This is a genomic window from Pseudarthrobacter woesei (assembly GCF_055412745.1).
The window spans coordinates 1-57215 of the sequence record NZ_JBVAYU010000014.1 but is presented as its reverse complement, the minus strand read 5'-3'; the positions used below and the strand labels follow the sequence as shown (position 1 = coordinate 57215).

Sequence of the window (57215 nt, the reverse complement as noted above, 5' to 3'; positions counted from 1 at the left end):
ATGGAAGCCGCGTAGGCCATCAGCGGCAGGCCAAAGGACAGCCCGGCAAGGGTTGCGACGAGGATTGAGGCCCAGCCCCAGGCGCTCGGGGACGCCCCGAACAATGCCACGACGGCGAAGTAGATGGCCGACTGCAGAAAGAAACGGATCGTGACGGCGATGATCTGGCCGAGCGCAATCTGTTCCGGCGTCAGCGGCGAGGCATGTGGGCCATAGTAGACCCGGCGCCACTTGAAGCCGTCCATGACCGGGAAGGTGAACTCGTTGGCGGCCGTCATGACCGCGGCGGAGATCAGCAGCGCCGGGGCGATGAAGGTCAGGTAGCTGACGCCGCCGAAGATCGAGGTGCTGTTGGTGTCCACGAGCGTGGCAAGGCCGACGCCCATCGCAAACAGGTAGGCGACCGGCTGCCCAACGCCGTACATGATGATGGTCCAGCTGTAGCCTTTCATCACCCGCAGGACCTGCTCGGCGTAGTAGAAGGCCCCCCATTTCCGCGCCTTCGCCGCGGAAATCTCCGGCGAGTGCGCCCGCAGGGTGGGGGCCGCCGTCGTGGTGTCCGCCGCCCCGATAACCGCGTGCGCCGGTTGCCCTGAAGGCTTAGTCAACGAGGCTCCTGCCGGTCAGGCGCAGGAAGACATCTTCCAGCGAGGAGCGGCGCACCAGCGACGTCACGGGGCGCAGTCCGCGGGCGGAGACCTCTTCGAGGGCGGCCTCGCCGTCGTGCGCGTAAATCAGGACGCGGTCCGGCAGGGTTTCCACCCGTTCGCCGATGCCTTCGAGTTCGGTGCCGACGGTGGCGTTGCGTTCCGAGCCGAAGCGCAGTTCCAGGACCTCGCGGGTGGAGTACTCGCGGATCAGGCTGGCGGGCGAGCCCTCGGCCATGATCCTGCCTTTGTCCACCACGATCAGGCGGTCGCAGAGCTGCTCGGCCTCGTCCATGTAGTGGGTGGTGAGGATCAGGGTGACGCCCTGCTCCTTGAGCCGGAATAACCGGTCCCAGAGGATGTGCCGGGCCTGCGGGTCCAGCCCCGTGGTGGGTTCATCCAGCAGCAGGATCCTGGGCTCGTTGATGAGGGAGCGCGCGATGGTGAGCCGGCGCTTCATGCCGCCGGAGAGCGCGTCAACCTTGGATTTGGCCTTGTCCGTGAGCTGGGCGAACTCGAGCAGTTCGTCGGCTTTGGGCTTGAGGTAGCTCATCGGCAGGCCGAAGTAGCGGCCGTAGACCAGCAGGTTGTCCCGGACCTTGAGTTCCTCGTCCAGGTTGTCCTGCTGCGGGACGACGCCCAGGTGCGCGCGGACTTCCGGACCGTTCTGGTCGGGGTCCAGGCCCATGATGCTGAGGCTTCCGGAGGTCCGCTGGGACACGCCGCCGATCATCTTCATGGTGGTGGATTTGCCTGCGCCGTTGGGGCCGAGCAGGCCGAACGCCTCACCGGCGGGCACGGAGAACGAGATGCCGTCGACGGCGACCACATCGCCGTAGCGTTTGGTCAGGTTCTCGGCGGTGATGACATATTGCGGCGAGCCGGTTGCGGAGGGGCTGCTCAACGGAGCTTCCTTCGGTGACGATTCCTTGACAGAGGATTCTTTCGATACGAGTTCAGGCACCCGAATCACGGTAGTGGATCCCCGCAAACTATGAAAGAGTCTTTTCGGAAAAATCCAGACGTTTGCCATTCCGTTACGTCGGGGGCGTGGCGGGGGGCTTAATTGCGTCAGGGCGCCACTTCCTGAAGTGGCGCCCTTCGGCCGGAGACTCAGGCGTTGGCGGCGGTGCGTCCTTCTGCGAGATGGCGTTCCGCGGTTTCCACAACGTTGGCCAGCAGCATGGCGCGGGTCATGGGGCCCACTCCCCCGGGGTTCGGGGAGAGCCATGCGGCGACGCCGGCCGCGGCGGGGTCCACGTCACCGGTGACCACGGCCTTGCCGGAGCCGTCATCGACGCGGCTGACGCCGACGTCGAGCACGATTGCACCCGGTTTGAGGTCCGCGGCCTTGATCATGTGCGGCTGGCCGGCCGCGGCGATCACGACGTCGGCCTGCCGGAGTTCGGCGGGCAGGTCAACCGTGCCGGTGTGGGCCAGGATGACGGTGGCGTTGACGTCCTTGCGGGTGAGCAGCAGGCCCACCGGCCGGCCGATGGTGACGCCGCGTCCCACCACGAGCACCCGCTTGCCGTTGAGGCTGATGCCGTGCCGGGTGAGCAGTTCCACGCAGCCCTTGGGCGTGCAGGGCAGCGGGGACTTCATGGGGCCGCTGACGTTGGCCACGAGCCGGCCGAGGTTCATCGGGTGCAGGCCGTCGGCGTCCTTGTCGGGGTCCATGGCCTCGAGGATGACGTCCTGGTCGATGTGCGCCGGCAGCGGGAGCTGGATGATGTAGCCGGTGCATTCCGGGTTCCCGTTGAGCTCCCGGACCACGGCCAGAAGCTCCTCCTGGCTGGTGTCCTCCGGCAGGTCGCGCCGGATGGAGGTGATGCCCACCTCGGCGCAGTCCTTGTGCTTGCCGCCCACGTACCAGGTGCTGCCCGGGTCGGAGCCCACCAGGATGGTGCCCAGGCCCGGGACGATGCCCTTGGTCTTGAGAACGGCGACTCGTTCGGTCAGTTCGGCCTTGATCGCGCCGGCGGCGGCCTTGCCGTCGAGGATCCGGGCGGTGTGGTCGCTGTTTGACGTCGCCATGCCGGCGGTTTCCGTCGTCATCCGTTTACCACTGCTCGTGCTGCGGGTACAGCGGGAAGTCTGCGGCGAGTTTGTCCACGCGGGCCTGCAGTGCCTCGACGTTGGTGGCGGAGCCGGCCTTCAGGGCGGCGGCGATGATCTCCGCGACCTCGGTGAACTCCTCGGCGCCGAAGCCCCGCGTGGCCAGGGCCGGGGTGCCGATGCGCAGGCCGGAGGTGACCATCGGCGGGCGCGGGTCGAACGGAACGGCGTTGCGGTTGACCGTGATGCCCACCGAGTGCAGGAGGTCTTCTGCCTGCTGGCCGTCGAGCTGGGAGTTGCGCAGGTCCACCAGGACCAGGTGCACGTCGGTGCCGCCGGTGAGGACGGAGACGCCGGCGTCGGACACATCGGCCTGGTTGAGGCGGTCGGCGATGATCCGGGCGCCTTCCAGGACGCGCTCCTGGCGTTCCTTGAATTCCTCGGTGCCGGCGATCTTGAAGGCCACGGCCTTGGCGGCGATGACGTGCATGAGCGGTCCGCCCTGCTGGCCGGGGAAGACGTTGGAATTGATCTTTTTGGCCCATTCCTTCTTGGCCAGGATCACTCCGGAGCGGGGACCCGCGAGGGTCTTGTGCACGGTGGAGGTGACGACGTCGGAGTGCGGCACCGGGCTGGGGTGCAGGCCGGCGGCCACGAGGCCGGCGAAGTGCGCCATATCGGTCCACAGCAGGGCGCCGACCTCGTCCGCGATCGAGCGGAAGGCGGCGAAGTCGAGGTGGCGCGGGTAGGCGGACCAGCCGGCGATGATGACCTGCGGCTTCTCGGCGATGGCCTGCTCGCGCAGCTTGTCCATGTCGATCCGGAAGTTGTCTGCCTCGACCTGGTAGGCGGCTACCTGGTAGAGCTTGCCGGAGAAGTTCAGCTTCATGCCGTGGGTCAGGTGGCCGCCGTGGGCCAGCGACAGGCCCAGGATCTTATCCCCCGGGGTGATCATGGCGGACAGCGCGGCGGCGTTGGCCTGCGCGCCGGAATGCGGCTGGACGTTGGCGTATTCGGCGCCGAAGAGCTCCTTGACCCGGTCGATCGCGAGCTGCTCGGCGATGTCGACGTATTCGCAGCCGCCGTAGTAGCGGCGGCCGGGATAGCCCTCGGCGTACTTGTTGGTCAGGACCGAGCCCTGGGCTTCCATGACCGCGCGCGGGGCGAAGTTTTCGGAGGCGATCATTTCCAGGGTGCCGCGCTGGCGGCCCAGCTCCTGGGCCAGGACGGCGGCGATTTCGGGATCGAGCTCGGCCAGTGGCTGATTGCTCACGGCGGCTGAGGTAAGGCTAACGGAAGTAGTCACGAAGAACTCCTGGCTTGGCAACGGGCACTGCATTTGAGGTCAGGTTACCGGCTGGCCCGCTGCGGCGCCCCTAGATTACGGCTCCCGAAGACGGGGCACGCACCAAAGGCCGGCACCCTCGTGGGGGTGCCGACGGCGGGCAGGCAGCTAGGCTGCCAACCGGCAAAACATGACCCTCGGCCCAGGCGTACGATCCGTGGTCTTCGTAGGTGCCGCTCCCTGGTGGTTAGCCACCCAACGCCAGTTGCGACCGTTTAAGACTACCCCAGCCGCTGGGTCCCGCACGGGTAGGCTGGTCATCGTGACTGACGACCAGCTGACTGCTTCCTACATCCTGACCCTCTCCTGCCCCGACCGGCCAGGCATCGTGCACGCCGTCGCCGGCGCGCTCCTCGTGGCGGGCGGCAACATTACGGACTCCCAGCAGTACGGCAGCCAAAGTACCGGCACCTTCTTCATGCGCGTCGAGGCCACGACGGCGGCCTCCCTGATTGAACTCCACGCGGCACTGGAGCCCGTGGCGCTGGCGTTCGGCATGCAGTGGAGCCTCAACCCGGCAGGCCGGAAGATCCGCACCCTGTTGATGGCGAGCACCTCGGCGCACTGCCTCAACGACCTGCTCTTCCTGCAGCGTTCCGGTACCTTGCCGATCGAGATCCCGGCCATTGTGTCCAACCACAAGGATCTTGCCGGCCTGGCCGAGTTCTACGGCATCCCCTTCCACCACATCCCGGTCACGCCGGGCACCAAGGTCCAGGCCGAGGACAAACTGCGGGCCCTGATGGCGGAGCACAACATCGAGCTGACGGTGCTGGCCCGGTACATGCAGATCATCTCCAACGAGCTCTGCGACGAGCTGACTGGCAAGGCCATCAACATCCATCACTCCTTCCTGCCGTCTTTCAAGGGCGCCAGGCCGTACCACCAGGCGCACGCCCGCGGCGTCAAGCTGGTCGGCGCCACGGCGCATTACGTCACGGCAGCCCTCGACGAGGGGCCCATCATCGAACAGGAAGTCATCCGGGTGGACCACCGGCGCACCGCCGAACAGTTCGTCCAGATGGGACGCGATGTGGAGGGCCGCACGCTCGCCCAGGCCGTGCAGTGGCATGCCGAGCACCGCGTACTGCTGGACGGCAACCGGACGGTTGTCTTTAACTAGGGCTATGGAACCTCTACAGGACGACCAGCTGGCGGAGTTCGTGGCCCTGCTCAAAGCGGAGGGCCGGCGTTCGGTGCTCGGCCTCGATTGCGGCCCGGGCTCGGACGGGCTGCGCTTCGTCCGGGCCGGCATCCATTTCACCGGCGTGGACCCGTCCGAGGAGAACATCCACTCTGCCCAGGCCCATGGCCTTGAGGCAACGGTGGCGCACGCCGTGTCGCTGCCTTTCGCAGACTCCGCTTTCCCGTCTGTGTGGGCGGTGGACGCCCTGGCGGGGCTGCCGCCGGAGCAGTGGGGCGATGTGGTCCGCGAATTGGGCCGGGTCACGGCGCCCGGCGGCCCAATCGCCGTCGTACTCCCCGAACCTGGCCTTCCCGAAATGGGCGAAGGCTTCACGGTCCTCCGCTCCCCCGCCTGAGCCGCTGCTCAGGGTCGGCGCACGCTGCGCATGTACCCGCCAAGGAAACCTCCGAGGATCAGCACGACGCCGCCCAGCCGGGCCAGGCGCACGCCCAAACGGTGACGGTCCCGGGTCCGCGCGGCCCAGGACGCCAGGAAGATGAGCGTGGCGACGAGGTTGGCTGCGGCGTGGACGACGCCGACGCGTTGGGTTGCGCGGTCGGCCCGGGCCCACTCGGCCCAGCCGCTCAGTCCGGTGGGACCGGCCGCGACGACGCCGAGCGCCACGAGCCGGGCGGCTGCCCGCCGGGAGCCTGCGTCCGGGAAAAGGTCCAGGAAGATCGCCATGAACCAGGCGCCAAAAGGCACGTCGGTGGCGATGACGTGCGGTGGAATGCCGGTGGCGTCGCCATGGAAGAAGCGCCGCAGCCGGGGCTTGGCCACGAGCCGGCCCGCGAGGGGGTCCGCGGCACGGACGGCCGGGTCGAGGCGGTCCGATTCCTCCAGCCGCCGCATCATTCGTCGGAACATCCCGTATTCAGTCACCACGGACCACCTCCCGGACAGCGCGTTTGTTGGCCCGATCCTACTCAGCCCGGGCCCCGTTCAACACCCCACCCAAGTAGCTCGCAGCAGGGGCCGTTCCGCGCGCCCAGAACGGCCCCTGCTGCGAGCTACTTGGGCAGGGATGTGTCCTAGGCTGGAGGCATGGCTCCCATCTATGCTTTCGCCGGCGACACCCCGGCCGTCCACCCCTCCGCCTTCATCGCCCCCACCGCCTCGGTGATCGGCAAGGCCACCCTGGCCGAGGACTCCAGTGCCTTCTACGGTGTCTCGGTCCGGGCGGACACCGCCGCGATCATGGTGGGTGCCGGCACCAACCTGCAGGACAACGTGGTTCTGCACGCGGATCCCGGTTTCCCCTGCACCGTCGGCGCCCGGGTCAGCGTTGGCCACAGCGCGGTGGTGCACGGCTGCACGGTCGAGGACGACTGCCTGATCGGTATGAGCGCCACGATCCTCAACGGCGCGGTGATCGGCGCCGGCTCCCTCATCGCCGCCGGCGCGGTGGTGCTCGAAGGGACCGTCGTGCCGCCCCGTTCGCTGGTGGCCGGCGTCCCCGCCAAGGTCCGGCGTGAACTGAGCGATGAGGAATTCGCCGGTGTGCAGCAGAACGCCGCGCACTACCAGGAGCTCGCGCGCGCCCACCGTGAATTGCACAACTGACCGGTTCCGGCGCCGGAACCTAGTCCAGCGGGATGGGACCCAGCTCGTCCAGTAGTTCCCCCGGACCCGGGTTGCCGGCCGACGACTGCCCGCCAAGATGGTTGACGACGCCCCAGACCGCGTTCAGTCCGGTGGTGACGGCACCTTCAGCCCACCCCGCGGTGAAAGAGACGTCGTCCCCCGCGAGGAAGATCCCGCGCTGATCCTCCGGAAGCTTGTCCTGCTTGAAGTGGCTGAAGAGACGCTGCTGGTAGCGGTAGTGCCCCGGGAGGTTCGCCTTGAAGGCACCCATGAAGTTGGGGTCCGCTTCCCACGAGACGGTGATCGGCTGGCCGATGATGTGGCCGGCAATGTCCACGTCCGGATAGATCTGGGCGAGCGAGTGCAGCATCAGCTCAACCCGCTCGTCCGCGTCCAGGGACAGCCATTTCAGCGCATCGTCATTCCAGGTGTAGGAAAGCAGGATCACTGCCGGCTGGTCCGGTCCGTTGTCCAGCAGATACGTGGCACGGTTCAGCCGGTCCGTCAGCGTCATGGACAGGACCTCGCGGCCCGTCGTGGTATCGATATCCTTCCAGAAGGGCCGGTCCACCATCACGAAGGTTTTGGACGACTGCATGTAGTGGGAGCGCTCGATCGCGGTCCACAGCTCCGCGGGAAACAGCGATTCCTTGGTGTGGATGCGGGTGGACAGGAGCCACGACTGGCACGTGGTGACGACGGCGGGGAACGCGGACTCGCGGCCCCAGCGTTCCCGGATGTGGAAGTCGCCGCTCCCCTCACGCGCGATCCGGTCCACGGCGCCGCGCGGCGCACCGGCGTGCAGCGACGCCAGGGACGTCCCGGCCGGCCAGTGGGCCAGGCCCGACGGCGCGTGCTGCCAGAGCGCCTCGGGGAGCCGTTGCGCCCCGCCGGCAATAAGCCGGTGCGCATCGTCGGCGTCGGTGTACACGACGCGGAGGATTTCAAGGATGGAGTTGGGGAAGTCCGTGTCCCAGCCGCCGGTCCCGAATCCCACCTGGCCGAACGCCTCGCGGTGGGCGAAACCCGCCTCCTTGAAGGAGTCGCTGCCGGCGATGAAACCGTAGAAGGTCTGCTCGTCCAGCAGCGGCAGGAGAGCGTTCCAGAGCTCCTTGATCCGGGCGGTGTCCCGGGCGCGGATGGCGGCCTGCATCTCGGTGAACATGGCGCCGTCGTTGACGGCAGCCTTCCACGCGTCCGCGACTTCACGGAAGAACGGCGGCAGGTCCGCCGGGGTGCGGGCATAGTATTTCTGGCCCGCGAGCTCGATCACCGTGCTGGAGGTTGCCGCCGCCAGCGGGTTGGGGAACTCCTGGGTCTCCAGCCCCAGCAGCTCCACGTAGTGATAGAAAGCCTTGCCGGAGACCGGGAAGCGCATCCCGCCGAGGTCCGCGACCACGCCGGGGGCGGAGGGGAAACCCGCCGTCCGCAGGCGCCCGCCGATCTGGTCCGCCTCATAGATGACCGGGCGGAGGCCCAGCTTCATCAGTTCGTAGGCCGTGACGAGGCCGGAGAGCCCCGCGCCGACGATGGCAACTTCGGTCCCGTACATCGCAGGCGGGACCGAGCCCAGGCCTTCGGGACGGGCGAGGTAGTGGTCGTAGCTGAAGGGGAAGTCCGGATTCAGCATGGTGATGGGCGCTTCGGCGCCGGAGTCCGGCGTAGCCGGACCGGGGGCCGGCAGTTCTGTCGCGGTGGTCATGGGTGGCTTGCTTTCCTCGGTTCAGGGTTTGACGCGTCGGAACTGGACTCGTCGGTGTCGGATGTGGTGGTGCCGGACGGTCCGGCGCCGGATAGTTCACGGTATTCCTCGGAGCTCAGGGCCGCCACCCTCGAGTTACGGCGTCCGTAGCCGAAGTAGGCGGCGGCGCCCACGAGCATCCAGATGCCGAACGTCGCCCACGTGTCCGCCCCGAGGTTGGCCATCAGGTAGGCGCACATGAGGGCTCCCAGGATGGGGGTGAGCGGAAACAGCGGGACGCGGAAGGTTCGCTTGAGTTCCGGCCGCTTGCGGCGCAGATGGATGACGGCGACGTTGACCAGGGCGAAAGCGAAGAGGGTGCCAATGCTGGTGGCGTCCGCCAGCGCGCCGAGCGGAACCAGCCCGGCGGCCAGTGCCACCAGGATACCCACGATCAGGGTGCCGGCGACCGGGGTGCCGGTCCGCGGCGAGACCCGGCCGAAGATTTTGGGCATCATCCCGTCCCGGGCCATGGACAGCAGGATCCGGGTCTGACCGTAGAGGACGGTCAGCACGATGCTGGCGATGGCCAGGACGGCACCGATGGCGAAGACCAGGGCGATCCACGGTTGCCCGGTAGTCTCCTGCAGGATTTTCACGAGGGCGGCTTCGGTGCCGTCGAACCAGCCCCACGGCCGGGCCCCGATCGCCGCAACGGCGACGAGCACGTAGATGGTGGTGACGATCAGCATGGAGAGCATGATGGCCCTCGGCAGGTCCCGCTTGGGGTTGCGGGCTTCCTCCCCGGCCGTGGAGGCCGCGTCGAAGCCGATGTAGGAGAAGAACACGCTGGAAGCGGCGGCGGAAACACCGGCGGCACCCATGGGCAGAAGAGGCTCGAAGTTGCCGGCGTCGAAGGCCGTGAAGGCCACAGCGCAGAAGAAGACCAGAATTCCGACCTTGATCACCACGATGGCGGTGTTTATCCAGGCGCTTTCCTTGGCCCCTCGGACGAGCAGGATCATGGCAAGGAGCACAATGACCATGGCAGGGATGTTCAGAACACCGCCGTCGCCGGGCGGCTGCGAGACGGCGTCCGGGAGCGCGAGGCCGAAGACGCCCAGGGCTTCGTTGACGTATTGTCCTGCCCCGACTGCGACGGCTGCCACGGAGACGGCGTACTCCAGCACCAGGCACCAGCCGCAGATCCAGGCCATCCCTTCACCCATGGTCGCGTACGTGTAGGAGTAGCTGGAACCGGCGGCGGGCACCAGCCCGGCCATCTCCGCATAGGAGACGGCCGAGAGCAGCGCAGCGAGCCCGGCGATCGCGAAGGAAATCCAGATGGCCGGCCCGGCCAGCGGCACCGATTCGCCCAGGATGACCAGGATGCCGGTGCCGAGGGTGGCGCCGACGCTGATCATCGTCAGCTGCAGGACGCCGAAGCTGCGGACCAGCCGTGTCCCGCCGTGGCCCGTTTCGGCCTCGCTGACCAGCTGGCCGATCGGCTTGCGGCGGAGCAGCTGCGCGGTCAGGCCGGGACGGCCCGTGGTGGCCGGCGGCCGTTCTCCAATAAGAGTTGGCACAGTCATCGTTGACGTCCGTTCTTCAGTAGTGGTCGTTTTCCCCGCGTCCAGCCTAGGCGTGTGAGCCACCTCTCACGGTTGTGCAAAATGACCTATAGTCTTCAGTCATGAGACTTTATGCACTCCGGCTCCAGGTCCGGGACGCCTGTGGTGCCCGTGGCTGCTGACGGCTCCGAGCGGCTCGGTTTCGTCTCTCTGGCGCAGTTCCTGCGCCAGCTGCCGCCGGAGCTGACGGTCCTTCACGACGGCGGCAACGGGGCGGAGCGGCTTCGCTGGGTGGAGCCGAGCGAGCTGGAGGACCCCACTCCGTACCTGCTCGACGGCGAGTTCCTGCTCACGGCCGGCCTGCCGTTCCTCGGCGCGGGCGGCCACGAGGATCTGGTGGACGCCTATGTGCAGCGGCTCGTCGGGGCGCGCGTGGGGGCACTCGGCTTCGGCCTGGAGCCATACTTCGGCGCAGTACCGGACGCCGTCGTCCGGGCCTGCAGGCGGCACGGCCTGACCCTCGTGGCGGTCCCGAAGACCGTCCCGTTCGCAGCCGTCGGCCTGGAGTTCTCGCAGCTGCTGGAATCCGAGAACGCCACAACGTTCCGGCGGCTGGCGGACACCAACAGGCAGCTCATGCGCGCAGTGCTGTCGGCGCGGCCGGAACACGAGCTCCTGGCCGCACTCGTGCAGCGGGTCCCGGTCTGGGCGGTGCTCGTCGGTGCCGACGGACGCGTGCGTGCCCGCGGCACCGCCGGCACCCCCGGCACCGGCGGCACGGCCGAAGGAATTGACGCGGCAATGCTGGCGCCTCTCCTGGCGAGGTTGCTGACCGGCAGCGGACCGCGCGTGGAGATGGATTCGTTCGATACGGCCGGCTCGTCGCTGGTCTTCGGGTACCCCCTGCGCAGCACCCGCGACGCCAATCTGGGGGCTCTGGTCCTTGGCACGGATGCGCCGCTGACGCCGGCGCAGAACAGCGTCGTCTCGACCGCCGTCGGACTCCTGGAACTGCTGGTGCGGCAGCGCACCAGCGGGTCGCTGGCCCCCAGCCAGCTCGCCACCGCACTGCTGCTGCATCCGGAAAGCCTGGCATCGGGAGGCACACGCCATATCAACGGGCTCAAGGACCTGCTGGCGCAGAGCGTCTCCTCCACCCGGTCCGGACAATTGCGCGTGGTGCAGGGGATCCGGCCGGTTCCGGCCGGGAACAGGGATCACCCGGCCGGCACCGCCCACTCCGGCAGCACCGGCCGCTCCGGCGACAGCCCCGTCAGGGAGCTGCTGGACTGGCGCAGGATGTTTGACACCAAACTCGTGGAGATCACCGACTACGGCTTCGCCGCTGTCACCAGGCTGAAGGTTGATGATGCCCTGCTGAGCGATGTTGAGCGGCTCGGCTGGCGCCTCGTGATCGGGAGCGCCACCGATTTCGACGGCCTGGCCGGGGCTTACCAGCTGAATTCGTCCCTTCGCGCCCGCGTTCGGGCGGGCGGGCACAGCGTCCGGGTGGACGACGTGCAGTGGTCCGTGACGGGGCTGCTCGGCAAGGAGGCCGGGGCCATGCTGGCCGCGCGGCTGTTGGCACCCGTGCTGTCCCTGGAACCGGAGCGACGGGACACCCTGCTGGGCATTCTCCGTGCCTGGCTCGGCGCGAACGGCAGCTGGGATTCGACGGCGAAAGCCACAGGCCTTCACCGCAACAGCATCCGCCGGCAGATCGGCGTGCTCTCGGAACTGCTGGGGACTGACCTCAACCGGGCGCAGGCCCGTGCGGAGTTCTGGATCGCGTTGCAGTACACGGACGGGTTGTCCGCAGTGCCGTCGGCGGGACCGGACGCGCCGGGCTCCGGCGCCGTTCAGCCGCCCCAGGAGCGGTAGACCTCCGGCCGCACGTCGTCCAGATACGCCACTTCCTGGCCGGGTTTTCCGTCCCCCGGCGCCGGCAGCTCGGCGAACAGCAGCTCGGCCCCGGTTCCGGCCGCCGCCAGCAGCGAGCCATCCGGACCGGCCACGACGCTGCCGCCCAGGAAATCGCAGCCGTCCTCGGTCCCGGCGTGGTTGGCGTACGCCACCGTCAGGTGGTTCTCCAGCGCCCGCGCCCTCACCAGCACCTGCGGTACGGCGTCAAACCCCTCGGCGAGGGCAGTCGGGACGAGCAGCAGTTCGGCACCGCGGACTGCGGCGGCACGAACGATCTCGGGAAACTCAATGTCATAACAAATCACCATTGACGTCCTGACTCCTTTGAAGTCAACGACGGCGGGAGCAGCGGCCGCCGCCGAGAAGGCCTGCCGCTCCTCGGGGCCGAAGAGATGGACTTTGGCGTAGCTGAGCAGTTCAGTGCCGCTCTCTTCGACCAGGGTTGCAGTGATCTGCCACTCGCCCGCGGCCGTGACGGCGGGGAGGCTGTAGACCAGGGCAATGCCGTTCCTGCGGGCGATCTCCGCGAGGGTCTGCCGAATGGAGGACAGCATGCCAGGGTCCAGCTCCGCCCGCAGCCGGAGCGGGGCGTACCCGACGGGGAACAGTTCCGGGGTGAGGAGCAGCTGGGCGCCGGCCGCGGCAGCCTTCTGCGCGGCGCCATCCACCGCCCCACAATTGACGTCCACATCCAGCACGGCGGCGTTCGCCTGCATCAGGGCCAGCAGCACCAGAACCACCTCAGCATCTTGGGGAATCGTCCGTCTTTGGCCGGCGGACTCTCGTTCCTCCAGCGTAGCCACGCTGCGCACTCGCCGTCCTTGTGCAATTCCGCCCGACTGCGGCGCCAACAGGACGGAATGCCCTACCCTCCCCGGCGGACACGACGGCGTGCGTACCGGCGGCCACGACGGCGGCCACGGCGGCGGCCACGGCGGCGTGCCTACCGGCGGACACGCGGGCGTGCCTACTGGCGGACACGCGGGCTGACACGCGGGCGTGCGTACCGGCAACCCTTCCGGCGGACTTCCCGATCCGCCTTGCGTTAACTTCTTGACTACAAGCCCGGAATGCGTCACGCTTCATTTCATGCCCTCACCAACGCGCTCAGCGAGGAGCCGAACCAAAAACCCCGGATCACAATCCGCACTCCGGCATCTGAACCAACAGCGGATCATCGAATGCCTTCTGGCCGGCCCGTCCACACAGGCAGAACTGGCACGTCAGACCGGCCTCTCCACCGCCACGGTCTCCAACATCGTCAAGATCATGCAGGACGCCGGGCTGGCGTCCACCGAGCCGATAACCAGCTCCGGACGGCGCGCCCTGAACGTCCGGCTCAACAGCAACGGGGCCGTCGCCGTCGGAATCGACTTCGGACGCCGGCACCTGCGCGTGGTCCTTGCCTCGCTCAGCTACCACGTGATCGCCGAGGAATCCGTCCTGCTTCCCCTGGGCCACCACGCCGAGGAGGGCATCACCGCCGCCGTCGGAGTGCTGGACCGGCTTCTGGCGGACAGCGGCGTCGAACGCAGCGCCCTGGTGGGCGCCGGCGTCGGCATCCCGGGCCCCATCGACCGCCGCACGGGAACCGTGGCACAGGGCGCCATCCTGCCCGAATGGGTGGGCATCAACATCCTGCATCGCCTGGAAGAAGCCCTGGATCTCCCTGTCTTCGTGGACAACGACGCCAATCTGGGCGCACTGTCCGAGGTTACGTGGGGACCGCACAGCGGCATCAGCAACCTGATGTTCCTCAAGATCGGTTCGGGCATCGGCGCCGGCCTGATTCTCAACGGAATACCGTACTACGGCAACGTCGGAATCACCGGCGAAATCGGCCACGCCACCATCCACGAACACGGACTCATCTGCCGCTGCGGGAATAGAGGCTGCCTGGAAACCATCGCCTCTACCACCACCATGATCGAGCTCCTGAGCCGGGGCGAGGACAAGCCCCTGACGCCGGAGGACATCGTCCGCAAGGCCCTCGCCAAGGACTCCGCAACCCTGCGCGTGGTGGACGATGCCGGCCTCGCCGTCGGCCGCGCACTGGGCAACGTGGCAAACCTGATCAACCCCGAGGTGATTGTGGTGGGTGGCCCGCTTGCCGGACTGGGAGAGCTCCTCCTGGACCCGATCAGGAGAGGGCTGGTCCGTCACGCGGTGCCCGTCATTGGCGAGACCACCACGCTCACGATGTCGTCGCTGGGTGGCCGGGCGGAGGCCCTGGGGGCCACCTCGCTGGTCTTCCAGCACGCCGGAATCCGGCGCGACTAGGATATTCGTTACCGGCCCGTTGCGTTAAAGACTTGACGACAAGCCCTGTGATCCAGTTTACTTTTCCATCAGACGGCCCTGCGGTTTGCAGGGGCCGGACAACGAAGTCATGTATTGGAGGCGTAAGGGCAGATGACGTCCCTCAACACGCACAGCGATCCGATAATTCTCGAGATGCGCTCCATCACCAAAGAGTTCCCCGGCGTTAAAGCCTTGTCCGAAGTGAGCCTGCGGGTGAAGGCCGGTGAGATCCACGCCATCTGCGGGGAAAACGGTGCCGGCAAGTCCACCCTGATGAAGGTGCTCTCGGGCGTTTACCCCTTCGGCAGCTACACCGGGGACATCGTCTACCAGGCGGAAGTCCAGGAGTTCAAGGACATCCGGGCCAGCGAACACGCCGGAATTGTGATCATCCACCAGGAGCTCGCGCTCATCCCGGAACTGTCCATCATGGAGAACATCTTCCTCGGCAACGAGCCCACCAAGCGCGGCGTGATCGACTGGGCCCAGGCCCGGACCCGCTCCACCGAGCTGCTGGCCAGGGTGGGCCTCCGCGAGGATCCCGAAACCCCGGTGAAGGAAATCGGCGTCGGCAAGCAGCAGCTGGTCGAAATCGCCAAAGCGCTCAACAAGTCGGTGAAGCTCCTGATCCTGGACGAGCCCACGGCCGCGCTCAACGAATCCGACTCCCAGCACCTGCTGGACCTGATGCTCGGCCTCAAGGGCCGCGGCATCACCTGCATCATCATTTCCCACAAGCTCAACGAGATCGAGCAGATCGCGGACTCCATCACCATCATCCGCGACGGCAAAGCGATCGAGACGCTCGACGTCAAGGCCGACGGAGTCGACGAAGACCGCATCATCAAGGGCATGGTGGGCCGGACGCTGGAATCCCGGTTCCCGGACCACGAGCCCAAGATCGGCGAGGTCTTCTTCGAGGTGAAGGGCTGGAATGTGGGCCATCCGCAGATCCAGGACCGCCTGGTCTGCAAGAACTCGAACTTCTTCGTCCGCCGCGGCGAAATCGTCGGCTTCGCTGGTCTGATGGGCGCCGGACGCACCGAGCTCGCCCGCTCCGTCTTCGGCCGCTCGTACGGCCGCTTCATCTCCGGGCATGTCTACAAGGACGGCAAGGAGATCCACCTTCGCAACGTCAAGCAGGCGATCGACGCCAAACTGGGCTACGTCACTGAGGACCGCAAGTCCCTGGGACTGAACCTTCTGGACGACATCAAGGCCACCACTGTCTCCGCCGCGCTGAAGAAGATCAGCAAGCACAATGTCGTGGACGCCAACCAGGAATTCACCATCGCGGAGCAGTACCGCAAATCGCTGCGGACCAAGGCTCCGTCCGTGGAGGAGGGGGTCGCCAAGCTCTCCGGCGGGAACCAGCAGAAGGTGGTGCTGGCGAAGTGGATGTTCACCGACCCGGACCTGCTGATCCTGGACGAGCCCACCCGCGGGATCGACGTCGGCGCCAAGTATGAAATCTATGGGATTATCCAGCAGCTGGCCAACCAGGGAAAGGGCGTCATCGTCATCTCCTCGGAACTGCCCGAGCTGCTGGGCCTTTCGGACCGCATCTACACCATCTTCGAGGGCGCCATCACCGGTGTGCTCGACAAGGACGAAGCCAGCCAGGAAAGCCTCATGAAACTGATGACTTCGGCCCGCAAGACCGCCTGACCCTCTGGGATTATCCAGAACACTCCGATCACTGACGGAAACAAGGACTGAAACAATGAACGCGCTCAAGAAGCTCTTTGGCGGAAACACCCGCCAATTCGGCATGATCTTCGCCCTGGTTGCGCTGATCGTCTTCTTCCAGATTTTCACAGAGGGCCGCACGCTCACCCCGGGCAACGTCATCAACCTCTTCAATGGCAACTCTTACATCCTGATCCTTGCGATCGGTATGGTCCTTGTGATCATCGCCGGCCACATCGATCTGTCCGTCGGCTCGGTAGCGGCTTTTGTGGGCGTCAGCGTGGCGCTCATGATCCGTGACTGGGGCATCCCGTGGTATCTCGGCGTCCTGTTCGGGCTGCTCCTGGGCGTCCTGATTGGGGCGTGGCAGGGGTTCTGGACGGCGTATGTCGGCATTCCGGCGTTCATCGTGACGCTGGCTGGCATGCTCCTCTTCCGCGGCTTCAACCAGTTTGTCGGCAAGTCCAACACCATCCCGGTCCCCGCCGACTTCCAGTACATCGGGTCCGGCTACCTGCCTGAATTCGGCCCGAACACCGGTTACAACAACCTGACGGTCCTGCTCGGCCTGGCCGGCGTGGCCTTCGTGGTCTTCAGCGAGATTCGCTCCCGCCGGAACGCCAAGGCTCTGGGTGCCGAGGTTCCCGAGACCTGGGTAACCATCACCAAACTGGTCCTGATCTGCGGCGCCATCCTCTACGCCACGTACCTGTTCGCGACCGGCCGCCCGGGCACGTCCTTCCCGATCCCGGGCCTCATCCTCGCCGTCCTGGTGATCATTTACGGCTTCATCTCCTCCAAGACCATCATCGGCCGCCACATCTACGCAGTCGGTGGCAACCGGCACGCCGCCGAGCTGTCCGGCGTGCAGTCCAAGAAGGTCAACTTCCTGGTCATGATGAACATGTCGATCCTCGCCGGCCTCGCCGGCATGATCTTCGTCGGCCGCTCCACCGCTTCCGGCCCGTTCGACGGCGTCGGCTGGGAACTCGACGCCATCGCCGCTGTCTTCATCGGCGGCGCCGCAGTGACCGGCGGCGTGGGCACCGTGATCGGTTCGATCGTCGGTGGCCTCGTGATGGCCGTGCTTAACAACGGCCTGCAGCTCCTCGGCGTCGGCGCCGACCTCACCCAGATCATCAAGGGCCTGGTGCTCCTGATCGCCGTCGCCTTCGATGTCTACAACAAGACCCAGGGCAAGAAGTCGATCATCGGCATGATGATGAAGAACTTCGGCCGGAGCAACGAGGTCAAGCCCGACGAGGTCACGTCCACCAAAGAGGTCATCGCCAAGGGAGCCTAACCGCTTCCCTGGTCCACCTCCCCAAGATTCTCCGCACACCCTCTATAGAAAGTGAACCAAGCAATGCAACTGATTGGTAAAGCAGGAAAGGCAGCAGCAATCGCTGCTATTGCGGCACTGGCGCTGACAGCCTGCGGCCGTTCCGATACCGGAACATCCGGCGGTTCCACCACCGGCGGCGAGGCGTTCCCGAAGAGCTCATCGATCGGCGTCGCCCTCCCGCAGAAGACCAGCGAAAACTGGGTCCTGGCGGAGAAGCTGTTCAACGACGGGCTCAACGGCGCCGGTTTCAAGGCTGATGTGCAGTTCGCCAACGGCGGCGTCTCAGAGCAGCAGAACCAGATCAGCGCCATGGTCACCAAGGGTGCCAAGGTCATCATCGTCGGTGCCATCGACGGTGCGCAGCTGGGCACCCAGCTCAAGCAGGCCAAGGACTCCGGCGCCACGATCATCGCGTATGACCGCCTGCTCCTGAACACCGAGAACGTGGACTACTACGTGGCCTACGACAACTTCAAGGTCGGTGTCCTCCAGGGCCAGGCGCTGCTGGACGGAATGAAGGCCAAGAAGGCCTCCGGTCCGTACAACATCGAACTGTTCGCAGGTTCCCCGGATGACGCCAACGCGAAGGTCTTCTTCGACGGCGCCATGAGCATCCTGAAGCCGAAGATCGACGACGGCACCCTCAAGGTGCTGTCCGGCCAGACATCCTTCGAGCAGGCAGTCACCCAGGGCTGGAAGGCAGAGAACGCCCAGCGTCGTGCCGACACCCTGCTGACCGGCAGCTACGGCAGCGCAACCCTGGACGGTGTACTGTCCCCGAATGACACGCTGGCCCGCGCAGTCCTGACCTCGGTCAAGGCCGCCGGCAAGCCGCTTCCGGTCATCACCGGGCAGGACTCCGAGGTTGAATCCGTCAAGTCAATCCTCGCCGGTGAGCAGTACTCCACCATCAACAAGGACACCCGCAAGCTCGTTGAGCACGCAATCACCATGGTCAAGGACATCCAGGCAGGCAAGAAGCCCGAGATCAACGATGACAAGTCCTACAACAATAAGGTCAAGACCGTTCCGGCATACCTGCTGGAGCCGGTCATCGTGACGAAGCAAAACGTCAAGACGGCCTACGCCGACGATCCGGTACTCGGCCCGCTGACGAAGTAGTTCCGGCTACAGGAACGACCGCTTGAGGCGCTAAGCCCGGGCAGCACGAGAGCCCCGGCTCCCCCGCAAGGGAGGGCCGGGGCTCTTTTTTGTGCCCTGCGGGCCGCCGCGGGACCGGCCGCGGTGCCGCGCAGGAACCCTTCACAGCGGATCCACAGCTTGGCCGGGACGCTCGCACAGCAGCCCGTACGAAGGTGGGAGCAGCCGCCGGCAAATCCGTCCGGTCTGAGATCCTAGGAGTCCCGTGAGCGTCCTTGCCCGCAGTGTAGGCAACGCTTTGAGAAACAAGGTCCGATCCGCGGCGGTGGTGGCCGTCCTGGCCGTGGCCATCGGCCTCGCCCTCGCCATGTTGGTGGCCAACCAGGCCGTGGCCGGGAAGGTCTCCGAACTCAATGCCTCGATAGGCACCGTCCTGACAGTCACTCCGGCCGGCGGCCAGGGCTTCGAAGGCGGCGGCGAACCGCTGACCGCCGAACAGGCTGCGACGGCGGCGTCAGTGCCGAACGTCCGCACCGTCGTCGGAACCAAGGCGCTGCGCCTGCGCAACGCCACCGCCGCGGCCCAGACGGGACAGGCCGGTCCCGGCGGGGCGGGCGGTCCCGGCGGGCAGTCAGCCACCTCGGTGACCACGAGCCTCACGGCCGCCGTCGACGCCGGTACCCTCGGCGCCCGCAACCAGGCCGCCACCGGGTCCACCGGGACCGGCACCGCCGCGCCGTCGTTCTCGCTCCCTGTCACGGCCACGGGCATCGGCGCGGAGGTCGACGCCACAGGCAAGGCCCTGGAGCTGACGCAGGGCACGGGGCTGGGCGACTACACCGCCGCCTCGACCGGCGCGCTGCTGGGCACGACGCTGGCCGAAAAGAACGGCCTGTCCCTGGGCTCGACGTTCACCATCAAGGACCAGAGCTTCACCGTGACGGGCCTGTTCGACGCCGGCACGGCCTTCGGCAACAACGCCCTCTACCTCACGCTCTCCACCGCCCAGACCCTCGCGGACCTCCCCGGCGAGCTGTCCACGATGGTGGTCACGGTCAACAGCATGGACAACGTCGATGCTGCGAAGACGGCCCTGCAGTCCGCGCTCGGATCGGACAAAGCCGATGTCAGCCAGGGCCAGCCGAACCTCCAGACCGCCGTCAGCTCGCTGGGCAGCGTCAAGAACATCTCCTTCATCGCATTTGTTGCCGCGCTGGCCACCGCCGGCCTGATCATCCTCCTGATCATGATCATTCTGGTCCGCGAGCGCCGCCGTGAGATCGGTGTGCTCAAGGCGATCGGCGCCCCCAACCGCACCATCGGCCTCCAATTCGGGCTGGAGGCGCTGGTGCTCGTCGCGATGGGCAGCGTGGTGGGCGCCGCTGTCGCGTCCTTCGCCAGCGGCGGGATCGCCTCTGCCCTGATCAGCTCCAACACCACGACGGCGGCCACCACCGGCCAGCGCGGCCCCGGCGCGGGCTTCCCCGGCGGTGTTCCCGGCGCGGGCTTCCCCGGCGGTGTTCCCGGCGGAGGCCCCTTTGGCGGAGCCAACCAGCTGCTGACCTCGGTGACCGCGAGCGCCTCCCCCGGCGTGGTTGCTGCCGGCATCGCCGCGGTGTTCGGCGTCGCCATCATCGGTGCCCTGGTTCCCTCCCTGCTGACAGCCCGCATCCGTCCCATCGAAGTCCTCCGAGGAGATTAGCCATGATCGAAGTCAAGAACCTGGTCCGTGTGTTCAAGTCCGGCGACCGGACCATCAAACCGGTCAACGACGTGAGCTTCCAGCTCGAGCAGGGCACCTTGGCCTCGATCGTGGGCAAGAGTGGCAGCGGCAAGAGCACCCTGCTGTCCCTCCTGGGCGCCCTCGACAAGCCCACCAGCGGGGACGTGCTGGTCGATGGCGTGAGCCTGGCCGGCCTGCCGGACAGCAAGCTCACGGAGTACCGCCGGCGGGACATCGGCTTCGTGTTCCAGCAGTTCCACCTGATCCCGAATTTGTCCGCCGTGGACAACGTTATGCTGCCGATGGAGTTTGCAGGCATCCGCAAGGCAGCCCGGCTGCGGCGTGCCCGGGAGCTGCTGGAACAGGTGCAGCTGGATCCGGAAAAGCACGTGCGGCGGATCAACCGGCTCTCCGGTGGCGAGCAGCAGCGCGTGGCGATCGCCCGGGCGCTGGCCAACTCCCCCAAGCTGATCCTGGCCGACGAACCCACCGGCAACCTCGATGAACAGACCGGCGAGCACATCATCGAGCTGCTCAGCTCCCTGAGCCGGGACCACAACACCACCATCCTTGTGGTCACCCATGACCGGTCGCTGGCCAACAAGACGGAGCGGCGGTTCCGGCTCCAGCAGGGCAGGCTTACCGAGGAGGCGGCCCGCAGCAGGGCGACGGCGGGTACTGGGGGGCGTAGCACTGCTCCGGCGTAGTCCAGGCGGGCACCGGTCCAGGTTGGGCGTGCCTAAGCGGTGAGGACGGGTCCGCCGGGGCCCTCTCTCACCGGGCCGCTGCCATAGCCCGCGCCCCTCACCTGGCCCGGGTGAGAAGATGGCTCCATGACTGACCTCATCGCGAAGCCCTGGCTTTTCAGCCAGCCGGACCAGGATCCCCGCGCCGCCACCGGCGCACAACTGCGCTGGGGCGTGATCGCCACCGGCGGCATTGCGGCGGCTGTGACCCGCGACCTTGGGCTCCTGGCCGATGCCGAGCTCTACGCGGTGAGTTCGCGGACCCAGGCAGCGGCGGATGCCTTCGCCGCCGACTACGGCTTCGCCAGGGCCTACGGGGACCAGCACGGGCAGGCCGGCTACGAGCGGCTGCTCGCGGACGACGCCGTCGACGTCGTCTACGTCGCGACGCCGCACGCCCAACACCACAAGATAGCGCTGGCGGCCCTCACCGCCGGCAAGCATGTCCTCTGCGAGAAGTCCTTCACCGTCAATGCCCGGGAGGCCGCCGAGCTGGTGTCACTGGCCCGGCACGAGGGGCTGTTCCTGATGGAGGCGATGTGGAGCCGCTTCCTGCCGAGCATGCAGCGGGCCTTCGAGATCGCAGCGTCGGGCGAGGTCGGCGAGGTGAAGTGGGTCACCGCGGACCTGGGTTTCCCTGCGCCGTATTCGCCCACCTCGCGGCTCTGGGCGCCAGGGGACGGCGGAGGCGCCCTGCTGGACCTGACCGTCTACCCGTTGCTGTGGGCGCTCGGCACGCTGGGCTTCCCGCAGACCGTCAGCGCCACCGGATGGCTTAACGACGACGGCGTGGACGCCCAGAACGCGCTGACCCTCGGGTATCACCACGGGGCCCAGGCGCAGCTGACCTCATCTCTGCTGGCGCACGGTCCCCGGACCGCGACCGTGGCCGGCAGCCTCGGGTTCCTGCAGACCACCGGCTCGATCAACAACCCCAAGGAGCTCCAGGTGCGGGTCGGCTTCGAGGAGCCGCGCAGTGAGCACTTCACCGTGGTCGGCCGGGGCTACAGCTACGAGCTCCGCGAGGTCACCCGTTGCATCCAGCAGGGGCTCACCGAGAGCCCGGTCATGCCGCTGGAGGACTCCCTCAACACCATGAGGCTGTTCGACGGGGTCCGCACTCAGCTGGGCGTCAGCTACCCGAACGACACCCGCTGACGGTGCGAACCGGTGCCTGAGACTACCGAATTTGCCGTGCACTCTGGACTCGCCCCGGCGCGCGGACTTACCCTGTAGACAATCGTCGAGTTTTCGGGGAATGGGGTGTGCGCATGGACCCAGCATCAGTCCCGTTGCGCGCGCGCCGCCCAATCCGGCGGGTGCTTCTGGGCGGCGTCGCCGGAATCGCCTGGCTGGCGCTTGCAGCGACAGCCGCCAACGCCGACGACGCCGCCACGTCCGCCCCGGTCACGGCCGATCCCGGCACCACCGTTGCGATTGCCACGGCGCCGGCGGCAACTACAGCAGCGGCAGTGACCACGGAGAGCGCTCCAGGATCCGTTGCGTCCGGGCTCGCGGCCGGGGGCACACCCTGGGCCGCTGTTCCCGTGCCGACGGCGGTACCCGAGCCGGATCCCGCCGTTCCCGTTCCGCCACCGGCACCGCCGGCTCCTGCACCGGATCCTGTCGTCCCGGCCCCCGCCCCTCCGGCGCCGGCCCCCGCCGATCCCGCGCCGGTCCCGGTAGTTCCCGAGCCGGCTCCTGCGGTTCCGCCTGTTGTTCCCGCCACGAAGCCCGCGCCGACGACGCCTCCGCCGGCGCCCGCCCCGTCACCCACGGTACCCGCACCGAGCCCGCCGCCGCCGGATCCTGCGCGGCCCGCTCCCCCACCTCAGCCATCGCCGGACCCGACAGACCCGCCACCGGCTCCTGCTCCAGCTCCGGATCCCGCACTGCCGGTCATTGACCCCGCACTGCCCGTTGACCCCGCACTGCCCGTTGACCCTGCAGTTCCGGACCCCACACTGCCGGTCATTGACCCGGCGCTGCCGGTTGACCCCGCGGTTCCGGATCCTGCGGTTCCGGATCCTGCGCTGCCCGTTGACCCGGCGTTGCCGGGGCCCGGACTCGTTGTCATTCCGCCGGTTGATCCCCTGGTGCCTCCCGTGGACCTAGGGCTGGCGGCCGTCGTCCCCGTGGCATTCCCGGTGGCGGAAGCCGCGGTGGAATACGGAAACCCCACGGACTTCGGGGTCGTGAGCGAGCCTGCGGCGATTGAACAGCCGGCCGATCCCAACACCCGCAGGCTTCGCTCCGGGTACGCCTTGCCGCCGGAGCCGGCCACCGATCAACGGGTGGATGCCCAGCAGCCTTCCAGCCCGCCCGGTGCGGCCCCCCCTGCTGCCCCCGCGCCTGGAGCCGGGGACACCACACCACCCAGCGGCCATGACGACCCGAGCCCATGGCCCGGCGGGACAGGTCTGCCCGCCCCGAATGCCCTGCCGCCAGCTCCTGGCTCGGGCTCCGGCAATATGCACTCCTCCAACGGTCCCTCCGGCGCTGTCGCCTGGATCCCCAGCCTCTACCTGGTCATCCCCACGGCCGGCGACGACCCCATCCGCGGCCCGCTGCAGCACGAGCACTCAGCCGTCTCTGCCGACCCCGGTTCATCTCCTGACTAGTTAGCCGTCTCTGCCCTCCACAGAGCACGGCCAATCGGGCTGCCTTGGGCGCCCGCCACCAGTCAATCAGGAGATTCCCCAATGGATACCACCGTCCGCGACCCATTTTTCGGCACCCCTTTTTCCTACGCCCCTGTGGCCACAGGTCTGACGCTTTCAGCGCCTCCTGCGCTGCTTTCAACGCCGTCCCGGCGCACCTCACCGGCCGGCCTGCCGTCGAAGCGAAAACCATCGCTGCAACACGAGGCCCACCCGCCCTAGTGAAGCCAGTCGCTCCCGTTGAGGTCCCCTGACCGCCGGAGCGAAGTCGTTGGGTCCGCTGGGGGACTCAACGGCATTCACTGGCTCCGGCGGCTACCCGCCCGCGGCGCGGCCTGCTGATCCAGGCTGCGCCGTGAGGGCGGCGGATACCCATCCCGGTATCATTCTTTAGTGACGCCGCCGTGGCGCACGGGGAAGGGACGGGTACAACGTGAACATTTCGCCCAATAACGTCACGTCCAAGCTGTTGAGCGGCCGCTATCAGCTGGGCGAAGTGATCGGCCGGGGCGGCATGGCGTCGGTGTATACCGCACGGGACTTAAATCTCGGCCGGCACGTGGCACTCAAACTCTTCGCACCGCAGTCCGCCGATCCTGATGAGCTCAGGCGCCAGGAAGCGGAAATTGAACTCCTGGCGACTTTGAACCATCCAAGCCTCGTGACGCTCTTCGACGCCGGGACGGACACCCGGGTCCCTGAGGAACCGCGGCCGTTCCTGACCATGGAACTGGTGGACGGACAGGACCTCAGGGCGCGGATCCGGCACAGCCCGTTGCCTCTCAACGAGGTGGCGGTCATCGGCGCCGGCGTGGCTGATGGCCTGGCCTACGTCCATTCGCTGGGCATCATCCACCGGGATATCAAACCTGCCAACATCCTGCTGGTGCCGGTCCGCCCCGGCGAGCCTTTGCGGCCCAAACTCACCGACTTCGGGATTGCCCGGATCATGGATGGGACACGGCTCACGGCCACCGGCACCATGGTGGGCACCGCCGCCTACCTGAGCCCGGAGCAGGCCCGGGGCACCGATCTTGGCCCGGCGACCGACATCTACTCGCTGGGGCTTGTGCTGCTCGAATGCATCAAGGGCGAGATCGAATACCCTGGCAGCGCAGTGGAGTCGGCCGTGGCCCGGTTGCATCGGGCCCCAACGATTCCGGCCGCCGTGCCCGCCGAATGGGCCCGGCTGATCCGGGCGATGACGGCTCTGGATCCGCTGGACCGGCCGGCCGCCGCTGATCTGGAGGCGGCGTTGCGCCACGCCCTGGTCTCGCCCGAGTCACTACCTGGCCTGCTGGCCGAAGAGCGCACCCGGGTGCTTCCCGCACCGCCCGCTTTGCCCCCGCGGCTGGCCAGCACCACCACGAAGGTCGACGCCGGAACGCGCCCCCCGTACCAGCTGGATCCCGATGCGGTCACCGTGCCCCGGACGGGACGTGACTCCGTTGCTGTCCGGATGCTCGCGCTCCTCCGGCAGGCCAGCCGCCGAACCCAAATCGTGGTGTCGTTGGCGATCCTCGCCGTCGTTGCCGCGGGTGTCGCCGTCGCACTCGCGGCCAGCCCCCCGCCGACACCCGCCGTCGTGCCGTATCCCGCCGTCCCCGGAAGCCTGGGCGAGCACCTCGCACAGCTGCAGAAAAGTGTGGAACCATGAGCCGGATGCGGGTACCTCGGCGTCACGGCAGCGGCTCCTCCCGGCCTGCTGCGGTGTTCGCCGCAGGTGTTCTCGGCCTGGCACTGCTCAGCGGAGCCCTGGCCGGCTGCGCGCCGGGCGCGGAGCTGGGCCGCGACGCGGCAACACAGCTTCAGTCCCAGGTCCGTGCCGTCACCGAAACCGCGGCCGCCAATGACCCGGCAGGTTCGCTCAAGCTCCTCGATGAGCTCGTGACGAAGCTGGATGAAGCCGCTGCCCGCGGGGAGGTGTCCTTCAAACGCCACCAGAGCATCAGGAAATCCGTCGATGCCGTCCGCGCGGACCTGACGGCCCAGCAGGCCGAAGCCGAAGCTGCCAGGGTTGCAGCCGAACAGGAAGCGGCGGCACAGGCTGCCGCCGCGGCCGCAGCAGCACAGGCTCCCCCGCCCGCTATCGCGCCCGCGCCACCGGCCGGCAAGGGCAAAGGTAAGGGCAAAGACGACGACGACTAGGACCTGCCGGTCAGCCATGAGTGCACAAAGAGGGAGGAGCCCGCGGGCTCCTCCCTCTTTGTTGCCGGCAGGAGGCCTGCGCAGCGGAGCTATCCCAGCATGGACAGCACTTCGCTGAACTTCGCCGAAGGCCGCATCACGGCGGTGATCTTGGCTTCGTTCGGGCGGTAGTACCCGCCGAGGTCAACCGGGGATCCCTGCACGGCAAGAAGCTCGCCAACGATGGTCTCCTCGCCGGAGTCCAGCGCGCCGGAGACCGCAGCGAAGGCGGCGGCCAGCTCGGCGTCGTCCGTCTGGCGGGAGAGCTCCTGGGCCCAGAATTTGGCCAGGTAGAAGTGGCTTCCCCGGTTGTCGAGCTCGCCGGCCTTGCGCTTCGGGGACTTGTTCTCCAGCAGGAAGGTGCCGGTGGCGCGGTCCAGGGTGTCCGCCAGGATCTGAGCGCGGGCGTTGCCGGTGGAGGTAGCGAGGTGCTCGAAGCTCACAGCGAGGGCAAGGAACTCGCCCAGGCTGTCCCAGCGGAGGTGGTTTTCCTTCAGCAGTTGCTGGACGTGCTTCGGGGCCGAACCGCCGGCACCGGTCTCAAAGAGGCCGCCGCCGTTGATCAGCGGAACCACGGAGAGCATTTTGGCACTGGTGCCGAGTTCGAGGATCGGGAACAGGTCCGTCAGATAGTCGCGCAGCACGTTGCCGGTCACCGAGATGGTGTCCTCGCCCTTGCGGATCCGCTCCAGGGTGAAGGCCGTGGCCTCTTCCGGGGACATGATGCCAATGTGCAGGCCTTCGGTGTCGTAGTCCTTGAGGTATTCCTCAACCTTGGCGATCATCCGGGCATCGTGGGCGCGGCCCTGGTCCAGCCAAAAGATGGCCGGCATGGCGGAGGCGCGGGCGCGGGTGACGGCCAGCTTGACCCAGTCGCGGATCGGCACATCCTTGGTCTGGCAGGCGCGCCAGATGTCGCCCGGGGCGACCTGGTGCTCGATCAGCACGGCGCCGGCGCCGTCAACGACCTGCACCGTGCCGGCGGACTGGATCTCGAAGGTCTTGTCGTGGCTGCCGTATTCCTCGGCCGCCTGGGCCATCAGGCCGACGTTAGGGACGGTGCCCATGGTGGTCGGGTCGAAGGCGCCGTGGGCGCGGCAGTCGTCAATGACAACTTGGTAGATGCCGGCGTAGCTGCTGTCCGGGAGGACGGCGAGCGTGTCGGCCTCCTGGCCGTCGCGGCCCCACATGTGCCCGGAACTGCGGATCATGGCCGGCATCGAGGCGTCGACGATCACGTCGGACGGCACATGCAGGTTGGTGATGCCCTTGTCCGAGTCGACCATGGCCAGCTCGGGGCCGTCGTTCAGGCCCTTCTTGATGGCAGTCTCCACATCGCCGCGGATCTCTTCGGGGAGATCCTCGAGGCCGTTGAGGATGGCGGCGAGGCCGTTGTTCGGGCTCAGGCCGGCGGCGGCGATCTGGGCGCCGTAGCTGTCGAAGAGCTCGGAGAAGTACGCCTTGACGACGTGGCCGAAGATGATCGGATCCGACACCTTCATCATGGTGGCCTTGAGATGCGCGGAGAACAGCACGCCCTCTTCCTTGGCGCGGGCAACCTGGGCGGCGAGGAACGTGTCCAGGGCGGCGGCGCGCATCACGGTGCCGTCGATGACCTCGCCGGCGAGGACGGGGAAGGCCCTCTTGAGGACCTTGACCGTGCCGTCTGACTTGACCAGCTGGATTTTGATGGTGCCGTCGGCAGCGATGACTACGGACTTCTCGTTGGAGGCGAAGTCATCGCTGTCCATGGTGGCCACGTTGGTCTTGGATCCGGAGGTCCAGGCGCCCATGCTGTGCGGGTTCTGGCGGGCGTACGCCTTGACCGAGAGCGGCGCACGGCGGTCGGAGTTGCCTTCGCGCAGCACAGGGTTAACGGCGGAGCCCTTGATCTTGTCGTAGCGGGAGCGGATGTCCGTCTCGACGTCGGAGGAGGGGTTGTCCGGGTAGTCCGGCAGCGCATAGCCTTGGCCCTGAAGCTCCATGATGGCGGCCTTGAGCTGCGGCGTCGAGGCGCTGATGTTCGGCAGCTTGATGATGTTGGCTTCGGGCTGCTTCACGAGGGCGCCCAGTTCCGCCAGGGCGTCACTGACGCGCTGGTCCTCCGTGAGGTAGTCGCCGAACGCGGAGATGATGCGGCCGGCCAGCGAAATGTCGCGGGTCTCCACTTCCACACCGGCCGTCGAAGCGAAGGCTTCGACTATCGGCAAGAACGAATAGGTGGCCAGCATCGGCGCTTCGTCGGTGTGGGTATAGATAATCTTAGCCATTGCTCGGGCGTCTCCCTGAAGGTCTGGGTATTTCCGGAATTTTGTGTTATCTCAGCACCCCCAACTTACCCGAGGGAGCGGTGTTGGCGCCTACCGGCGTCGAACGCCCGGAACTCCATGACGTTGCAATATTCAATGACAAGAATTGACAAGAGGCTTTACAGATCAGTCAAACTGCCGTAGCTTCGTTCCCATCACAGCGGCCGCCCCACCGGTGGCCGCGCCGCTTCCACCGGTTAGGACAACCATGAGAACACCCAAAACTCTGGCCACCAGCCTTCTCAGCCTCTCGGCAGCTGCGCTTCTGGCTCTGAGCGCCGCGGGCGCAGCAACGGCCGCCCCGGCAGCTGGCAACGCGCCAACGGAGACCTCGGGCGTCACCAGCCACACCGTCGTCGACACCGGCACGGCAGGCTACTGGACCGAAGAGCGGATGCGCAGCGCCATCCCCGGCGACGTCCTGGCCGAGAAGGCCATGAAGCGCAGCAACAACTCCAAGGCGGCCCTGAACCGCCCGGTGGAAGCGGGAGCGCCGAGCACCATTGAGGCTGCGGCACCGTCGCTGCAGTCCAGGCAGAGCCAGCAGATCCAGCCCAAGGCCAACGCGAGCGAATCCCCCGTCAAGCACATCGGCAAGGTCTTCTTCACCCTGGGTGGCTCCAACTACGTCTGCTCGGGAAACTCGATCTCCTCCGGCAACAAGAGCACCGTCTCCACGGCGGGCCACTGCGTCAATGAGGGCCCGGGCGCCTTCGCCACGAAGTGGACCTTTGTCCCGGCCTACCTGAACGGCGCCGCACCCTACGGCCAGTGGACGGCCACGGCACTGTACGCCCCCACCCAGTGGAGCTCTTCCGGCAACATGCAGTACGACACCGGCTTCGCCGTGATGTCCACGCTCAACGGCCAGAAGCTCTCGGACGTCGTGGGCGCCTCCGGCCTGCAGTTCAACGCCGCCCGCGGCCTGAGCTACAAAGCGTTCGGCTACCCGGCCGCAGCCCCGTTCAACGGTGAGTCGCTCAAGAGCTGCACCGGCACCGCCAAGAACGATCCGAACAACCCCTCGTTTATGACCCAGGGCATCCCCTGCAACATGACCGGCGGCTCCTCGGGCGGCCCGTGGTTCATCGGCTCCAGCTCCACCGGATACCAGAATTCGGTCAACAGCTACGGCTACGGCAGCAACTCCACCACAATGTACGGACCCTACTGGGGCTCAGTGATCCAGCAGACCTACAGCTCGGCGGCCGCTGCCTAGCTTCCGCTCCGCGAACCAAGGCAAAGCGGGGTCACTTACGGCCCATTCCACCCTGCGGGATGGGCCGTAAGTGACCCCGCGTTGCCTTTTTAGCGCCCCGCCAGGCCCATCCCGCCAAGGGACATGCCCTCCACTTGGGCCTGGGCCTGGACATAACCCCACTTTGCCCAGTCCCGTGCCCGGGTCCCCGCCGTGTCGGGCGCCCCGCGGGACATGTCCATTCCTGGTTCCTGGGCCTGGACATAGTCCCGCTGTGCCCGATCCTTGTCATGAAAAATGGACATGTCCTCCGGAAAGGGAGGGCATGTCCATTCTTGGTGGGACCGGGGACACCCCAGGGCGGAATCCCCTAGTGGAAAAAGTGCCGGGCGCCGGTGAAGTACATCGTGATGCCCGCGGCGTTGGCCGCGGCGATGACTTCCTCATCCCGGACGGAACCGCCGGGCTGCACCACGGCGCGGACGCCGGCGTCGATCAGGATCTGCAGGCCGTCGGCGAACGGGAAGAACGCGTCCGACGCTGCCACGGCACCGCGGGCACGCTCCGGGGCGCCGCTGGCACCGGCGTTCGAGGCACCGCCGGCACCGTCCACATCGGAGCTCACGGTGACGCCCAGCGTGTTGGCGCGCTCGACGGCGAGCTTGCAGGAGTCGAGCCGGTTGACCTGGCCCATGCCGATGCCCACGGCGGCACCGCGGTCTGCGAGCAGGATGGCGTTGGACTTCGCGGCCCGGCAGGCGGTCCACGCGAACGCGAGATCGGCCAACGTGTCGGCGTCGGCGGCAACACCCGCGGCGAGGGTCCAGTTGGCGGGGTTGTCGCCCTCGGCGTCGACCCGGTCCGACATCTGCACCAGCACACCGCCGGAGACCTGGCGGATTTCGGAGGGGTAGCGGCCGTAGCCCTCGGGCAGGGCGAGAAGACGGATGTTCTTCTTCTTGGACAGGATCTCCACGGCCTCGTCCTCGAAGCCCGGGGCGATGACCACCTCCGTGAAGATGCCGGCGACGGTCCTGGCCATGCCGGCGGTGACCGTGCGGTTGGCCGCGATCACGCCGCCGAATGCGGAGACCGGGTCGCAGGCGTGGGCCTTGGCGTGGGCGTCCGCGATCGGGTCGGCGGCAGAGGCGGAGCCCACGGCCACGCCGCAGGGGTTGGCGTGCTTGATGATCGCGACGGCCGGCCCGGCGAAGTCGAACGCGGCGCGGAGGGCGGCGTCGGCGTCGACGAAGTTGTTGTAGCTCATGGCCTTGCCGTGCAGCTGGTCGGCCTGGGCGATGCCGGCCGGTGCGGCCTTGTCCACGTAGAGGGCGGCCTGCTGGTGCGGGTTTTCGCCGTACCGCAGGACCTCGGAGCGCTCGAGTGCCAGCCCGGCGTACGCGGGCCAGTCGATGACGCCGTCGCCGTCCTCGTCCAGGAACTGGCTCGCAGTCCAGCTGGCCACGGCGGTGTCGTAGGTCGCGGTGTGCGCGAAGGCCTTGGCGGCGAGCCGGCGCCGGGTCTTCAGGTCAAAGCCGCCGGCGGCAGCGGCAGCAACGACGTCGTGGTAGGAGGACGGGTCCACCACAATGGCGACGGCGGCGTGGTTCTTCGCGGCCGAGCGCACCATCGCGGGGCCGCCGATGTCGATCTGCTCGACGACGTCGTCCTGCGCGGCACCGGACTTCACCGTTTCGACGAACGGGTAGAGGTTGACGACGACGAGGTCGAACGGCTCGATGTCCAACGACGCGAGCGTGTCCATGTGGGCCGGGACGCGCCGGTCGGCGAGGATGCCGCCGTGGACGCGCGGGTGGAGGGTCTTGACGCGGCCGTCCAGCATTTCCGGGGAGCCGGTGACTTCTTCGACTTCCTGCACCGGGATGCCGGCGGCGGCGATCTTCTTGGCGGTGGAGCCGGTGGAGACGATCTTGACGCCGGCGCTGTGCAGGCCCCTCGCGAGCTCCTCCAGACCGGTCTTGTCGTAGACCGAAATCAGTGCCCGGCGGATGGGCACACGGTCGATGGATACACGGTCAAGCGGCGTGAAGCTCACAAAAGTCTCCGTCTTATATCGCGGCGTGGCCGCGGGTGGTGGGGATGGGGCCAGTTTATCGCGTCACGGCGCCGGGCCTCCCCGCGCGCCGGAGTGTGAAGCGCGCCCCGGCGGCGGGCCCGGCCACGTAGAGTTTTCCCAGGAGGCTGAGATGAATACGTACACCACTGTGCCCAGCGGCGAACAGGTGGTCCAGGAACTGCCGTGGCGCTGGAAGGTGCAGGGCAGGATTTTCCTGATCGGCGGCCTGGGTTTCATGTTCGACGCCTGGGATGTGACCCTCAACGGCGTCCTCATTCCGCTGCTGTCCAGGCACTGGTCCCTCACACCGGCCGACGCCGCCTGGATCGGCGCCTCGAACCTGATCGGCATGGCCCTGGGCGCCTTCGTCTGGGGCACCATCGCGGACACGATCGGACGCAAAAAGGCCTTCACTGCGACCCTGCTGATCTTCTCCGTCTTCACCGTCCTGGGCGCCTTCTCCCCCGACTTCCTCTGGTTCTGCGCCTTCCGGTTCATGGCTGGCTTCGGCCTGGGCGGGTGCATCCCCGTGGACTATGCGCTGGTGGGCGAGTTCACGCCCCGCAAGCAGCGCGGCAAGGTCCTGACCGCGATGGACGGCTGGTGGCCGATCGGGGCCGCGCTATGCGGCTTCGTCTCCGCCGGGCTCATCGCGCTGTACGGGGACTGGCGCCTGACCATGCTGGTGATGGTGCTCCCCGCGCTGCTGGTTTTCTGGGTCCGCCGCAGCGTCCCCGAATCCCCGCTGTTCCTGATCCGCAAGGGCCGCCGCGAGGAGGCGGCCAGGGTGATCGACGGCCTCGTCGAGGCCACCGGCGCCGAACCACGGGCCTACAGCCTGCCCGCACCGCAGGACGCACCCCGGCTTTCCGCCGGCAGTGCCTGGACCCAGTTGCGCGCCGTGTGGCAGTTCAACTGGAAGATCACGACGGCGGCCTGGTCCCTCTTCTTCAGCATCCTGCTGGTTTATTACCTGTCCCTGACCTGGATGCCGCGGATCCTGATCGGCGCCGGCTTCGAGGAGTACAAGGCGTTCCTCACTACCGCCTCGATGGCCGCCGTCGGGCTCCTAGGCGTGGTGGTGGCCGCGCTGCTGGTGGAGCGGGTGGGCCGGAAGTGGATCCTGGCCGTCACGGGCCCGCTGTCCGCGCTGACCCTGGTGATCGTGGCCATCGTCGTGGACATCCCGACGGCGGCCGTGTTCTGGCTGCTCGTCTTCGGCTTTGTGGTGCAGGTGGCCATCCCGGTGCTCTACGCCTATGTCTCCGAGCTGTACCCGACGGAACTGCGCGGCTCGGGCTTCGGCTGGGCCTCAACGTTCTCCCGGCTCGGCGCGGGCTTCGGCCCGCTCATCTTTGCCGCGTTCCTCTGGCCCGAACTGGGGCTGGCAACCTCCTTTGCCATCGCGGGTGTGCTGGTGCTGCTCTCCGTGCTGTGGATGGCGTTCTTCTCCCCCGAAACCAAGCAGCGCCGGCTCGAGTAAAGGGGCCGGCCCCTTCCCCCAACATTTGCGAGTCAGATGGGCGGATCGGTCGAACGTACGACGGCGCCCCTCAGCTTCGTTGCTGAGGGGCGCCGTCGCGCTTGGGCTGCGTTGAGAACTACTGGATGCAGATCACGTAGACCGAGAAGGCCGACTGGCTCGCGGTCTTGGTCTGGGTCACAGTCCAGCCGGTGGGCGCAACCCCGGTGGTTGGTACGGGCTTGCTGGAGGTCAACACGCTGTTGGAGCTGTTATCGGTGACCGTGAAGCCTCCCGCCACCGCGACACGGCCGACCGGGCAACTTGCCGTGGCCGTGTTGCTGGCTCCGCTGCCAGCGACAGTAACCACCGTCACGCCCGTGGAAGCTGCCGCCCCTGGGGCGCCCGCCGTGCCTGCGGCTCCCGTCGCACCAACAGCGCCCGTTGCGCCAGCCGGACCGACTGCTCCGGTTGCACCCTGTGCGCCCTGTGCACCGGTGTCACCCTTGTCGCCCTGCATCCCAACCGGACCCATCGGGCCCATCGGGCCCATCGGGCCCATTGCACCGGCTTCACCGGTAGCACCCGTGAGACCAAGGAGTCCCATCAAGCCCTGGGAACCCTGGGCGCCTGCTGCGCCATTTTCACCGGTGAGGCCGATGAGCCCCATCAGTCCCTGCGGTCCCACCGGACCCATGGCGCCGGTCTCGCCGGCGTCACCCTTGTCGCCCTTGGCACCGGTTTGGCCTACATCACCCTTGTCACCCTTGGCGCCCGCGGTACCATCCGCACCGGTCACACCGGTCAAACCAGTCCCGCCGGCGGCACCATCGGCACCGGCTGCGCCGGTTTGGCCTACATCGCCCCTGTCACCTTTGGCGCCCGCGGTACCATCCGCACCGGTGATACCGGTCAAGCCGGTCTCGCCGACGTCACCCTTGGCACCGGCGGCACCAGTTGCGCCAGTTTCGCCGGTTTCGCCCTTGTCACCCTGAGCACCCTGGGCACCGGTCGCGCCCATTGCGCCAGCCTCACCCTGAGCACCCGCTGCGCCTGTCGCGCCAACATCACCCTTGTCACCCTGGGCACCGGTTGCACCGGTTGCACCGGCAGTACCGGCAGTACCATCCGCACCGGCCGGCCCCATGGCACCAATAGCCCCGGCGGCGCCGGTCGCACCCTTGGCACCCTTGGCACCGGTGAGACCCTGCAGTCCCGGAACCCCCTGGATGTTCCAGGAGATCGGAGTCTCCTTCCGGCTACAGCGTTCGCCGCCGGAGAGGACACGGAGATCGCCGTTGTCGCCCTTGTTGTAGCAGCCCTTGATCTCGCGGCTGGTGGTCGGCGTTGACCCCGAGGCATAGACAACGGCGCCCGTCCCGAGGACGAGCGCCGCTGTGAGACAAATCACTTTCGGAGCGTTTTTGACCATACTGAATGAAGACATGAAATCCCCCTGGTTAAGACAAGATTGGTTTAGACGGCGTCAGACTATGGCCTAAGTCACACGATACCCAGCGATCCTGAGCACTACCGCTACCCGTCTTTTGTCAGGAGCACCTGTCTTTTAAAAGCCCCTACTTGGGCCCCAGGACTGGGACACGGCTTCCGCGGCGAGGGACGCCAGCGTGGCAACCAGGAGCCGGCGCTCCACCACCTTGATCCGTTCGTGCAGGGACTCCTCGGACTCGCCCTCGGCAATCGCGACTGCTTCCTGCGCGATGATGGGCCCCGTGTCCACCCCGGCGTCGGCCCAGTGCACCGTGCAGCCGGTGACCTTCACGCCGTAGGCCAGGGCATCGCGGACCCCGTGGGCGCCCGGGAAGGCCGGCAGCAGCGCCGGGTGGGTGTTGAGGTATTTGCCGCCAAAGGCCTCGATGAAGTCTGCGCTGACGATCCGCATGAACCCGGACGACACCACCACATCCGGGGCGTACGCGGCCACGGCCTCGGTCAGTGCCGCGTTCCACGCCGTCCGGTCCGGGTGGGCCCTGAAGTCCGCCACGAAGGTGGGGATTCCGGCGGCGGCGGAACGCTCCACCCCGTAGGTTCCGGGCCGGTCCGCGCCGACGGCGGCGATTTCGACGTCGAGCCTGCCCTCCTGCACGGCGTCGATGACGGCTTGGAGGTTGGAGCCGGTGCCGGAGACGAGGACTACGATGCGCATTGTCCTAGCTTATGGGGCCGCTCGCGTAGGCTGGAAAACATGAATCCCCCGAACGACGGCGGCGGCGACCAGCGCAGTCAGCCGCAAAGCCAGCACCCGCTCAGCGACGCGGCCAAGGCCTCGCAGGCGAAAACCCATATTCTGTTCCGCAGCTTCATCGTGGCGGTGCTGGGATCGTTCTTCGTCTACCAGTTGGACCTCAACTACCTCTGGCTGAGTGCGCTCCTGACAGTGATCGCCATTGTGCTGGGCGTCATTGTGCTGGTCCGGTTCGCCAGGTTCAAGGAATCCAAGCTGGTGCTGTTCGGCACGATTTCCGGGCTGGTGGTGGTAGCCATCCAGGTACTGCTGCTCCTCACCTCGGCGCTGTTCTTCAACCAGGTCCGGGACTACCAGGAGTGCAGCCGCCAGGCCCTCACGCAGCAGGCCGCCTCCAGGTGCCAGACCCAGCTGGAACAGTCCTTGCCGCAGTTCCGCTAAACGCACAGTTCCGCTAAGCAGCGCGCCGCGTCAGTTGGCGGCCGGTTCCAGGTCCGCTTCACGCAGTTTCTGCTGGCGTTCCAGCCAGGGTCCAGCCGTGTAACCGATCACGACGCCGATCCCCACCTCGGCGGCGACGAACAGTGCCGTCCGGAGCGGGTCCGGTCCGATGTCCGTGAGCCGTCCGATGCCGGCGGAGCCGCGGGCGAGCCAGGCCAGCCCGGCGGCGAGCAGCCCGGCGACAGCGCCGACCATAACGCCCAGGACGAGGGTGGAGACCGTGGCGGTGAACCAGCGCGCACGGACCTTGATCGAGAGCCATTCGTCGAAGTGGTTTTCGCCTTCGCGCAGGAACCACCAGCCGGCCAGGGTGCCCGCGAGCACCGGCACCACCAGTGCCGCGAGACCGTAGTCCAGCGGGCCGGCCGGCACGGCCGCGAACACCGGAATCGACGGCAGCGGCCCGACGGCGGTTCCGAGTGCCCCGGCCTGCGAGCCAATGCCGAGGGCGAAGCCCGCACCGGAGGTCCAGGCGAGCGCGAACACCGCGAGGTTGGGCAGGAAGCCGAGTTGCGCGATCGTGAGCACGGCACCTCCCGCCGCTCCGGCGTCGAGCGCTTCATAGACGGCGATGATCAGGTTCCAGTGCATCAAGAGGGTGGCGGCGAGCAGCACGGCGGACATCGCCAGGCTCGCCATCAGCGCCACAAAACCTGCCTTGACCGCGGAGCCGAGGTAGGAACCGGCCCAGCGCGAGTGCTGGCTGGTGCGTGCGAGCCAGTCCACGGCGTCGACGCCGATCAGCCGGCTCCAGGAAGCTGCCTCGCGTCGGGCGCCGATCACCATGCCGAGAGCGAAGGGCACCAGCGGGATGAGCGCGGCGGACCAGAGGTCGATGCCGACGTCGGCCGTGCGGCAGATGAAGCCCGTGGCCAGGCCGAAGCCGGCGTACACGAGCCAGGAGCCGAGCAGCGCCTGCCAGAGCTGGTCCGTGTAGGACGCACGGGCCAGGCGGCGGCCGGCGCGCCAGGCGAGGAGGAACGGGATGAGGCTCAGGCCAAGCGGAATCAACGAGAGTGTGCCCGGTTCCGGCTGGGCCACGGAGCCGGCGACGGCGGTGTCCAGCAGCAGCGGAACGCCGTGGATCAGCAGCCAGGCCTGGCCGGCGCGGCGGGCGAGGAAATCGGCGCCGCCGTTCTGGAAGCCGGCCGTGGCCCACACCGCGATGATCGGGGCGGCCACGATAAGGGCGGAGATGACGGCTGCCTGCGCGGATTCGAGGGCTCCCTGCATCCACAGGGGCATCGGAAGTCCACGTTCTCCGGTCTGATCAGCGCGCAGTTTCATCGTGTTCCATGGTGCCATGTGCGGCGGTTCCTGCCCGTTCCGACAGGCTCGAACAGCGGATTTTGCCGGCATCCCGTCCTTTTCCGGCACTCCCAGGCCGGAATTCAGGGCCCCTCCGCACCGGAGCTTTTTCCGGAGGCCCGCCGTAAAATGGGAGTGTCCGCAATCAGTGGTTGGAGGCAGAAAAAATGACTACCGCATCTCCGCATGCACATGGCATTCACTTCGGACGAACAGATGTTCAGAATGTCGGCATGGGTGTAGGTATCGTCCTTGTAGTCGTGGGCATCCTGGGGTTCATCCCGGGCATCACGACGCAATACAGCTCATTGGCGTTCTTCGGACCTAGTTCCACAGCTCTGTTCCTGGGCCTGTTCCAGGTGTCGATGCTGCTGAACATCGTTCAGGTCGCCATTGGAGCCGCAGGCTGGACCATGTCCCGGAACGCTATGGGTGCCCGGAATTTCCTCATGGGCTTCGGCCTGCTGTACATCGTCCTTAGTGTCTACGGGCTCATCGTCGGCGTGGGGTCGGCGGCCAATTTCCTGTCGCTGAACACCATGGACAACTGGACCTTTATGGTGCTGGGCGTAGCAATGGTTGGCGCCGGTTGGCTGATGTCGAGGCATTTGGCTGACGACGCAAAATAACCCGGTAATCGATCACCGGGACAAAGGGAGCCGCGAATGAGTAACGTTTCATAGCAATCTGAAAATTCGTACTACCTGCTGGTGCAGTCGCCTCGCGGAAACGCAGCGGCTGCACCAGCTTTCTTGTGTCTGGAACCTGGGGGTGGCGCGGTGCGTCGTGGGCGCCGCCCCTTCGCCACAGATGGCCGCCATGCACCCCGCATAGCGGCCATCTCCGGCAAATCGCGCCCGCAAATCGCGCCCGTGAATCGCGGCCAGGCACTCCACCGTCCACAATTCACCGGCCTGGGCAGGCTGACGACGGCGGGACTTACGCGTCGTTGAGGTCGATGCCTTTGGTCTCCGGGAGCTTGAAGACGGCGAGCGCCGTGGCAATGCACAGAACGACGATGTAGGCGCTGGAGAGCCAGCCCAGGCTCCAGCTGTTGAAAAGTGCGTTCAGGTACGGCGCCGTGCCGCCGAAGATCGCCACGGACAAGGAGTAGGCAAATCCGATGCCCTGGGTGCGGATCCTGGTCGGGAAGTTCTCTGAGAGCACGGCAGCGAGCAACGCCCCCGGGATGGCCACGATGCACAGGGCCAGGGTGGCGGCGACGGCCAGCGTCCAGCCATCGCCCGTGATCATGCCCATCAGCGGGAACTGGGTGGCGACCATGGCCACCGAGAAGCCGATCAGCAACGGCCGGCGCCCCATCCGGTCGGAGAGCCGGCCCCAGAACGGCAGGGTGAGCAGGGCAATCGACTGTGCGATGACGGAGGCCCAATACGCCGTCTGGGGGTCCATCCCCCGCTGCGTGATGGCAAAGGTCGAGGCGTAGGACGTCCAGGTGTAGTGCGCCGCCGTGATTCCGGAGGTCATGGCGATCATGAGAAGGACTGCACGGATGATGGTCTTGCGCGGGACCGGCGCAACGTCGGCTGCAGCCGCTTTGGCCTCGAAAACTTCGCTCTCTTCCATGCCCTTGCGGAGGTAGAGCGCGGCCAGTGCCAGCACGGCCCCGAGCAGGAAGGGAATGCGCCACCCCCACTGGGCCACACCGGCCGCACCCAGCACGCTGGTCACCCCGCCGCCCACGACGTAGGCCAGCACCGAGCCGCCGAAGATGGCGACAAAGACGATGCTGCCCCACTGCCCGCGTTTGGCCGGCGGCGCGATCTCGGCGATGTAGGTGTTGGCCGTGGCGGATTCGCCGCCGTGGGCGAAGCCCTGGGCCACCCGGGCCAGCAGCAGGAGCACGGAGGCCCAGATGCCCACCTGGCCGTAGGTCGGCATCAGCCCGATCAGGAGCGAGCCGCCAGCCATGATCAGCATGGTGGTGATCAGGACAAACTTGCGGCCGCGCTTGTCCGCGATCCGGCCGAACACGATGCCGCCCAGCGGGCGCATCAGGAAGCCCACGGCGAAGACCGCCAGGGTGGAGAGCAGGGCCGAGACCGGGTCCTTGGAATCGAACATCGCCGCGGCGATGAACGGCGCGAAGACGGCGTAGGCGCTCCACTCGTACCATTCCAGGACGTTGCCGATCGTGCTGGCAAACATCGAACGCCGTTTGGAGTGTTGCCCGGTACGAGGCGGGGCAGCCTCAAGTCGGATGGTGCTTTCCATGGTGGTTCCTTCCCTTACTGCGCTGTATGAGGAATAGGGCCTTTAAGGCATGACGGAGGCAGCGGTGGCATGACGGTGGAGACCGTGGCGCCGCTTGCGCCCGCCGGCGGCGGATTTGGCCGCGCGCCGGCGGCGGGCTCGGGGGCTTACTTCAGGCGGGACGCGAGCCGTTCGGCGACGTCCAGCAGTTGCGGCACGCCGTGCTCCAGGGCGGCGCCGAATCCGGTGTCGCCCGGACGTTCGCCGCGCAGCCAGCGGGTGTATATCGCCTCACTGAAGATCGCCGCTTTCCACAGGGCCAGGGCCTGGTACCAGGGCAGGGGGGTGAGGTCCAGGGACATCCGCTCCTGGTACCGGTCGATCAGGTCCTGCCGCCGGAGGTAGCCGGGAAGCCGGGTGACCGGCGTCAGTTCCATGGTGGTGAACGGTTCGTCGGCGTCGGCGTAGGTCGCGGTCAGGTAGCCGAGATCGGCCAGCGGATCCCCCAGCGTGGCCATTTCCCAGTCGAGCAGCGCCGTCACCCGGGGCGGCCCGTCGGGGGCGAACATCAAATTGCCGGTGCGGTAATCGCCGTGGATCACCGCATCGCACTGGCTTTCCGGGCGGTTTTGCTCGAGCCAGGACGCCAGCCGTCCGACGGCGGGCAGGTCCCGTGTGGTGTTGACGTCCCACAACGACGCGAACCGGGCCACCTGGCGTTCGAGGTAGCCCTGGGGCCGGCCGATGCGGGCGATCTCTCCGGTGGAGACATCCAGGGAATGCAGATCCGCCAGGGTGTCCACCACCGCCTCGCTCGTGGCCCGGCGCGATTCCAGCGCATCGAGGTGCGGGGGGACCGTGTCGGTGAGGACTGTCCCGTTGAGGAATTCCATGACATAGAACGGAACACCGAGGACCGAGTCGTCCTCGCATACGGCAAGGATGCGTGGAACGGGCATGCCCAGCGGTGACAGCGCCAGCTGAATCCGGGCTTCCCGCACCATGTCGTGGGTGGACCTGGGCAATGGCGGCCGGGGGCCGCGGCGCAGGACGACGTCGGCCCCGTCCCGGCGCAGCCGGAAGGTCACGTTTGATTGTCCGTCCCCGATCCGCTCCCACTCGAGCCCGCCGGATCCCAGTCCTGCCCGGTCCATGTATCCGCGGACGTTGTCCAGGATGAGCAGCGGCGGCTGGGATAGTGCAGCGGCCTGCTCCGGCGTGTCGACCACCTCCGGCTGGGCCGGTGCGCCCGTCACAGCCGCGGGCCTCATGATCCGGCTCCTTCCGGGAACCGGGCGGCGCCCAGGAACGGTTCGCCGCCGGCAACGGCCCGGCGCCGGTGCGACGAGGCGCGCCGCGAGATGGCCCATTTGTGGGTCTCGTTGGCGCCGTCGTAAATCCTGAACGGGCGGACTTCGGCGGCGTACTGTGCCAGCGGGAGCCCGTCGGACACGCCGTCGCCTCCGCAGAGCTGGATGGCGCGGTCGATCACCCGGAAAACGGCCTCGGAGCAGTGCACCTTGGCGATCGAGGACATCGCGGAGCCGGCTCTGGGGTCCGAGACCAGGAGCGCGGCGGTCTTGGTGATGATCGCGTCCGAGGTTTCGATGTCGATCACGGACTGGGCGATCATCTCCTGGGCGATGCCCAGCTGCGCGATGGGTGAGCCGAAAATTTCGCGCGTGTCGGTCCGGTCCAGTGCGATGTCCAGCGAGCGCCGGGCCAGGCCGAGCCAGCGCATGCAGTGCGTGAGCCGGGCCGGTCCCAGCCGGACCTGGGCGTACTTGAAGCCGAGGCCGACTTCACCCAGCACCGCCTCGGGTCCCACAACCACTCCGTCGAAGTGCAGGTTCGGGTGGCCGCCGGCAATAGTCCGGTCAATGGTGTGGATCGGATTGCCGAGCCGGACACCGCGTGCGTCCATGTCCACCAGGAACATGGTGGCGCTGTCCGGCTCCGGCCCGGCATCCGGCGTCCGTGCCATGACGATCGCGAATCCGGCGTGCTCGGCTCCGCTGGTGAAGCGCTTGTGGCCCGAGATGATCCAGGAGTCACCGTCGCGGGTGGCGGTGGTCAGCAGCCCGGCGGGATCCGATCCCGCGCCCGGGTGGGGCTCGGTCATGCCGAAGCAGGAGAAGGTGTCGCCGGCCGCGAGCGGCGCCAGGTACCGCTTCTTCTGTTCCTCGGTGCCGATGATGTTCAGCATGTGCATGTTGCCCTCATCGGGGGCCATGCAGTTCAGCACGGCCGGCCCGATCGGGGAATAGCCGGCTTCCTGGAAGATCGGGGACCACTGGTCCACCGGCAGGCCCTGTCCGCCAAAGGCTGCGGGGACGTGCGGGGCGAACACGCCGGCGGCTTTGGCGGCCTCGCCAAGTTCGCGGCGGAGCCCGTCGTCCAGGCGCTCGCCCGGCCGCGGCTCCGCGGGCATCACCACGGTGCGGATGAAGTCGCGGGTGCGGAGCCGGAGGTCTTCGACGGCGGGGGGCAGGGAAGTCTGGTTCATGTGAGGTCCTTTCGGGCCGGTGGCTGAACGGCTGAAGCGCTGAAGTCGTGGGGCTAGGCGGTGCCGCCGGCGGTCAGCAGACCGCCGTCGACCGTGAGGATCTGGCCGGTGATCCAGGCCGCATCCGGGGAGGCGAGGAACACGACGGCGGCGGCCACGTCCTCGGGAACGCCGAGCCGCTTGAGCGGGTATTGCCCGGCGACTTCCGCTTCCTTGCCCTCGTAGAGTGCCTTCGCGAACTGGGTCTTGACCACGGCGGGGGCGACGGCGTTGACCCGGATCCCGGGCCCGAGTTCGACGGCGAGGGTGCGGGTCAGGTGGGACACCGCCGATTTGCTGATGCCGTAGAGCCCGATCCCCTCGGAGGGAGTGTCTGCGGTGACGGAGGAAATGTTCACCACGCAGCCGCCGCGGTCCCGGAAGCCCAGCCCGGGATGGGACAGTGCGCCCTGCACCCAGGCGAGGGTCCCGAAGACGTTCACATTGAAGACCTTGCGCGCGGCGTCGAGGTCCAGTTCGGCCAGCGGGCCGTAGACCGGGTTGATGCCGGCGTTGTTGACCAGGATGTCCAGGCCGCCGGTTTCGCGGGCAATTATGTCAAAGACGGCCTGCTGGTGTTCGGCGTTGTCCGCTTTGCCGGCGATGCCGAACGCGGTGCCGGCGGGGAAGGAAGCAACGGCTTCGTCGAGGGTTTCCTGGGTCCTGGCCGTCAGGATGACCCGCGCGCCTTCCGCCGCGAGCCGTCGGGCGATGGCCAGGCCAATGCCGCGGCTGGAGCCGGTCACGAGGGCGGTCTTGCCGTCGAGCCGGTGCGGGATGTTGCTCTGGGTCTGGTTCAGTCCGGTCACGTTCAGTCCTTCAGGTTCAGGCCGCGGAGTTCCCGCCGCTGGATCTTGCCGGTGTGCGTTTTGGGCAAATCGTTCAGGATGTAGAGCCGGCGCGGGTACTTGTAGGCCGCCATCCGCGCCTTGGCGAAGGAAATCAGCTCGGCATCCGTGGCATGTTCGCCGGCCTTAAGTGAGACATAGGCAACCACGGCTTCGCCGCTGTAGCTGTCCGGCTGGCCCACCACCGCGGCTTCGAGGACGGCGGGGTGTTCGTAGAGGGCGTCCTCGACTTCCCGGGGCCATACCTTGTAGCCGGACACGTTGATCTGGTCCTTCATCCGGTCCACGAGGTAGATCCAGCCGGCCGCGTCCATGATGGCGACGTCCCCGGTGCGCAGCCGGCCGCCGGGAATGGCGGCTGCGGTCTCTTCCGGTTTGTCCAGGTAGCCCGGCGTCACCTGCGGCCCGCTGAGCTCCAGCTCCCCCGGCTCGCCGTCCGGAACCGGTTCGCCGTCCGGGCCGATGACGCGGGCCATGAGATCCGGCAGCGGTACGCCGATGGCGAGCGTGCCGCTGCCGGGGTCCACCGGCGCCACCGAGCCGGGCGGCACCGCGATCACGGCCGAGGCCGTCTCGGTCATGCCGTACACATTGTGGATGTACCGGCCGAACCGTGCCCGGAAGGCCGCCACGGTGGCCGGCGGGATCGGAGCCCCGCCTGAGTAGATGTACTTCAGCGTGGCGAACTCCGCCGACGTCGCGTGGGGCAGGTCCAGGAGCGCGTTGAATGCGGTGATGGACCCAATGACGTGGGTGACGCCGTGCCTGCTGAAGGATTCCAGGATGACTTCGGGCCGGACCCGGTTGATGAAGACCAGGTTCACAGGATGGATCAGGGCCGTCACCGCGGTGGCCACGGCACCCGTGATGTGGAACAGGGGCGCCAGCGCGAGGATGACATCCCCGGCCGCCAGGTCCTGCCACTGCGCATAGCCCGTTGCCACGCTCAACACGTTCCGGTGGGTACCCAGGGCACCTTTCGCGGGCCCGGTGGTTCCCGAGGTGTACGTCAACAGGGCCACGCTGTCTCCGCTGACCGCTGCCGGGACGGGGACCTGGCCGGAACGCCGGCCGAGGATGGTGCGCAGGTCCTGGTCCTGGCGCTGAAGCCGTTCCGTCGAACGGAAGACGCGCGGATCATTTTCGCTCTGGAAGTCCAGGTCTGAAGTGGTGACCGCCCAGCCGACGCTGCTGTTGCGCAATGTTTCCGCAACGCTTTCAAGCTCGCTGTCCACGCACACGATCCCGACGGCGCCCGAGTCGTCGATGATGGTGCGGAGCTCTTTTTCCTTGTACATCGGGTTCAGCAACAGCGCCGTCCCGCCGGCCTTCCAGATCGCCAGCATGCACAGCGCGAACTGGGGGATGTTCTGCAGATAGATGCCGACGGCGCTTCCGGGGCCAACGCCCCGCTCCTGAAGTTCGACGCCGAGGGCATCGGCGAGCGAATCGACGTCGGATGCCGACAGCGACTGGTCGAAGTAGGTGACCGCGACTGCGTCCGGTGCAGAGCTGACCCGCCGGGCCCAGGCCTCGTTGATGGTCCGCGCGGCCGGCTCGGTGCGGGGTTTGACGCTCTCGGGATACAGGGCGGTCCAGGGTCGGTCTACGTTTTGGTTCACGGCGATGAGTCTCTTCTTCGTTGAACAGAGGTCAGTGAATCTCTTTGTGACTTAGATTTCTACTTTACCGAGCGCTCGCTCGGTTTCATCGAATATAGTGTAGATACACAACTACGGCAAGGGGTCATGGGGACATGGGCGGACAAGGTGTCACACATTCAACGGCGTCGGAGGCGGCAACCGTTACAGCGGGCACGGTGACTGCGGGCACCGGGACGGCGGGCACCGCCGGAGGGTGGCAGGATTTCTCTCCGCCTGCGCTCCGCCCGGTCCTGGCCGCCGCTTTGGCCTGCTTCATGGAAAACGGCTACCACGGGACCACCATCCGCCAGATCGCCACCCGGGCGGGCCTTTCGGTCCCCGGCCTTTACCATCACTTCGCGTCCAAACAGGCGCTGCTTGTGGCGCTCGACGCCGAAGCCATGCTGGAGCTGTGGACCCGGAGCACGGCGGCCCTGGCCGACGGTCCGCAGTCCGTGCTGGACCGGTTTGACCGGCTGGTCCGCTGTCTCACGCTGTTCCACGCACACCGGGGAGAACTCGCCTTCATCGCCCTCAGCGAGATCCGCAGCCTCGAGGGATCGGCCAGGGCGGACCACATCGCGGCCCGCGACCGCCAGCAGGCCCTGCTGAGCGGGATCATCGACGACGGTGTGGCCGCCGGGATCCTCGACGCACCCCACCCCCGCGAGACCAGCCGCGCCATCACCACCATGTGCACCGGCGTGGCCCAGTGGTACCGGATCGACGGCGCTCTCACGCCCGAGGAACTGGCGGACCGCTACGGCCGGCTGTGCCGCCTGACCGCCGGGGCCGTCGCGGGAGCCGTCGCGGGCAGCTGATTGGGCTTACCCCGGCGATTGGACCCGCCCGTTCGCCACAGATGGCCGCCATGATCCCCTCATAGCGGCCATCTGTGGCGAATCGCGGCCGCTAAGCACCCCCGCTTAGCGGCCGTTCCCGTCCAATAGCCCGCGCCGGCGGCAGCCGTCCTGCGAGAATGGCCCCATGACCGCCATAATCCTGGGCTGGAACCCGGACCGCTGGAACGCATGGAACTACCCCGCCATCGTCGGGCACGTCGCCGAGACCGGACTGTTCGTGGAGCCGTGGAGTGTGGGCCGCCACCGGAGCATCCCCGCCGGTGCGGACGCCTGGCTGCTGCTGCAGGGCAGGCACGGGCTTGGCCTGATCGGCCACGGCGCCGTGGTCTCGGAGCGCCCGGAGCCCGGGGAGACAAGCCTGTACGTGCAGGTGGCCTTCGACGCCCTCCTCCCCCTCGGCGAGCAGATCGCCGTCGACGTCCTCAAGGAGGCTGCGCCGGCAGTCCTGTGGGGCAGCGTTTACGGCTCCGGCCAGGCCGTCGATCCCGCCGAAGAGGCAAACATCCGCGCCCTGTGGGGTAGCTTCGGGCCTCGTCCCGGTCCCGACCCCACGCAACCAGTACCGGGCACCTACCCGGAAGGCGCCGTCGCCCGGGTCCAGGTCAACCGGTACGAGCGCAGTCCGGAAGCGCGGCGGGCCTGCATCGCGCACCACGGCACCACCTGCGCCGCCTGCGGGTTCTCCTTCGAGATCAGCTATGGCGGTATCGGCAAGGACTTCATCCACATCCACCACCTCGTGCCCGCCTCCCAGCTCGGCAGCGGCTACGAGTTGGATCCCATCACGGACCTTGTGCCGCTCTGCGCCAACTGCCATGCCATGGCCCACCAGGGCGTGGGGACACCGCGGACGGTCGCCGAGCTGAGGCGGATCATCGCCGGGGCCGGCTTCCTGCGCGGATCCACGGTGTCTCCCGGGGAGCTGGAAGCGGAACGGGCGGCCCGGCGGATGCTGGAGCCGCAGTAGCCCCGCTCCTGCCATTGCCCCCGGGGTGCCCGCATCATCCAATCGCTGGACTTTGCGGCGGGGAGCACATCAGACTGTCTACAACAGCTGGATTGGCGGCCCCGCACTTCCATGTTCTCGTCCGGCCGGGTTCTATCAGCTGCATCGTTGGGGGCGTTGCTGCAACACCTTTTCCAGCATCGTGAAAGGACCTGGTTATGCCGGATTTGTCAGCCTTCTTCCCGCTTTTGGCCACGCTCATCGGGGCGGCAATCGTCGTCGGCGTCCTGTGGCTGGCCACCAAGCTGATGTGGAAGGTAGCCGAGCCCAATGAGGCCCTCATTATCTCCGGCCTGACGCGGGGGACGCTGAACACCCGGGAAGGCATGGACTTCAAAATCGTCACAGGCAAGGGGGCACTCGTGTTTCCCGGGCTGCAGACAGTCAGGACCCTGTCCCTGACCCTCAATGAAACCGAACTGAAAGTCTCCTGCGTGACGTCGCAGGGCATCCAGGTGATTGTCGAAGGTGTTGTCATCTACAAGATCGGGGACGCTCCGCCTTTCATCGCCAACGCCGCGCGGCGGTTCCTCGGGCAGCAGCCGAAAATGGAAAGCCAGGTCTACAACGTGTTCGAAGGGCACTTGCGCTCAATCATCGGCTCCATGACCATGGAGGAAATCATCCGCGAGCGCGACAAGCTCGGTTCACAAGTCCGCAGCGCCAGTGGCGTTGAAATGGAAAAGCTCGGCCTGGTGGTCGATTCCCTGCAGATCAAGGACCTGCAGGATCCCACCGGGTATATCGAGAACATCGCCAAACCGCATATCGCCCAGGTCAAAATGGAGGCGCGGATCGCCGAGGCCACCAGGAACCGTGAGGCGGCGGAAAAGGAAGCGGAAGCGGAGGCGCTGATTGCTGATGCCCAGAGTATCTCTGCCATCCGGCAATCCGTGGCACAGGCCAACGCGGAACGGGCCAAGGCACAAGCAGCCCAGGCCGGGCCCCTCGCCGACGCGACAGCCCGCCAGCAGGTGGTGGTCCAGGAGACTGAAGTGGCCAAGCTCGAGGCGGACCGTGAGGAACAGAAACTGCAGACCAGCGTCCGGAAGCCGGCGGATGCCAAAGCCTATGCCAAGCGCACCGACGCCGAAGGTCAGAAGGCCGCAGACATCAGCGCAGCCGAAGCGCTGGCCCGGCGCACGGAACTCGAAGCACAGGTCAACGCCAGGCGGACGGAGCTGCAGGCCCAGGCCAATGCCACGGCGGCGGCGGCCGCGGCCGGAGCCACCCGGGTGACCGGCGAAGCGGAGGCGGCGGCCACGAAGGCCCGCGGTGATGCAGCCGCCTCCGCCATCAAAGCCAAGGCATTGGCCGAGGCGGACGGCATCAAGGCACGCGCCGAAGCCCTGGGAACCAATCAGGAGGCCGTCATTTCCCAGCAGCTGGCGGAAAACATGCCGGCCATCATCGCGGCAGCAGCCGAACCGTTTGCCCATGTCGGGCAGCTGACCGTCCTCAACGGAGGCGAGGGCATCAACAAGATGATCGGCGGAATCCTGGCACAGGTCGGCGATTACCTTCCGGCACTCAGATCGTCCCTCAGGAACGTCCGGGAGGATCCAAAGCGGCCCCCGAAAGCGCCGGATGCATGATGCATAGGGACGTTGACCGGAGCCTCACCGGCAGGATCGGACGGGTCACCGGCCGCATCGGGCCGGGCACCATCGGCGAAGTCATGATGCCGTTCCGTGGAGGAACCAGCGCGTTCCACGCCCACCCGTTCGACAAGACCAGCGTCTTCGCGGTCGGCGAGGAGGTCCTGGTCATCTACTACGAGCCGCCGCAGACCGTCTACGTTGATGAGCTCCCGGATGTCCTGAGGAAAGACACCCGCGGTTAAAGGCGCCACACGGAGTACGGCACGCTCGGCAAATTGCCCGCCATCCAGGGCGGCTCAGAGGGCTCCCGCGGGTTCCGGCCGCGTCCGTCGCGCAGGACCACCACCACCGTGCGGACCACACCCAGCAGCACGACGGCGGCCACGAGGATCAGGAAGACGACGATCGATCCGGACATTTCTGGAACACCCCTGGCTCCAATTTTACGGCCGATTTGTTGATCCGCACCGGGTGATGCCTGCACCCATTTGCCGTACTTGGCCGCTTCGCGGGGTGGTTTAGCGGCCATCTCTGGCGAATCGACGGCCGCGCCCCGGAGCATCAGGGGCCGCGGTCGGGGTGCGGGCGCCGACGCGGTGGCCAGGATGGACATGCCCATTCTTCGCTGCAACGACAGGGCACATAGGGACTATGTCCAGCCATTGGCGCGGCCGGAGGGCATGCCCAGCGGGCGGGGCGGCCTCGCAGCAGCGGCAGAGGTGGACATGCCCATTCTTCGCTGCAACGAAAGGGCATACAGGGACTATGTCCAGCCCTTCGCCCGGCCGGAGGGCATGCCCAGCGGGCGGGGCGGCCACCCAGCACCACAGGAGGACACGCCCAGTGGCCAACCCCAGATCCCGCCCTGTTAACCCACTCTTCCCTCCCCCGCCACACGCCTGACCCCACACCGACAGCCGGCCCCCGCACCGTGGAGGGGTGAGGATCGCAATTGTGGCCGAATCATTCCTGCCGCTGATGAACGGGGTAACGCACTCAATCCTGCGCGTCCTGGAGCATCTCCAGGAGCGCGGGGACGAGGTGCTGGTCATCGCGCCGTCCACCCAGGACAACGAGGCCCCGGACGAGGTCTACGGCGCGTACGTCCAACGGCTTCCCTCGGTTCCGCTGGCCGGCTACACGAACGTACGCGTGGCGATGGGCGGTGTCTATCGGGTCAAGCGAATCCTTGCCGAATACGCACCGGACGTGGTCCACCTCGCGTCACCGTTCGTGCTCGGCTGGCGGGCGGCCCAGGCCGCGCACCAGCTGGGGATCCCCACCATAGCCATCTATCAGACCGAGGTCCCCGGCTATGCCGGCCGCTACGGGGTCCCGTTCCTGGAGAACTGGGCCTGGAACCGGGTGGAGAACATCCACCTGCTGGCCTCCCGCACCCTGGTGCCCTCCAGTTTCGCGCTCAACCAGCTCCGTGGCCGCGGCATTCCACGGGTTGAAATGTGGCGGCGCGGCGTGGACACACAACGGTTCTGCCCGGCCAAGCGCGACGACGGCTGGCGGGCTTCCGCTGCTCCCGGCGGCGAGCGCATCATCGGCTACGTGGGCCGGCTCGCCGTCGAAAAGCAGGTGCAGGACCTCGCGGTGCTGGCCGATGTGCCCGGCACCCGGCTGGTGATCGTGGGCGACGGACCGCAACGGCGGGCCCTCGAGTCGGCCCTGCCGGACGCGGTGTTCACCGGTTTCCTCGGCGGCGAGGAGCTGGCCCGTGCCATCGCCTCCTTCGACCTCTTTGTCCACCCCGGCGAGTTCGAGACCTTCTGCCAGACCATCCAGGAGGCCATGGCTTCGGGCGTGCCGGTGGTGGCCACGGGCCGCGGCGGGCCGCTGGACCTCGTCGAGAACTCCCGCACCGGCTGGCTCTACGAGCCGGGCGACCTCGCCGCACTGCGGGCCCGGGTGATGGACCTGATGGGCGACGACGCCAAGCGCCGTGCGTTCGCCGCGGCGGCCCACGCTTCGGTCCAGGGCCGAACCTGGTCGGCGCTGGGCGATGAGCTGGTCCTGCACTACCGTGAGGTGGTTTCGGCGAGCACCGCCGGCCACAGTCGCCGTGGCGCCGCACTCAACCACCGCTGACCGCCCCGCGCGTTTTGGCCTGCGCGGCCACCCCGCTGAAACGCCCGGGCCCCGGCTTGGTCTCCGTGTCCCCTTGAGACCCCTATGATTTCCTGAGGGGAGGACTGTCTCAATGGAACATCTGTGGTCTCACATTCGTAGGGCGGCAGCCGCGTGACGGCTTCCCCGCGCCCGGCACCAAGCCCCGAGGCAGTGCTGGAATCCAGCCCGGACGCCCTCCTGGTGGTCGCCGAAGACGGCACCATCCTCCTGGTCAACGCCGCAACGGAACGTATGTTCGGCTACACCCGGGCCGAGCTGGTGGGCCAGGATCACCGTATGCTCCTGGCCGAGGGCTTCCGCAGCGGTTTCCAGCGCCTGTTCTTCGCCCTCCGCAAAGAGCTCGACGCCGGTACTGACCCCGCCGGCCTCCCGCCGGTGGAAGCCTACGGACTGCGCCGCGACGGCACCGAGTTCCAGGGCGAACTGACCTACGCCCTGCTCACCACGCGCCAGGGCGTAGGCCTGCGCCCGGACCGGAACGCCAACCCCGCCACCCCCGCCGAACCCATCTGCATGGCCGTCACCGTCCGGGACACCTCCCACCGGACGGAAGTGGACGCGGGTCTCCGCGAGGCCATGTCCCTGCTGAGCGCCACGCTGGAATCCACTGCCGACGGCATCCTCGTGGTCAGCGCCGAGGGCCAGATCGCGGGCGTCAACAACCAGTTCGTCTCGATGTGGGGCATCCCCCGGGAACTGCTGGCCACCCAGGACGACGACGCCGTGCTGGGCTTCGTCCTGGACCAGCTCAAGGACCCCGCCCAGTTCATCGAAAGGGTCACCGCGCTCTACGCCGATCCCGTGGCGGAAAGCCATGATGTCCTGGATTTCCTCGACGGCCGGACCTTTGAACGCTACTCCCGCCCGCAGCTGGTCGCGAACCAAGTGGTCGGCCGCGTCTGGAGCTTCCGCGACGTCACCCCTACCCGGATCGCGCAGGACCAGATCACCAAGGCCATGGCCGATCTTGCCGAGCAGGCGGCCCAGCTCAAAGCCCTTGCCTTCCAGGACCCCCTGACCGGCCTGTCCAACCGCCAGCTCTTCAACGACCACCTCGCGGCCGCCCTGCGCGGGCCGTGCGGCACCGCCGTCGACGTCCTGCTCCTGGACCTTGACGACTTCAAGGAAGTCAACGACATTCTCGGCCACCACGCCGGTGACCAGATGCTGATCGAGGTGGGACGGCGCTTGCGCACCTGCGTCCGCCCGCACGACGTTGTAGCACGCCTGGGCGGTGACGAATTCGTGGTGCTCCTGGTCGGCTCACCGGATCCCGAGGCCGTCGCCGAGCGGATCGTCGCGACCCTGCGGACGCCGCTCTGGATCGACGGGACCATGCTGCGGCCCAGCCTGAGCCTCGGCCTGGCGTCGATCGGCGAGGACACCGGCGCCTCCGAACTGCTGCGCCGCGCCGACGTCGCGATGTATGCCGCTAAAGCCGCCGGCAAGAACCGGTACCTGCGGTTCCGTCCCGAGATGATGAAGTCCCTCGTGCAGCGCACGGAGATGGTGTCCGGGCTGCGGCTGGCCGTGGACAGCGGCCAGATCGAGGTGTACTACCAGCCGATCGTCTCCATCAGGCTGGGCGTCGTAGTGAAGGTCGAGGCGCTGGCCCGCTGGAAGCGCGACGGCGAGATCGTCCCGCCGCAGCAATTCATTCCGGCCGCCGAGCGCAGCGGCCTGATAGTCGAGATCGGCACCGAGGTGTTGCTCAAGGGCTGCACCGACCTGAAGCCCTGGCTCGCCGAAGACGCCACCCGTTCCCTTGCCGTGAACGTCTCCGGCGTGCAACTGCAGCACGGCGACTTTGCCGAGCTGGTGCTGGCGGTGACGGCGTCCTGCGGGGTTGATCCGCGGCAGCTGGTGCTGGAAGTCACCGAGAGTGTGTTTTTCGACGACGACTGCCACGTGATCCAGCAGCTCACCACTCTCCGCAACGCCGGGGCGCGGGTGGCGCTGGATGATTTCGGCACCGGCTACTCCTCGCTGGGCCGGCTCCAGGATTTGCCCGTGGATACCCTGAAGATCGATCAGTCTTTCGTCTCCATGATCCACACGGGTACGGAGAAGCTGCCGATCCTGAGCGCCATGATCGGTATGGCCCACGGGCTCGGGCTGAACGTCACCGCGGAGGGTGTGGAGACGGCGGCACAGGCCGAATACCTGATGAACCTGGGCTGCGATTCCCTGCAGGGCTTCCTGTTCTCCGGCCCCGAACCCGGGTCCGCTTTGGGGCCCGCTATCGCCCGATCGGCCCAGGCCTTCGCCGGGCTGCGGGGCGGCCGGGTCTCCGGAAACCGGTGACCCGGAAGCGCGCATCAAAGTACTGGATGCCGAGGTGCTGGACACGGGGCCCGGGCACCCTATGATTCAGTGAAACGCATTGCCCGCGGCGTCGCCGCCGGGTTTGTTGACATCCGTTGCTTTGGGGGGCCGGTATCGCCATGGGATCTGGGAATGAAGAGAGCCTGCTGGAGCAGAGTCCCGATGCTTTTTTGCTGCTGACCGCGGCCGGAACCATCGCGTTCGTGAATTCGGCGGCGGAGTGCCTCTTCGGCTACCGGCGCGATCAGCTCCTGGGCGTCCAGCACAACATCCTGCTCTCCGAGGACGAACGCGGCGGGTTCCTCCGCGTCCTCGGCCGGCTTGGCCGGGGCAGCCTGGCCGGCAAGCGCCCGTTCGCGGCGGCAGGCCGGCGCAGTGACGGCACCGAAATGGCCCTGGAGATCACCTGCTCGCTTGTAACGTTCGACGGCGGCACTGCCGTGGCGGTCGCCGTCCGCGACGGCAGCCACCGGGAAGACACCGATTCCGGCCGCCGTCTGGCTGTCTCCCTGCTGGACGCCACGTTGGAAACTACCGCCGACGCCATTGTTGTGGTCTCCAGCGAGGGGCTGATCACCGGCATCAACGACCAGTACCTGAACCTCTGGGGCATGCGGCCGGAGATCATCGCGGCCGAGGACCCGATGGCCCTTGTCAGCTTCATCACCGAGCAGCTGGTGGATCCGGCGTACTTCCTGGCGAAGGTCACCGCCCTGCACGCGGACCGGGTGATGCAGAGCCATGACGTGCTGGAGTTCAAGGACGGCCGCACCGTGGAACTCTTCTCACGCCCGCAGAAGGTGGCGGACAAAATCGTGGGGCGGATCTGGAATTTCCGCGACATCACCTCGCGCCGCAACGCCCAGGACCAGGCCCGCCAGGCGATGGAGGAACTCGCCGAACAGGCCGACAAGCTCAAGGAACTGGCCTTCCAGGACCCGCTGACGGGCCTGGCCAACCGGATGCTCTTCAACGAACGCGCCGCCGCCGCGCTGCTCACGCCCGGGCCCGTCCACATGCTGCTGCTGGACCTGGACGACTTCAAAGAGGTCAACGACGTCCTCGGCCACCACGCCGGGGACGAGATGCTGGTGGAAATTTCCCGGCGGCTGCAGCAGTGCGTGGGTCCCCACGGCACCGTCGCGCGGCTGGGCGGGGATGAGTTTGTGGTCCTGCTGGTCGACTGCCGGGACGCCGACACCGTCGCGCAGCGGATCGTCGCCACCCTGAATGCCCCGGTCTCGATCGAGGGCACCCTGATGCGCCCGGGCCTGAGCCTGGGGGTGGCCTCACGGGAGGTGGGGACCATGACGTCCTCGGAGCTGCTGCGGCGGGCTGACCTGGCCATGTATGCGGCCAAGGAAGCCGGCAAAAACTGCTACGTGCACTTCCGGCCGGAAATGCTCGCCGCGCTGCTGGAACGCACCCAGCTCACCGCGGGGCTGCGCCGCGCCGTCGAGCTCGGCCAGATCATGGTCCACTACCAGCCGGTGGTCTCCACCGAGCAGCTCGAGGTGGTGCAGTTCGAGGCTCTGGCCCGCTGGGAGCGGGACGGGCAGCTGATGGCCCCGGACGATTTCATCCAGGCCGCCGAGCGCAGCGGCCTGATCCGCGACATCGGGGCCGAGGTGCTCCGGCGAAGCTGCACCGAGCTGTCACCGTGGCTCTCGGGGGATCCCTGCCGGACCCTGGCCGTGAACGTCTCCGGCGTGCAGTTGCAGCACCGCGACTTCGCGGAGCGGGTGCTGGACATCGCGGCCTGGAGCTCCGTCGATCCGCACCAGCTGATCCTGGAGGTGACGGAAAGTGTGTTCTTCGATGCCCACTCCCACGTCATCCAGCAGTTGGAGGGCCTGCGCAGCGCCGGGATCCGGGTGGCCCTGGACGACTTCGGGACGGGCTATTCCTCGCTGGGCCGGCTGCAGGAGCTCCCGGTGGACATCGTCAAGATCGACAAGTCCTTCGTCTCCATGTTGCGTACCGGCGCTGAGAAGCTGCCCATCCTGACCTCGATGATCCACATGGCCCGGAGCCTGGGCCTGAAAGTCACCGCCGAGGGCATCGAGACGCCGGCCCAGGCCCGCTACCTGATGGACCACGGCTGCGATGCCCTGCAGGGCTTTATGTTCTCCCGCCCGGAGCCCGAATCCCGGCGCGAACTCGCCATCCGCAACTCGGTGGCGGCCATCGCGGCGCTCGAGGGCATCCCGCTGGCGGGATAACCGTGCTGAAACATTCTGCCGCGGCATGATGCGCATCACGCCGCAGCGGGCCGCACGGCATATGATTTGTGAAGCGCAGCCCACCATGTTCTTCGCAAGGTGCCGGCAATCCGTATCCGTCGCGTGGGGGCAGGCAAAACATCATGGACTCAGGGTTCGCACAACTACTGCTGGAACACAGCCCGGATGCACTGCTGGTCCTCGACCCGGACGGGTCCATTTCCTTCCTGAACACAGCCGCGGAGCGGCTCTTCGGCTACTCCCGCACCCAGCTCATCGGCGCCGACCACAGCCTGCTGCTGGCCGAGGCTTCGCGTGAGGACTTCCATGCTGTCCTGACCGGTGTGGGCGCCACCGCGGCGCACCTCTCCCAGGCCTTCACCGGTTCCGGCCGCCGCGCCGACGGCTCCGAGTTGCCGGTCGAAATCATGTGCTCGCTGATTCCAGCCCAGGCGGCCACGGGCTCCGGTCCCCCGTCCGTCGCGCTGTCGGTCCGCGGCACGGTGAACCGTCCGGTTCCGTCATCGGACGGCCGCCCGGGCTACGCCGCCGCCGCCGCGGCAGACGCCGGGGCGCCCCGCCGTCGCACTGCTGCTGCTTTCCCCGCCGTTCCCGCGGCGTTTGCCGAGCACGACGACGAGCTCAAGGCCGGCGTGCTGCGTGATCCGCTCACCGCACTGCCCAACGGGACCCTGTTCAATGAACGCCTCGCCGCGGCCCTGCGCCGGCCGGACCCGGTGGATGTGCTGCTGCTGAACCTGGACGATTTCAAGAGCCTCAACGACATGCTGGGACGCTCGTCCGCGGATGAACTGCTGGTGGAGGTCGCAAGCCGGCTGCGCAACTGCGTCCGCCCGCACGACACCGTGGCCCGGCTCGGCGGCGACGAGTTTGTGGTGCTGCTGACCGAATGCCTCAACGCGGACGCGGTGGCCACGCGGATCGCCGAGTCCCTGTACGAGCCGCTGCGCGCCGGCGGCTCCGTGGTGCGGCCCGGCGTGAGCATGGGCCTGGCCTCGAAGACGGCGAACACTTTGGACGGCGCCGAGCTGCTCCGGCAGGCGGACGCGGCCATGACTGCGGCCAAGTCCGGGGGCAAGAACACCTGGTTGCGGTTCCGGCCGGCGATGCTGAACACGGCGGCGCACAAGGCCGACGGCGAGACCGGGCTCCGCCACGCCGTCGAGCTGGGCCAGATCTCGGTCCACTACCAGCCCGTGGTGTCGCCCGGCCTCGGTTCGGTGGTGCAGTTCGAGGCGTTCGCGCGCTGGGAACGGCACGGCCGGCTGGTCCCGCCCAATCAGTTCCTTCCCGTCGCGGAGCAGAGCGGGCTCATCCGCGAAATCGGCGACGAGGTCATGCGCCGCGCGTGCGCCGAGATCCGCCCCTGGCTCGCCGGCGACGCCGCGCACAGCGTCGCGGTGAACGTCTCGGGCCTGCAGTTCCAGAACCGCGACTTCGGCACGGACGTGCTCGCAATCGTGGCCGCCACCGGGGTGAACCCGCGCCAGCTCACGCTGGAACTGACCGAAAGTGTGTTCTTCGACGCCGGGTCCGACATCCTGCGCCAGCTGCGCCAGCTGCGGGAAGCCGGGGTGCGGATCGCGATGGACGACTTCGGGACGGGCTATTCCTCGCTGGGGCGGCTCAAGGAGCTGCCCCTGGACATGGTCAAGATCGACCGTTCCTTTGTGGCGATGATCAAGACCGGCCAGGAACAGCTGCCGTTCTTTGCCACCATGATCAACGCAGCGCACCACCTCGGTCTGAAGGTCACTGCCGAGGGCATCGAGACGCCGGCCCAGGCCAGGTACCTGATGGACCGCGGCTGCGACTCGCTGCAGGGTTACCTGTTCGCGAAGCCGGCCCCGGCCAGTGAGCTTGCCGGGACGATGGAAAGCGCCCTGACTGCGATCGACAGGGTCGACGCCGCGCGCTGACTCCGGTTACCCCCGGCTACCCCCGCTGATCGAGCTTGTCGAGATCCAGGGCCACCAGCGCCTCGCTGCGCTCCCACAGCTCCCGCGCGAGCTCCGCGTCGTACGCCTGCTTGTTGGCCTTCGCGAGGGCCCGCTTGGCGTAGTAGGCCCCGGAGATCCAGTCCTGCCCGGGCGTCGCCGTGGCGAGCCAGAGCAGCGTGTCGGCGCCCTGTTCGGGGCTCAGCAGGAAACGGTTCAGAATCGTCTTGTAGGCGTGCCGCATGGGGCTCGTGGAATCGGCCGCGAAATTGGTGGCCACGACGCCGGGGTGGAACGCCGCCGTGGTGATACCCTCCGCCGCGTAGCGGTTGTTCAGTTCGCTGGTGAAGAGGATGTTGGCGAGCTTGGCGGTGCCGTAGGCGCGGTTGGTGGAGTAGCCCGTGGCCGCGTTGAGGTCCTCCACGTCCAGTTTGCCGAAGCCGTTGGCGGCGCTGGCGGTATTGATGACCGTGGCGTTGCTGGCGGTGAGCACGTCCATCAGCTCGGTGGTGAGCAGGAACGGTGCCAGGTGGTTGATCTGGAAGGTCTTCTCGTGGCCGTCCACGGTGAGCTCGCGCTTGCCCAGGATCCCGCCGGCATTGTTGGCCAGGACGTCGATCCGCGGGTACTTCTCCTTCAGCTGCGCCGCAAGCTGGCGCACCTGGGCCAGCTCCGCAAAGTCCGCGACGAAATAGTCCGCGCCGATCTCCTTCGCAACTTTCTCGGTCTTCTCCGCTGACCGCCCGACGACCACCACGCGGTCCCCTTGTTTGCTCAGGGTCCGCGCGGCGGACGCGCCGATCCCGTCGCTGGCGCCGGTGATAACGATGGTCCGCTGGGTCATAAAAAGTCCTTCGAAGGGAGGAGGGTGGCACTGGTACAACGACGCCGGGCCGGCTTGTGTTCCGCTTTTGGGTGGGGGGTTAAATGCGGGAGAGCCTCCAGACTGTGTCTGGAGGCTCTCGACCACTATTTTGTAAATAGTGTCCGGCGGTGACCTACTCTCCCACACCCTCCCGGGTGCAGTACCATCGGCGCTGTGG

Annotated in this window: 47 protein-coding genes and 1 riboswitch (1 of these 48 running past the window's edge); of the genes, 26 read left to right on the top strand and 21 right to left on the bottom strand. The window is 67.5% G+C overall.

Going from position 1 to position 57215, the window contains the following annotated elements; translation table 11 throughout:
* From ACZYZE_RS16585 to glyA, 4 genes are all read right to left on the bottom strand, one after another.
* Positions 1-572, bottom strand: partial view of an ABC transporter permease gene (locus ACZYZE_RS16585; protein ID WP_463908975.1) — the 5' portion only. 283 nt of this gene lie to the left of the window's left edge; the window shows 572 of its 855 coding nt (coding positions 1-572); it begins with the start codon at positions 570-572; the stop codon falls past the left edge of the window.
* Positions 573-600: 28 nt separating this feature from the next.
* Positions 601-1551 carry an ABC transporter ATP-binding protein gene (locus tag ACZYZE_RS16580; protein WP_459318275.1) on the bottom strand — a complete coding sequence of 317 codons (951 nt, stop codon included), beginning with the start codon at positions 1549-1551 and terminating at the stop codon, positions 601-603.
* Between the two features lie 209 nt (positions 1552-1760).
* Positions 1761-2684 (bottom strand): bifunctional methylenetetrahydrofolate dehydrogenase/methenyltetrahydrofolate cyclohydrolase, encoded by a 924-nt coding sequence (locus ACZYZE_RS16575; RefSeq protein ID WP_463908974.1) that lies wholly within the window; start codon positions 2682-2684, stop codon positions 1761-1763.
* Between the two features lie 25 nt (positions 2685-2709).
* Positions 2710-4044 carry a serine hydroxymethyltransferase gene (glyA, locus tag ACZYZE_RS16570; protein ID WP_459318274.1) on the bottom strand — a complete coding sequence of 445 codons (1335 nt, stop codon included), beginning with the start codon at positions 4042-4044 and terminating at the stop codon, positions 2710-2712.
* 139 nt (positions 4045-4183) lie between these two features.
* Positions 4184-4269: riboswitch (ZMP/ZTP riboswitch) on the bottom strand.
* 43 nt (positions 4270-4312) lie between these two features.
* Between glyA and purU the strand changes: the two genes are divergently transcribed.
* On the top strand, positions 4313-5173 hold the full coding sequence (gene purU / locus ACZYZE_RS16565) for a formyltetrahydrofolate deformylase (RefSeq protein WP_459318273.1): 861 nt from the start codon (positions 4313-4315) through the stop codon (positions 5171-5173).
* 4 nt (positions 5174-5177) lie between these two features.
* Entirely contained in the window at positions 5178-5591 is a 414-nt protein-coding gene (locus ACZYZE_RS16560; RefSeq protein WP_463908946.1) for a class I SAM-dependent methyltransferase, read from the top strand.
* An 8-nt stretch (positions 5592-5599) separates the two neighbouring features.
* Here ACZYZE_RS16560 and ACZYZE_RS16555 read toward each other — a convergent pair whose 3' ends face one another.
* A complete protein-coding gene (locus ACZYZE_RS16555) occupies positions 5600-6118 on the bottom strand; it encodes a DUF2231 domain-containing protein (protein WP_459318271.1) in 519 nt (172 codons plus the stop codon).
* A gap of 162 nt (positions 6119-6280) precedes the next feature.
* Here ACZYZE_RS16555 and ACZYZE_RS16550 point away from each other — a divergent pair, with 162 nt between their 5' ends.
* Positions 6281-6799 (top strand): gamma carbonic anhydrase family protein, encoded by a 519-nt coding sequence (locus ACZYZE_RS16550; RefSeq protein ID WP_459318270.1) that lies wholly within the window; start codon positions 6281-6283, stop codon positions 6797-6799.
* Positions 6800-6818: 19 nt separating this feature from the next.
* Here ACZYZE_RS16550 and ACZYZE_RS16545 read toward each other — a convergent pair whose 3' ends face one another.
* Entirely contained in the window at positions 6819-8522 is a 1704-nt protein-coding gene (locus ACZYZE_RS16545) for a flavin monoamine oxidase family protein (protein ID WP_463908944.1), read from the bottom strand.
* Complete coding sequence (locus tag ACZYZE_RS16540) at positions 8519-10093, bottom strand: amino acid permease (protein ID WP_459318268.1); 1575 nt, start codon at positions 10091-10093, stop codon at positions 8519-8521. Before ACZYZE_RS16540 ends, ACZYZE_RS16545 begins: the two co-directional genes overlap by 4 nt.
* Positions 10094-10204: 111 nt before the next feature.
* On the opposite strand from ACZYZE_RS16540, the gene ACZYZE_RS16535 reads away from it, so the two are divergent.
* Positions 10205-11953, top strand: coding sequence for a PucR family transcriptional regulator (locus ACZYZE_RS16535; RefSeq protein WP_463908942.1), 1749 nt, complete (start codon positions 10205-10207; stop codon positions 11951-11953).
* Here ACZYZE_RS16535 and ACZYZE_RS16530 read toward each other — a convergent pair.
* Entirely contained in the window at positions 11932-12711 is a 780-nt protein-coding gene (locus ACZYZE_RS16530) for a nitrilase-related carbon-nitrogen hydrolase (RefSeq protein WP_463908972.1), read from the bottom strand. The two genes, ACZYZE_RS16535 and ACZYZE_RS16530, sit on opposite strands and share 22 nt — an antisense overlap.
* Positions 12712-13084: 373 nt before the next feature.
* Between ACZYZE_RS16530 and ACZYZE_RS16525 the strand changes: the two genes are divergently transcribed.
* The 10 genes from ACZYZE_RS16525 (at position 13085) to ACZYZE_RS16480 (ending at position 25708) form a co-directional block, all read left to right on the top strand.
* Entirely contained in the window at positions 13085-14275 is a 1191-nt protein-coding gene (locus ACZYZE_RS16525) for an ROK family transcriptional regulator (RefSeq protein ID WP_459318266.1), read from the top strand.
* A 132-nt stretch (positions 14276-14407) separates the two neighbouring features.
* A complete protein-coding gene (mmsA, locus tag ACZYZE_RS16520) occupies positions 14408-15964 on the top strand; it encodes a multiple monosaccharide ABC transporter ATP-binding protein (RefSeq protein WP_459318265.1) in 1557 nt (518 codons plus the stop codon).
* Positions 15965-16019: 55 nt separating this feature from the next.
* Complete coding sequence (mmsB, locus tag ACZYZE_RS16515) at positions 16020-17288, top strand: multiple monosaccharide ABC transporter permease (RefSeq protein ID WP_459318264.1); 1269 nt, start codon at positions 16020-16022, stop codon at positions 17286-17288.
* A 63-nt stretch (positions 17289-17351) separates the two neighbouring features.
* Positions 17352-18452, top strand: a complete 1101-nt coding sequence (locus ACZYZE_RS16510; protein ID WP_463908939.1) for a substrate-binding domain-containing protein — start codon at positions 17352-17354, stop codon at positions 18450-18452.
* Positions 18453-18696: 244 nt separating this feature from the next.
* Positions 18697-20133: an ABC transporter permease gene (locus ACZYZE_RS16505; RefSeq protein ID WP_463908937.1), complete on the top strand. Its 1437-nt coding sequence runs from the start codon at positions 18697-18699 to the stop codon at positions 20131-20133.
* Between the two features lie 2 nt (positions 20134-20135).
* Positions 20136-20861, top strand: coding sequence for an ABC transporter ATP-binding protein (locus ACZYZE_RS16500; RefSeq protein WP_463908935.1), 726 nt, complete (start codon positions 20136-20138; stop codon positions 20859-20861).
* Positions 20862-20987: 126 nt separating this feature from the next.
* Positions 20988-22058: a Gfo/Idh/MocA family protein gene (locus ACZYZE_RS16495; RefSeq protein WP_463908933.1), complete on the top strand. Its 1071-nt coding sequence runs from the start codon at positions 20988-20990 to the stop codon at positions 22056-22058.
* Positions 22059-22171: 113 nt separating this feature from the next.
* A complete protein-coding gene (locus ACZYZE_RS16490) occupies positions 22172-23521 on the top strand; it encodes a hypothetical protein (protein WP_463908931.1) in 1350 nt (449 codons plus the stop codon).
* 553 nt (positions 23522-24074) lie between these two features.
* On the top strand, positions 24075-25217 hold the full coding sequence (locus tag ACZYZE_RS16485; RefSeq protein ID WP_459318379.1) for a serine/threonine-protein kinase: 1143 nt from the start codon (positions 24075-24077) through the stop codon (positions 25215-25217).
* On the top strand, positions 25214-25708 hold the full coding sequence (locus ACZYZE_RS16480; protein ID WP_459318259.1) for a mucin-associated surface protein: 495 nt from the start codon (positions 25214-25216) through the stop codon (positions 25706-25708). The genes ACZYZE_RS16485 and ACZYZE_RS16480 overlap by 4 nt, the downstream gene beginning before the upstream one ends.
* A gap of 89 nt (positions 25709-25797) precedes the next feature.
* On the opposite strand, the gene ACZYZE_RS16475 is transcribed toward ACZYZE_RS16480, so the two are convergent.
* Entirely contained in the window at positions 25798-28017 is a 2220-nt protein-coding gene (locus ACZYZE_RS16475) for an NADP-dependent isocitrate dehydrogenase (protein ID WP_459318258.1), read from the bottom strand.
* A gap of 247 nt (positions 28018-28264) precedes the next feature.
* Here ACZYZE_RS16475 and ACZYZE_RS16470 point away from each other — a divergent pair, with 247 nt between their 5' ends.
* The gene (locus ACZYZE_RS16470) at positions 28265-29275 is read left to right on the top strand and encodes a trypsin-like serine peptidase (RefSeq protein ID WP_459318257.1); all 1011 of its coding nucleotides are present in this window, start codon (positions 28265-28267) and stop codon (positions 29273-29275) included.
* A gap of 89 nt (positions 29276-29364) precedes the next feature.
* Here ACZYZE_RS16470 and ACZYZE_RS16465 read toward each other — a convergent pair whose 3' ends face one another.
* Both ACZYZE_RS16465 and purH read right to left on the bottom strand, forming a co-directional pair.
* Positions 29365-29559: a hypothetical protein gene (locus ACZYZE_RS16465; RefSeq protein ID WP_463908928.1), complete on the bottom strand. Its 195-nt coding sequence runs from the start codon at positions 29557-29559 to the stop codon at positions 29365-29367.
* A gap of 65 nt (positions 29560-29624) precedes the next feature.
* Positions 29625-31310 (bottom strand): bifunctional phosphoribosylaminoimidazolecarboxamide formyltransferase/IMP cyclohydrolase, encoded by a 1686-nt coding sequence (gene purH, locus ACZYZE_RS16460; protein WP_463908926.1) that lies wholly within the window; start codon positions 31308-31310, stop codon positions 29625-29627.
* Between the two features lie 151 nt (positions 31311-31461).
* On the opposite strand from purH, the gene ACZYZE_RS16455 reads away from it, so the two are divergent.
* Positions 31462-32814 (top strand): MFS transporter, encoded by a 1353-nt coding sequence (locus ACZYZE_RS16455; RefSeq protein ID WP_463908924.1) that lies wholly within the window; start codon positions 31462-31464, stop codon positions 32812-32814.
* A gap of 118 nt (positions 32815-32932) precedes the next feature.
* Here ACZYZE_RS16455 and ACZYZE_RS16450 read toward each other — a convergent pair whose 3' ends face one another.
* Together ACZYZE_RS16450 and purN are read right to left on the bottom strand one after the other, a co-directional pair.
* A complete protein-coding gene (locus ACZYZE_RS16450; RefSeq protein ID WP_463908923.1) occupies positions 32933-34240 on the bottom strand; it encodes a hypothetical protein in 1308 nt (435 codons plus the stop codon).
* A 120-nt stretch (positions 34241-34360) separates the two neighbouring features.
* Positions 34361-34960 (bottom strand): phosphoribosylglycinamide formyltransferase, encoded by a 600-nt coding sequence (gene purN, locus ACZYZE_RS16445; RefSeq protein ID WP_463908921.1) that lies wholly within the window; start codon positions 34958-34960, stop codon positions 34361-34363.
* A gap of 39 nt (positions 34961-34999) precedes the next feature.
* Here purN and ACZYZE_RS16440 point away from each other — a divergent pair, with 39 nt between their 5' ends.
* Positions 35000-35440: a hypothetical protein gene (locus tag ACZYZE_RS16440; protein ID WP_459320155.1), complete on the top strand. Its 441-nt coding sequence runs from the start codon at positions 35000-35002 to the stop codon at positions 35438-35440.
* A gap of 30 nt (positions 35441-35470) precedes the next feature.
* Here ACZYZE_RS16440 and ACZYZE_RS16435 read toward each other — a convergent pair whose 3' ends face one another.
* A complete protein-coding gene (locus tag ACZYZE_RS16435) occupies positions 35471-36787 on the bottom strand; it encodes a cell division protein PerM (RefSeq protein WP_463908971.1) in 1317 nt (438 codons plus the stop codon).
* Positions 36788-36975: 188 nt separating this feature from the next.
* Here ACZYZE_RS16435 and ACZYZE_RS16430 point away from each other — a divergent pair, with 188 nt between their 5' ends.
* Positions 36976-37437, top strand: a complete 462-nt coding sequence (locus tag ACZYZE_RS16430; protein ID WP_463908919.1) for a DUF4383 domain-containing protein — start codon at positions 36976-36978, stop codon at positions 37435-37437.
* Positions 37438-37747: 310 nt separating this feature from the next.
* Here the strand turns inward: ACZYZE_RS16430 and ACZYZE_RS16425 are convergent, their stop codons facing one another.
* The 5 genes from ACZYZE_RS16425 to ACZYZE_RS16405 all read right to left on the bottom strand — a co-directional run bounded on the left by ACZYZE_RS16425 (position 37748) and on the right by ACZYZE_RS16405 (position 44037).
* Positions 37748-39043: an MFS transporter gene (locus ACZYZE_RS16425; RefSeq protein ID WP_463908917.1), complete on the bottom strand. Its 1296-nt coding sequence runs from the start codon at positions 39041-39043 to the stop codon at positions 37748-37750.
* A 146-nt stretch (positions 39044-39189) separates the two neighbouring features.
* Positions 39190-40293, bottom strand: coding sequence for a phosphotransferase family protein (locus tag ACZYZE_RS16420; protein WP_463908915.1), 1104 nt, complete (start codon positions 40291-40293; stop codon positions 39190-39192).
* The gene (locus ACZYZE_RS16415) at positions 40290-41528 is read right to left on the bottom strand and encodes an acyl-CoA dehydrogenase family protein (protein ID WP_463908913.1); all 1239 of its coding nucleotides are present in this window, start codon (positions 41526-41528) and stop codon (positions 40290-40292) included. The genes ACZYZE_RS16420 and ACZYZE_RS16415 overlap by 4 nt, the downstream gene beginning before the upstream one ends.
* A 53-nt stretch (positions 41529-41581) precedes the next feature.
* The gene (locus ACZYZE_RS16410) at positions 41582-42376 is read right to left on the bottom strand and encodes an SDR family oxidoreductase (protein ID WP_463908911.1); all 795 of its coding nucleotides are present in this window, start codon (positions 42374-42376) and stop codon (positions 41582-41584) included.
* Positions 42377-42378: 2 nt separating this feature from the next.
* Positions 42379-44037, bottom strand: a complete 1659-nt coding sequence (locus ACZYZE_RS16405) for a class I adenylate-forming enzyme family protein (RefSeq protein ID WP_463908909.1) — start codon at positions 44035-44037, stop codon at positions 42379-42381.
* A gap of 197 nt (positions 44038-44234) precedes the next feature.
* Here ACZYZE_RS16405 and ACZYZE_RS16400 point away from each other — a divergent pair, with 197 nt between their 5' ends.
* From ACZYZE_RS16400 to ACZYZE_RS16385, 4 genes are all read left to right on the top strand, one after another.
* Positions 44235-44879, top strand: coding sequence for a TetR/AcrR family transcriptional regulator (locus tag ACZYZE_RS16400; RefSeq protein ID WP_463908907.1), 645 nt, complete (start codon positions 44235-44237; stop codon positions 44877-44879).
* A gap of 166 nt (positions 44880-45045) precedes the next feature.
* Positions 45046-45888, top strand: coding sequence for an HNH endonuclease (locus ACZYZE_RS16395; RefSeq protein WP_459320146.1), 843 nt, complete (start codon positions 45046-45048; stop codon positions 45886-45888).
* Between the two features lie 197 nt (positions 45889-46085).
* On the top strand, positions 46086-47522 hold the full coding sequence (locus ACZYZE_RS16390) for a flotillin family protein (RefSeq protein ID WP_459320145.1): 1437 nt from the start codon (positions 46086-46088) through the stop codon (positions 47520-47522).
* On the top strand, positions 47519-47770 hold the full coding sequence (locus ACZYZE_RS16385) for an NfeD C-terminal domain-containing protein (protein ID WP_498049667.1): 252 nt from the start codon (positions 47519-47521) through the stop codon (positions 47768-47770). Before ACZYZE_RS16390 ends, ACZYZE_RS16385 begins: the two co-directional genes overlap by 4 nt.
* Here the strand turns inward: ACZYZE_RS16385 and ACZYZE_RS16380 are convergent.
* A complete protein-coding gene (locus tag ACZYZE_RS16380; RefSeq protein WP_459320144.1) occupies positions 47767-48141 on the bottom strand; it encodes a hypothetical protein in 375 nt (124 codons plus the stop codon). The two genes, ACZYZE_RS16385 and ACZYZE_RS16380, sit on opposite strands and share 4 nt — an antisense overlap.
* 326 nt (positions 48142-48467) lie before the next feature.
* Between ACZYZE_RS16380 and ACZYZE_RS16375 the strand changes: the two genes are divergently transcribed.
* From ACZYZE_RS16375 to ACZYZE_RS16360, 4 genes are all read left to right on the top strand, one after another.
* Complete coding sequence (locus ACZYZE_RS16375; protein ID WP_463908904.1) at positions 48468-49625, top strand: glycosyltransferase family 4 protein; 1158 nt, start codon at positions 48468-48470, stop codon at positions 49623-49625.
* Between the two features lie 153 nt (positions 49626-49778).
* Entirely contained in the window at positions 49779-51971 is a 2193-nt protein-coding gene (locus ACZYZE_RS16370) for a sensor domain-containing protein (protein ID WP_463908902.1), read from the top strand.
* A gap of 140 nt (positions 51972-52111) precedes the next feature.
* Complete coding sequence (locus ACZYZE_RS16365; protein ID WP_463908900.1) at positions 52112-54214, top strand: putative bifunctional diguanylate cyclase/phosphodiesterase; 2103 nt, start codon at positions 52112-52114, stop codon at positions 54212-54214.
* A 143-nt stretch (positions 54215-54357) separates the two neighbouring features.
* Positions 54358-56154 carry a sensor domain-containing protein gene (locus tag ACZYZE_RS16360; RefSeq protein WP_463908898.1) on the top strand — a complete coding sequence of 599 codons (1797 nt, stop codon included), beginning with the start codon at positions 54358-54360 and terminating at the stop codon, positions 56152-56154.
* Between the two features lie 16 nt (positions 56155-56170).
* On the opposite strand, the gene ACZYZE_RS16355 is transcribed toward ACZYZE_RS16360, so the two are convergent.
* On the bottom strand, positions 56171-57016 hold the full coding sequence (locus tag ACZYZE_RS16355) for an SDR family NAD(P)-dependent oxidoreductase (protein ID WP_463908896.1): 846 nt from the start codon (positions 57014-57016) through the stop codon (positions 56171-56173).
* Positions 57017-57215: the final 199 nt, after the last annotated feature.

What these genes read in the sequence shown, in the direction of transcription:
- ACZYZE_RS16575 (WP_463908974.1), bottom strand. Translation starts at nt 2,684, where the DNA reads ATGGCGACGTCAAACAGCGACCACACCGCCCGGATCCTCGACGGCAAG.
- glyA (WP_459318274.1), bottom strand. Translation starts at nt 4,044, where the DNA reads ATGCAGTGCCCGTTGCCAAGCCAGGAGTTCTTCGTGACTACTTCCGTT.
- ACZYZE_RS16560 (WP_463908946.1), top strand. Translation starts at nt 5,178, where the DNA reads ATGGAACCTCTACAGGACGACCAGCTGGCGGAGTTCGTGGCCCTGCTC.
- ACZYZE_RS16550 (WP_459318270.1), top strand. Translation starts at nt 6,281, where the DNA reads ATGGCTCCCATCTATGCTTTCGCCGGCGACACCCCGGCCGTCCACCCC.
- ACZYZE_RS16545 (WP_463908944.1), bottom strand. Translation starts at nt 8,522, where the DNA reads ATGACCACCGCGACAGAACTGCCGGCCCCCGGTCCGGCTACGCCGGAC.
- ACZYZE_RS16540 (WP_459318268.1), bottom strand. Translation starts at nt 10,093, where the DNA reads ATGACTGTGCCAACTCTTATTGGAGAACGGCCGCCGGCCACCACGGGC.
- ACZYZE_RS16535 (WP_463908942.1), top strand. Translation starts at nt 10,205, where the DNA reads ATGCACTCCGGCTCCAGGTCCGGGACGCCTGTGGTGCCCGTGGCTGCT.
- ACZYZE_RS16530 (WP_463908972.1), bottom strand. Translation starts at nt 12,711, where the DNA reads ATGCAGGCGAACGCCGCCGTGCTGGATGTGGACGTCAATTGTGGGGCG.
- ACZYZE_RS16525 (WP_459318266.1), top strand. Translation starts at nt 13,085, where the DNA reads ATGCCCTCACCAACGCGCTCAGCGAGGAGCCGAACCAAAAACCCCGGA.
- mmsA (WP_459318265.1), top strand. Translation starts at nt 14,408, where the DNA reads ATGACGTCCCTCAACACGCACAGCGATCCGATAATTCTCGAGATGCGC.
- mmsB (WP_459318264.1), top strand. Translation starts at nt 16,020, where the DNA reads ATGAACGCGCTCAAGAAGCTCTTTGGCGGAAACACCCGCCAATTCGGC.
- ACZYZE_RS16510 (WP_463908939.1), top strand. Translation starts at nt 17,352, where the DNA reads ATGCAACTGATTGGTAAAGCAGGAAAGGCAGCAGCAATCGCTGCTATT.
- ACZYZE_RS16500 (WP_463908935.1), top strand. Translation starts at nt 20,136, where the DNA reads ATGATCGAAGTCAAGAACCTGGTCCGTGTGTTCAAGTCCGGCGACCGG.
- ACZYZE_RS16495 (WP_463908933.1), top strand. Translation starts at nt 20,988, where the DNA reads ATGACTGACCTCATCGCGAAGCCCTGGCTTTTCAGCCAGCCGGACCAG.
- ACZYZE_RS16490 (WP_463908931.1), top strand. Translation starts at nt 22,172, where the DNA reads ATGGACCCAGCATCAGTCCCGTTGCGCGCGCGCCGCCCAATCCGGCGG.
- ACZYZE_RS16485 (WP_459318379.1), top strand. Translation starts at nt 24,075, where the DNA reads ATGGCGTCGGTGTATACCGCACGGGACTTAAATCTCGGCCGGCACGTG.
- ACZYZE_RS16480 (WP_459318259.1), top strand. Translation starts at nt 25,214, where the DNA reads ATGAGCCGGATGCGGGTACCTCGGCGTCACGGCAGCGGCTCCTCCCGG.
- ACZYZE_RS16475 (WP_459318258.1), bottom strand. Translation starts at nt 28,017, where the DNA reads ATGGCTAAGATTATCTATACCCACACCGACGAAGCGCCGATGCTGGCC.
- ACZYZE_RS16470 (WP_459318257.1), top strand. Translation starts at nt 28,265, where the DNA reads ATGAGAACACCCAAAACTCTGGCCACCAGCCTTCTCAGCCTCTCGGCA.
- ACZYZE_RS16465 (WP_463908928.1), bottom strand. Translation starts at nt 29,559, where the DNA reads ATGTCCATTTTTCATGACAAGGATCGGGCACAGCGGGACTATGTCCAG.
- ACZYZE_RS16455 (WP_463908924.1), top strand. Translation starts at nt 31,462, where the DNA reads ATGAATACGTACACCACTGTGCCCAGCGGCGAACAGGTGGTCCAGGAA.
- ACZYZE_RS16450 (WP_463908923.1), bottom strand. Translation starts at nt 34,240, where the DNA reads ATGTCTTCATTCAGTATGGTCAAAAACGCTCCGAAAGTGATTTGTCTC.
- purN (WP_463908921.1), bottom strand. Translation starts at nt 34,960, where the DNA reads ATGCGCATCGTAGTCCTCGTCTCCGGCACCGGCTCCAACCTCCAAGCC.
- ACZYZE_RS16440 (WP_459320155.1), top strand. Translation starts at nt 35,000, where the DNA reads ATGAATCCCCCGAACGACGGCGGCGGCGACCAGCGCAGTCAGCCGCAA.
- ACZYZE_RS16435 (WP_463908971.1), bottom strand. Translation starts at nt 36,787, where the DNA reads ATGAAACTGCGCGCTGATCAGACCGGAGAACGTGGACTTCCGATGCCC.
- ACZYZE_RS16430 (WP_463908919.1), top strand. Translation starts at nt 36,976, where the DNA reads ATGACTACCGCATCTCCGCATGCACATGGCATTCACTTCGGACGAACA.
- ACZYZE_RS16425 (WP_463908917.1), bottom strand. Translation starts at nt 39,043, where the DNA reads ATGGAAAGCACCATCCGACTTGAGGCTGCCCCGCCTCGTACCGGGCAA.
- ACZYZE_RS16420 (WP_463908915.1), bottom strand. Translation starts at nt 40,293, where the DNA reads ATGAGGCCCGCGGCTGTGACGGGCGCACCGGCCCAGCCGGAGGTGGTC.
- ACZYZE_RS16415 (WP_463908913.1), bottom strand. Translation starts at nt 41,528, where the DNA reads ATGAACCAGACTTCCCTGCCCCCCGCCGTCGAAGACCTCCGGCTCCGC.
- ACZYZE_RS16395 (WP_459320146.1), top strand. Translation starts at nt 45,046, where the DNA reads ATGACCGCCATAATCCTGGGCTGGAACCCGGACCGCTGGAACGCATGG.
- ACZYZE_RS16390 (WP_459320145.1), top strand. Translation starts at nt 46,086, where the DNA reads ATGCCGGATTTGTCAGCCTTCTTCCCGCTTTTGGCCACGCTCATCGGG.
- ACZYZE_RS16385 (WP_498049667.1), top strand. Translation starts at nt 47,519, where the DNA reads ATGATGCATAGGGACGTTGACCGGAGCCTCACCGGCAGGATCGGACGG.
- ACZYZE_RS16380 (WP_459320144.1), bottom strand. Translation starts at nt 48,141, where the DNA reads ATGTCCATCCTGGCCACCGCGTCGGCGCCCGCACCCCGACCGCGGCCC.
- ACZYZE_RS16365 (WP_463908900.1), top strand. Translation starts at nt 52,112, where the DNA reads ATGGGATCTGGGAATGAAGAGAGCCTGCTGGAGCAGAGTCCCGATGCT.
- ACZYZE_RS16360 (WP_463908898.1), top strand. Translation starts at nt 54,358, where the DNA reads ATGGACTCAGGGTTCGCACAACTACTGCTGGAACACAGCCCGGATGCA.
- ACZYZE_RS16355 (WP_463908896.1), bottom strand. Translation starts at nt 57,016, where the DNA reads ATGACCCAGCGGACCATCGTTATCACCGGCGCCAGCGACGGGATCGGC.